Source organism: Flavobacterium sp. NLM (assembly GCF_002210235.1).
GTDB lineage: Bacteria > Bacteroidota > Bacteroidia > Flavobacteriales > Flavobacteriaceae > Flavobacterium > Flavobacterium panici.
Genome location: NZ_LIAC01000004.1, coordinates 57,672 through 115,342 on the forward strand (window position 1 = coordinate 57,672; position 57,671 = coordinate 115,342).

A 57,671-nucleotide genomic window follows, 5' to 3' on the forward strand; every position below is an offset into this window, starting at 1 on the left:
GAAACAGAATTCATTTCGATATCGCCAGCCAATTCGCCCGGATCAATACTCTGATCCATAGATTCTGCTTCTTCTTCTAAAATTGGTTTTACCCTTTCATAAAGCGGAATAACATTTAAAGAGGTTATAAAAGCCATACTTAACCTTAAACTATCGCCCAAAAATTTATTAAAAGCGGTAATAAATGCCATAAAGGAACCTACAGAGATCATGTTTGCTCCCGGAACAGCAGGATTAAGGACGCTGTAATAGATAAAAGAGAAAAAGAAAATACTGGTAAACAGGGGATAGGAGCTATTGAAGATTTCGACAAAATTTTGATAACTACCTGAACTAAATCCTAATTGTTTTAGTTTTGAAAATTTCTCTGCCCATAATGTAAAAACTCTTCGTTCTCCGCCTGTTATTCTTATTTTGCTTATACCGGATAAAAATTCAAAAAGAAAGCCCTGAATTTCTCCCTGATATTTAGAAACTTCTCGGTCGTATTTTAATTTTAAACAACCCATAGTTATCATAAAAACAACAGCGATTACAGCTAATGCAACGCCAATCCAGGCCAAACTAGAGTCGTAATAAAAAAGAAGTATCAGATTTACAAAAGAGAAGGCTCCACTTAATACAGCCGTCATTAAGGTGCTTGAAAGTATTTGTCGTATCGAATTGATACTTAAAACCCTATTGGTAAGATCTCCTGCGGTATATTTTTTATAAAAAGTTACCGGAAGTCTCAATATATAATCCATTACACCTGCCTGCAGGTTAATACTGGATTTTGATTCTACTCGCATTTGCAATACGCCTTGTGCAAGCTGAAGTCCTGCTGTTACCAAAGCGATTATGATCATTATACTAAATATTTCTAAATGTATAGATCTGTCTGCGGTAGGAATAACATCATCAAAAATAACTCCTGACAAAATAGGGACTAATAGTCCAATTAAGCTTCCTGCTAATGAAGCCAGAATTAATAGTTTGGCATCTTTTTTAACGCCATTCATGGCAAAATTTAATACTTTTTTCATGGAATCCATCTTGACATCGAATCCAGAAAAAAACATATAACCAATTGGTTCTAAAGACGCTGCTATTTCGTGGTTCACAATTGACTCAGAACCGTCGGATAAATTTTTTATTAAATAAGAACTGGATGTTTTTTGTATAAGTGCAACGGGTTCGTTTTTTTGTTTGGTAAAGGCAAGTAAATGTCCGTTTTCTTCTTTCCACCAGGCATCTCTTAAAATAATTTTGCGGACTCTTATTTTAGAACTTTTTGCTATCGCATACAGCAGGTTTTTTGCGCTGGTTTCGTTTGCATCAATATGTTTGGGTTCTTCAAATTTAAATTGGCTGTGATCTGCAATAACCTGACAGGTTGAATAAAGTACACTTTGCTTATTTAATTTTGAAGCTGTTACATGCGGTACACTTTTTTTACTGCCTGTTACAATAGATTTTATTTTTTCGAGTGTGTTTTTTAACTCATCTTCTTCGCTGACTAGTTTAGCTTTAAAATGTTCATTTTCAAAAACACTATTATTTTCTATTGTTTTGCCAAGCTGGGTATAAAAATAAGATTGTATTTTTTCTAAAGAAATCAAAAGATTAACTTCTTCCTCAATAACTTCTCTGGTGCTTAATATTTTAATTTCTGTTTGATCGGATAAGGATTTTATCCATAATTTATTTGATACCGGAATTGGAAAATTAGAGGCATCATCAAAATTAACAATGATATCAGATGAAAAAACAGAAAGACTTCCGCCGTTTAAACTTACCCAGTTTATGCCGTGCGAAGGATATGCAACGGTATTTTCTTTTAAATTTATGGTATTAAAATCATCAAGTGCGATATAAACTCTTGGTGCGTTTTGAAAATTTAATTCAGAAGATGTTTTGGATATCCATTTATTGATCAGATTTTTCAAAAAGAAAGGGTCAATATTCAAAAGGTCACTTTTTTGAATTGCCAGTAATTTAGCTTCATTCGAATAAACGATTAATCTAATTTTTTGAGTGCAATGCTGAGGTAATAAACTAAATAGTAATTCGCCTTGTTTTGCAGAATACAAAAACTTTAAGGGACATAAATATGCTCCGTCTTCATCAATTTTAGTATGAAACACATTTACTTCTCCCGAAATAACCATCCAGAAACTATCTGTACTGTTTAGAATCAATGGATTTTCAACGCCTATATGTATTTTCTCTTTTACTGACATGGTATTAAATTTATTTTGATTCGATCAAATGTGCATAAACCCCATTTTGTTTTAGCAATTCCTGATGAGAACCACGTTCTACTATTTTTCCCAGTTCCATTACTATTATTTCGTCGCAATCAATAATAGTGCTTAACCTGTGCGCTACAATCAGGCAGGTACAGCCCCTTTTCTTGATATTATCCATTACCGTTTTTTCAGTAGTTGGATCAAGGGCACTGGTCGCTTCATCCATAACTAAAATAGTCGGGTTACCAGATAAGGCTCTTGCAATTTCAATACGCTGGCGCTGTCCGCCGCTAAAATTGGTTCCGCCTTCCATTACATGACTATCATAACCGTCGCTTCTGGCCGAAATAACATCGTGAATCGCCGCATCTCTTGCAGAATTTATAATGTGTTTTTCTGAAATCATAGAATCCCAAAAAGAGATATTTTCTTTAATTGTTCCATTAAATACAATAACATCCTGATCTACTACGGCTAATGAACTTGTAATGATATTTCTTGCAATGGTTTCTCTGTTTTTTCCATCTAATAAAACTTCACCCTTCCACGGATCATAAAGTCCCGAAGCAATTTTGGCTACTGTTGATTTTCCACTTCCTGAACCTCCTACTAAGGCAACTCTGCTTCCGGGTTTTAATTTTAAATTGAAATTTTCTATTAATGCCGGCATTGTAGTGTTATAACCAAATGTGACATCTTTCATTTCAAAATACCCAATGAGTTTGTTTTTAGGGACTTCGTTATGATCTGGCTGTGAGTTTTGGCTGGATTCTTTTTCTCTAAACTGATTGTCAATTTCATAATTCAATACATCATCAATTCGACTCATATCACTTTCTGTTTCGTGCAGCGTGTTACCTACAGTTACCAATTGATTAACGGGTGTAATAAAATTGTTCATCAAATAAGTAAAGGCTACTAATGCTCCCAGTGTCATTTCGCCGTCCATAATTCGTAAAGCCCCAATTCCCAGAATTAAGAAATTTGTTAATGAGGTGATTAAATTTGGAAGAACATTTAATCGAATAGTTAACCAGCCCAGTTCTTGCTGTGCATTCATCACTTTGGCCAAATATCCTATCCAGTTGGTAAAAAAATCATTTTCTCTTCCGGATGCTTTTAAGGTTTCAATCATGCTGATTCCGGAAGTAGTTGTACCTAGCAATTTTCCGGTTTCATTACTCAATCTGCGGCTTCCGTCTTTTCTGGCCGTAGCGACACATTTTAAGATGATGATATTTAATGCCGCCATAAAAATCCCGATTAAGGTCAGCGTAACATCATAAGAAAACATCAGGATTGCATAAAAAATAACCACTATAACATTTAAGGCTGCGTTGGCTAAATCGCCGCTTAATAATTTGGCAACTTTATCGTTTAAGGAAACCCTGTTACCAACTTCTCCGCTATAACGCTGTGTGAAAAAAGCAATTGGTAAATGAAAAACGTGCCATAAAAATTTACTGGAAGTAACTAAGGCTAACTTTGTTTCGAGCTTGAGTAAAAAGTATTGCTGAAGATATACTAATACTGAATTAATAATTAAGATTCCGCCCATTATCAACAATAAAGGCATTACAAAACCAGAAAAATTGTTGACTAAATATTTATCTATAAAAACGGTAAGAAACGAAGGAATTATTAAACCCGGAATTACTAAAAATAAACTGGCAATAATGATATAAGTAATGCTTAACCTGGAACTGGCTACTCTTGAAAGCAAAGATCCTATAAGTCCTTTTTTCTCATTTCCTTTTTCAAAACTTTCGTTAGTATCAAAAGTGAGTACAACTCCGGTATAAGCATCATCAAATTCCTGATGGCTTACAGAATATCTTCCTTGTGCGGGATCGCTCAAGTATACCTTTTTTTTGGTAAAACCTTCGAGCACTAAGAAATGATTAAAATTCCAAAAAATAATGGCAGGCGTTTTAATCTGCATTAGCTTTTCAATAGATTTGGCATATCCTTTTGCATCTAATCCAAACTCTTTAGCGGCCTTTATGATATTAGTTGCTTTAAGCCCATCTCTGGAAACACCGCAAGCTATTCTTAATTTTTCTAAAGGAACGAATTTACCAAAATGACCTAAAATAATACTTAAAGCTGCCGCGCCACATTCAACGCTTTCCATCTGTAATACAGTTGGAACCTTAACTGGCCGGGCTTGTTTTTCTATAACAAAATTTGCAATATCTCCCATTTGTATTTATTAATATAAATCAAAAAATTTCTTGAATGCGGGAACTACTATCGTCACAGGAGGTTCTTGTTTTATGGTTACTTTTCCCATGCATGAAGTACCTTCTTTTATAAAAATCTCCGGTCCTTTTGCCGATGTCCATTTAAAGCCGCTGTATGATTTTGGATCTTTTTCAAAATCAACATGAACTTCAAATAATGGACCTTGTGCCAAAAGTCCTTTTGCCAGCTGATCGTTTTTAACAGAAGTCAGCATACCTTGCTGCGTTACAGGAAAATCAGAAACATAAGTTACTTTTCCTTTTATAAATCCATATTCCTGCGGCTGAACGGTTGATGGAACTACTAAAGCTTCCATGCCTTTTCGTATTTTTTTTCCATCTTGTGACGGAATATATAGAATGCCTTTTAGTTCGCTTAATTTGGTTTCGTCAAGGTTTTTGAGTTTGAATAATGGCGTTCCAGAGGCAACAACAATTCCTGCATCTGTTAAAACTTCAACCACTTCACCGTCATAAGGGCTTTTTATATTTTTTTGCTGATCATATCTTTCGGTCAGGAAATGTAAGTTTCTTTCCGCTTCTGCAATTCTTTGGTTTTGCAATGTTACTTTTTGCTGCATATCAAAACCTAAATTATGCTGCTGGTTTAAGGTTTCTACTTTTTGACCTTTTAGTCGTTCAATCGTATTTTTTGAAGCTTCTATTTGCTGTTTGGTATTGGCTACTTCAGATTTTGTTATTAAACCTTTGCTTATTAAACTAGTTTCAGATTCTAATTGATTGTTTAAAAACGCCAGTTTCTTTTTTTCAGATTCAATTTCTCCCTGAATACTTACCCGCGTCTGCTTAATCATTTCACCCTGTAATTGTGTTCCCTGATTTCCGTAAGAGGCTAATTTTCCCATTTCAAACTTTCGGTCAGAGACTACTGCTTTTGCATCTTCTATTTGCTGAAGCAGTTCCGGCTGTTTTATCGTGGCAATAATGTCTCCTTTTTTAACATTGTCACCAATTGCTACTTTTAGCTCTACTAACTGTCCTTGTGAAGTAGCTACTACTTCATGAACATCGCCTCCTTGTACCACACCAACTACATCTAATTTTGTTTTTACGGTACCTGCAAAAGACCATAAAACTGCCGTAAATAATATTACCGCAACTGTAGTTAAAGCTATCCAGGCTTTTGGCCCTGTAACTTTAATTAATTGATCTAACTTTTCTGGTGTAGAAAGCTTTTCTAACGCTGATTTTCTGAAAAAACTTGCTGACATAGTTTCTAAATTTTTATTAATTTTCTGTAGTTGGAACAGTATAAAATACATTTTGAGCAACTTTAAAACTGGATTTTTCTTTAGATAAAAGTGTTCCTGTTTCGTGTCTGAGGCTTACAATTGCATTTGAAAACTGCTGTTCTGCATTTAGATATTCTAATTCTGAATAGGTGAATCTTTCCTGAAACAACATTAAATTCAAAAGTGTGGTTAAACCCATTTGAAATTTTATTTTTTCGTTGTCAAAAGCTTCTTTGTGAAATCCCATAGATTCTTTTGCTTTTTCAAGAATCAGGACACTATTGTTTAGGTTGTTAAGCGCCATATTTACGTTTAAGTCAACGTTTCGATTGGTATTATCGCTTATTACGGCCTGATCTTTTACGGCAATTTTATTAATCGCATAATTTCCTTTTGCCAGGTTATTATTTAATGCAAATGAAAAAGTCAGTTTTGCGCCCACACCAACATCTTGTCCCTGATTGTTTACAAACGAAGAAAATGTTTTGTCGACTCCATTTCCTACACTTGTACTGCCATAATAGGCAAAACCGGTTAAATCGAGCTGAGGTTTTAAATTGTTTTCGGCTAGTTGGTATTGAAGTTCTACGGCTTCGGTAACTTTTTGTATGGCTTTTAAATCTCCTCGATTGTCTTTGGCACTTTTAATAAGCGCACTTTTATTGATATTTTGTTTGTAACCGCTTTCTGCAACTGCAGGAAAATCATTTACCGGATCGCCCAGTTCCTGACTTTCTTCATCAGATAAACCTATTGCTCTTCCTAAATTTAATCTTGCATTGTATAAATTTTGCTGCGCTACAAAAGTCAATCTTTCCTGATTTGTTAAATCGGCATTTACCTGAGCCATATCGCTCTCCGGTTTTTTGTCGGCTTTTATTAATTCTCTGGTCATTTCCAGAACGTTTCTTACTCTGCTTTCGTTTTGTATATAAACATCGAGGCTTTTAAATGCGGTATAATAATTCCAATAAGCAATGCCAATTTGCAGGATTTCGTATGAATTTGTAAACTCAGAATCGAATTTGTTTTTATCAATATAAAGACTTGCAACCTGCTCTCCGGTTGTTGCTACTTTTTTTCCTCTTCCTCTTAAAAGAGGCTGGGTTAAAGAGAAATTAAGTACTCCCGTATGAGTTCCATAAAATGCCCCTACAAACTCATTGAAGGTATTAAGCGGAAAATTACTGTCGTTATAGAGATATCTTAAACTTACTTCGGCAATTTGAGATGTTCTAAATCTTTTTTGCAGTCCGGCAGAAAAATCTACCGAATTAGATTTCAGTGATCTCTCGATATATTGATTTCTTGGATCAGCATCGTAGAGATTCAGTCTGCTGTTTTTGTATGAAAGTCCTGAATTCAAATTAAAATCAAATGTGCTCCATTGTACCTGAAGTTCTCCTTCGGCATTTTCTATTGCATAAAAAGTCCTTTTAATATTTGGGCTTTTGTCAAATGCTATGGTTGAAATTTGAATTAAATCACATTTAATTTTAGATTGACTTTGTAAATTAGTAACAGCAACAATCCATATTGCAAAAAAGGAATAGTATAATCTCATTTAAATTCTGGTCTTAAAATTTATATTTTATTATGCCTCCGAAAATCGATGCAAGATCTGCCCAAAACGTGAGCCTGCCTGTGCAACACCATCTAAAATTCTTGTATCAATTAAATCTTCTTCTTCCGCAGTTCCATAACCTAATTGATCTGTTGTTTTTCTTAATCTGTTAGACAGGAATAAGGCTAAACCATAATAGAAATTAGCTTTGAAATCAGGGTTTGTTGTAAGTCGCAGTTCGATCACCTCACGGGATATTTTATAAACTACAGATGTTTTTCTGGCGATTACAGAAACGGATGGCGGTCTTGTTTCTAAAAAAGACATTTCGCCAACAACTTCTCCAGATCCTAATGTTGCAATGTCTTGCTTGTCGCCATTCTCTGCACATACAGATAATTGACCTGATAACACGATGTATAGACTATCGATAAAATTCCCTTTTTGGATAAGTTTTTCGCCGTTTCCTAATTCTATTTTTTGCCCATTGTTAATGAACCATTCTACATCTCTGTTATTAAACTGACCTAAGAAAAAAAGTGCTCTTTTCATAATTTTATTTTTTTTAAGGTTATACTAATTTATTTGTAATTCGTTTGTTGATTAAGACAAAGAATCTGTGATTTCTGACACCTGAAAATTCTATTTAATATATATTCCCTAAAGAATCATATAAACCTTCATAGTCAGTAGTAGTACTAGTCCGGTTAGAAGTTCCGCCGCTTAATTTGTCTAGTTTTTTTTCATCTAATTCCTGATCCTTTTGCTGCATCTTTATAGGAATATTGATGTACAGATATTCAGGATCTGACTGATCTGTCACTTTGATCTTTTTACCGATTGGTAATTTTCTACCAAAAAACTTTTCTAATGTTTCTTCGGGGTTTGTAATTAATGATTTTTTAAAATCATCGTTTACCCAGGCTTCTGTAATTATCCTAAAAAAAACATCCTGACCCTTTTTTTGTTCTTCTGTTAAAATCATTTTATTTAGTCTTAAATTTATATTTTGTTTGGAGTTTATGATGCTGATAAATAATGTTTTACCGTAAAGAATTTATGAGTTCTTTAGGTGAAATGTCATATTGGTACGAAAACAACTTTGAGAAATAATGTACATCGTTGTACCCAACAGAATAGGCGATTTGTGAAATTGAGTTTTGTATATAATTATCGATCATATATTTAGCTCTATGAAGTTTCAATATTCGGATGTACTTATTGGGTGTGAGGTAAACTAAATTTGCAATTTTTCTATGCAGTTGTCTTTCGCTTACTGCCATTTTATAGGACAGTTCATAAAGGTTCATATCATTTTGACTGATAGAATTGTAAATTTCTTTTTCTAAATTCAGTAACCAGTCTTGATCCAGTTTTGTCACTTTTTGTGGATTAATTTTGTTTATACACAATTCCTGAACATTTTTATTGGATTCATAAATGTCAAAAATTTCCGGACGTCCCTGAACTGTCAGGCTTACAGATTTAGATTTGATGCCGTCTAAAATTTCTTCAATCAGGTCATTAATTTGTTTGCTGCTCGAAAAAATAATTTCACTTTGTGTTTTATTATTTGTTATACTGGGCTTGCTGGCCTCAATAATGTTTTCTAAAGGGTTTTTAATATTCTGAACTATCTGGTTCAAAATATCTGGGGAAGACCAATCTATTGTGGTATTTTTTATCATTTCATTCATGATTGTAATAGAATTAACGGTTAATCAATAATCTGAAAAATCTTAATTGGGTCTTGTAATGGGAGTATTTTGGGGTATAGGGTTTTGGCTTATATCTTAATTTATTTTGAAGGAAGAATTAACATGCTTGGGAGTGATACTTTTTCTTTTTAATGGTTTTATGGGATATTTTATCGATAGAGAAGGAGGTTACAAAATTTTTATTGTTATTATAAAATTCCCTTAAGCCTTCATAATTCAATGCTATTGGTATAGTTTCAGAACCCAGATAGTGTACAGAGTCCCCTATAACCTGGGCTTTTATTCCCAGCAGCTTCATAATTCTTAATAGTTTGCTGTCGCACTCTGCAAAGGCAACACCATTTTTTTGTTCACAAATAGGAGAAATGGCACAAACCATTAATCTTTTGAAAAGAGTTTTGTCCTCGATATTTTTTTTAGTTGCAAATCGGCCAATATGCCAAACAGATGAAAACTTATCAGAATAACCGAAGACACTTAATGGATCGATATTAAAAATTTTCTGAAGCGGAAGTTTCGTTTTATAATCCCATTTAATTACTCTAATAGATCCCTGAATATTTCCTGAAAAATCTTTTGCAACGAAAATTTCAGAATCTTTAAAATAATTTAATTCTTCATCATACACTTCCTGAGTGTCAGTTACAAGTTCATTACTATTTACATCTTCACAATGATGACTGAAGTTCTCTTCGACTACAAACTTGGCTAATTCACTCAGCTGGTCCAGTTCTAGTCTTTCTAGGTAATTTTGAGTTATAATCATGAGTTCTTTGGTTCGTTGGTTTGTAACAAAGCTAATTTTCATATAGCGTTCTTCTGCTACACTAAATGGTAGTATTTATCTGTAAATCAATAAACTACTCTAAAGTGTAGCCTCTTCTTTTAAATTAAAATTGTTAAAATTGAAAGAAGTTCGCTGATAATAGAAAACCCGGTTTTTTGTAAGGCGTGTATTTACGGGGCTTTAAGTAAAATCTGACAAGGGTTTTAACATAAATACCGTGTCTAACAATTTGAGAATCAATAAGTATTATTATTCTTATTTTTACAAGAACAATGTAATTCTTTTCATACATTACAAAAAAGGATTACATTTGATTAAAATTATGAATGATGATAGACCAGGATCCGAATTCGTTTTTTGATTCCAGAAACACAATTTACGGCTTGACAGATGAAGAAAGGGCTCAAAAATTTGATTATTTAGAACCTATTAAGGCATTTGCAAGAGCAACATATACGAGTATCTATGTTATAGATTATTTGGAACAAGGTTTTGAGTTTGTTTCGGATAATCCATTGTTTCTGTGCGGCAATACGGCAGAGCAGGTTTTGGAAATGGGATATGCTTTTTATTTTAAACATGTTCCTCCTGCAGACTTAGATTTGCTATTGAAAATTAATTCTGTTGGATTTGATTTTTATGAAAAAATACCACACGATGAGAGGATTCTCTATACGATTTCTTATGATTTTCATTTAAAAAACCAGGAAGGGAAATTAATCTTAATCAATCAGAAACTTACTCCGGTTTTTTTAACCAATACCGGAAAAATATGGAAAGCGATTTGTATTATTTCCTTATCATCTGAACGTAAGGCAGGAAACATCAAAATATATAAAAACGGCGAAAATAAAGTTCATAACTATAATTTGGATAAAGACCATTGGGAAGAATCTAAAAAAGTTGCTTTATCTAAAAGAGAAAAAGAAATTTTGCAGCTTTCTACCAGAGGTTTTACGATAAACGAAATTGCCGATGAAATATTTGTTTCTCCGGATACTGTAAAATTTCACCGCAGAAAATTGTTTGAAAGGCTAGAGGTAACCAGCATTACCGAAGCGATTGCGTATGCTACAAATAATAAGCTGATTTAGTAACGTTTTACGGCTATGTTGTTTTCTTAATTTCTGATATTAATCCAGCGATTAATAAATTCCAATTGTTCTTTTTTATGTTCAGGAGAAATGGCATCAATTCTTCTGTTTATATTTTCGATACAATTGAATTCGAATATTTTTGATGATGCATTACAATCAAGTACATTATCCAGACTATTTAGGCTAAATATTGGAATATCTCCGTTAAGCATTTGCTGTAATTCAAAATCAAATATAAACTTATACGTTTCCATATTTTGTCCCAGGTAAGCTTTAGACAATAACTCTGCTAATTTTGCATTATAAACTTCAAAACTAGACATAAGAGCCGAGGTACGCATAAATTTTAATATCTTGAAATATATAAAAGTAGGCCGCCAAACATATCTGACTTCTTGATTTTTGAAAACCTCAATAGGAGAGTTAAGAGATTTTAATTCTTCTTTATTATTGGAAAACAAATCATATACTATAGAAAATCCTTCCAGAAAACTGTTGCTGTAATTGGTTGGAAATATATAATGGTCCTTAAATTTCGGAATATTATTTTCTGCAATCTGTGTGAATAAAAAGCGTGTTACCCTTTTACAATTTATGGTATTTGGGTTTACAATTCTTTTTTCTAACTCTGTTACTTGTAAGTTATTGCGAACGCCATAACCTGCAAAATGTATTGGAACCCCAGTATCGTCATTAACAATTAAAGCGTTTTCCAGAACCGATAAATTGGGTATTTTACATTCGTTATCCCAAGAATTATTAATTAGACCATTTGATAAAAAAGGCTGAATAATGGTTTCATGATCTATAATAACGGGATTTTTTCCGGAGGCAATAACATTTTCGCGATGACAGTCTTTGCTTCCTAAAAGATAGGCAGTTGCAAGTAAAGCTCCTGCTTTATGATAATATTCTTCTAAATCATTTTCAGAAGTTATTTCTTCGTTATTTACAAATTCCAGCCATCCGTATTCCCCGCAATCTAGAGCCTGAAATGTTTTTAAATCTAAGTTCAATTTTTGATTGATCCAATCAATCAGTGCATTATAAGAATTGGTTAAATTGACATTTCTGGGTTTATAGATCAGTTTGGTTTCATTTGATAAATGAATTAAAGCAGTTCCTTCGCCGTTATGACCATCACCAAGACTTGCATCAATATCTGTTATTTTTACCTCATCTAGTTTAAATACGGCTTTTATCTTTTCATAATCATTATGAAAACGATCTGTGATTTTGGAAATATGACGAGAAAAATTGGCTGCTTTTTGTTTCATCATATGATCTAAAACCGGAAAATCTACAGCTAACGACTGATTCATTTTTGCTGTAAAAATTTCTATCTCCGTATTGCCTTCAAGAACGAAAGAGTCTAATGACTGTTGTAAAATAATTTCAGAGAAAGCGCTCAGCTGTTTTAACAGTTCCAAATGCAGTTTTTCTTTAGCATTATCCGGTAATTCTAATTTTAAGCTCTCCAGAAAAGATTCTGTGTATGGAAGAATGATTCCGACAAAAGGAATTGTTTCAAAACTTTTGCTAATAAAAAGGGTAGATTGATTATTCATTTCTAAGACTTTAATGTAAAAAGAATGCTGAGTGATAAAAAAAGTAATGCAGCTTCTTATTTGCTAAAAAAGCTGGAGGAATGTTTAAAAATTAAAAACACCCTTCGCTTGCACACAGGGTGTATTCTATATTGATCGAATAGTTTACGATTTCTTATTCTTATTTAGCTGAATTACGCTGTAAAACAGTACTATTATGGCTAAAATAAAACTGGCTGTTCCCAGAAAATTATATTTAAAGCTTACTAATACTGATCCGGAAATTACTAAAAAGATCCCTGCGAATAATGATATCTGTCCTTGCTTTTCCATCTTTTTTAAATTTTAGAGAAAACCCCTGAACCTTATTTCAAAATTTTAATAAACTTCGAATTGTTCAAGGGTTTTTATTTTACTATTTTATTTTTCATTTCTTAGTGAAGATAGTCCCATAAAGCTGCAGCTCCAAAGCCACCGGCTACAGTACCAACCACAACAACTAAAGTTAAAGGAGTAAGACCACCGGCAACGATTTCTAATTGCTCAGAAGATAATTCTAACTCGTCTAATTTTGGTTCAGCCGGAATATTGAAGTAAATGATAGAATCACTGCTTTGATCTTCAACTACAACTCTTTTGTTGCTTGATGATTTTTTACCAGTAACCGCTTCAATAGCTGCTTGAGGGTTAGTTAATAATTGATTTTTAAAGTCAGGGCTTTGCCATGCTTTTTCGACTAGAGTTTTTAATAATTCTTGTCCTTGTATTTGAGCGTCTTGTGAAATTTTCATGTCTGTAAGATTTAAAATTATTGATTATAAAGTTGTACTCCTGCTGCAAATGCTGCAACACCTAATGCATAAAGTCCTATGACAACTGCTGGTGTAAGTCCGCCTGCAACTAATTCTAACTGCTCTTCAGTTAATTCTAAACCGTCCAGGTTTGGTTCTGCAGGAATATTAAAATAAATTACAGATTCGTTGGTTTGATCTTCAACTACAATGGTTTGATTTTCTGGCAATACAAAGCTTTTGTTAGTAAACTCCTGAATTGTTGCTAGAGGATTTTTGACTAATTGATCTTTAAAAGCAGCACTTTCCCATGCTTTTTCTACAAGACCTTTCATTAATTCTGCTCCTTTTTCCTGATGTTCTTTAGTATATTTCATCTTTATATTTTTTATATTGTTAATAGAATAGTGGGTTGATTAGATTGTTTCGATTGGAATAGTTGGAAAAGTTGGTGAAGGAAACCAAGGTGGTATTATTCCAATTGGAGGCCATATAGCAATACCACCAGCAACAGATTCTAACTGTTCTTCGCTTAATTGTGCATCTGCTGATTGTTTTACCGCAGCCGGAATGTTGATGTAAATAACAGAATCATCTGTTTGATCTCTCACCACAATTGTTTTACCAGCAGGTAAATCCAATTTTTTTCCTGCAAATTTTTCAATTGCAGCAACAGGATTAGCAATTAATTCTTTTTTAAAATCAGCATTTTCCCATGCTTTTTGTACCAGCTCTGCATAAAGCTTTTGTTCTTGTGTAAATTCCATGATATAATATTTTAGATTGGTTAATTTATTTAGAAAAGAATAATGTCTTTTGGGAATGTTGGAGTTGGGTGCCATATTCCGCCTGGAAAATCAGGTGGGAAACATCCTCCTTCAATAACACCGCCGGCAGCAGCTTCTAGTTGATCATCAGTTAATTCTGTATCTGCATATTTTGTCGAAACAGGAATGTTGATATAAATTGTAGATTCGCTGGTTTGGTCTTTTACTACTAAAGTTTTACCTGCAGGCAGATTCAATTTTTTACCAGTAAATTTTTCGATTGCAGCTACCGGGTTTGATACTAATTCATTTTTAAATGCAGCATCTTCCCATGCTTTTTGCACAATATCTGCGTAAATCTTTTGTTCTTGAGTTAATTCCATGATACTTAAGTTTATATAGGTTAGTGTTTTGTTAGCTTAACAACCATTTAGCAAGTGGAATACCGATATATTCTATTGCTAGTTCAGCAGGAGTTGTATAACCTCCGGCAACAATTTCTAATTCTTTTTCACTTAATTCTACATCATCTAAATTTGCTTTAGCAGGCAGATTAATGTAAATTGTAGAATCATCAGTCTGATCTCTTACTACTAATGTTTTTCCTTCTGGTAAAGTCATTTTTTTACCAATTACTTTTTCAATTGCAGCTAATGGGTTTGCTACTAATTCTTTTTTAAATTCTGCATCTTCCCATGCTCTTTGTACGATCTGTGCGTACAATTTTTGTTCTTGTGTAAATTCCATGATAATAAATTTTTAAAGTTGATTAATAGTAATCGTTGATTTAAAGTATGTAAGAGGGCTGGTTTAGAAATTAAACAGGGTTACTATTTAATTTGCCCTTTTATTTTAAACTATGATGTAATCTTTTAAGGCAGGAAATAAATTATTGACTAAATCAATCCAGACTGTTTGTCCGCCTCCGGCAATAATCTCTAACTGTTCTTCTGTTAGTTCAATATCTTCTATGTTGGGTTCACTTGGAATATTCATGTAAACTTTAGACTTATCTGTTTGATCGTTTACTACAAGTGTTTTTCCTTCGGGTAATACAATTTTAGCTCCGGTTAGATTTTCGATAGCTTTTATAGGATCTGTAATTAAGCTTTTTCTAAAATTAGAATCTTCCCAGGCTTTAGAAATTACCAATCGTAAAACCTCTTCTTCTTTTTTCTGTTCCATGATTTATTTCCTTTTGTATAATGTAAAATTAGTCCTTCAAAATATTATAAAAATGCCAAAAAAACTGACAAAACATTATTTATATATAACTGTGATCTAATACTATAGGAGTATTTACCAGTGAAATAGCGCTTTTCTCGACAAAATACATTTTGATCTCTCCTTTTCCTTTTGCATAAATTTTACCGCGGTATTCAAACACAAAAGATTCTTCGTCCTTGATTAAATTATACAAGGATTCGCTTATGTTTACTTTTTCTACCATTCCGTTGCTTTCAATTCGGCTTGCTGTATTTACTGTGTCGCCCCAAACATCGTATTGAAACTTTTTTACTCCCACGATTCCCGCTACAATAGGTCCGGCGTGAATACCTAGGCGCATCTCAAAAGCCGGAACATTGGCAGCTATATTGATTGTTTTTCTCTGAATCATAAATTCCTGCATTTCTAATGCGGCAGAAACAATGTTTTTTAATGAATTTTTATCTGGATTAGGAATACCGCCGGCAGCCATGTAAGAATCGCCAATGGTTTTAATTTTTTCGATGTTATATTTATCAGATATAAAGTCAAATGCCTTGAAGCAGACATTTATTTCTTCAACAAGATTTTGCGGCGTCATTGTTTCTGCAGTCTGTGTAAAAGATTTAAAATCAGTAAATAGAATAGAAACCAGATTAAAATCACGGGCATTTACAAAGCCTTTTTCTTTTAGTTCTTCGGCTATTTCTTCTGGCAGAATGTTGAGCAGTAATTTTTCTGAACGGTCTTTTTCTATCGTTAATGCTTTTCTGGATCTTCTAACATAATTTAATCTGTTCCATAAAGCGATCGTAATCAATATGATAAAACCAAGAGAGATTATGATTAAGTTTCGTTGTTTTTCTTTCTTCTGAACTTCTTCTTTATGTTTAAGATCAATTTTATGCACTTTTGTAACATAGGCAATACTGTCTATAAGCATTGCTTTTTGAAACTCCATATTCAAGATCTTATTTGAGGTTTCTTCAGATTGTAAACTGTCTTTATAATCATTTGATTTTTCGTAGTAATTAAGTGCCAGATTATTGTTGCCTATTGCTTTATAAGTTTCGTAAAGACATTTGCAGGCATCTTTTTTAACAGATAATGCTCCCAGGCTTTCTGCAATATCGAGCCCTGTTTTGCATTTTTTGAGTGCTTTATCACTCTTACCAAGTTTATTTAATATGTTGCCAATAGCTACTTGTGTAATGCTTATATATTGTAAACTGTTTATTTTTTGAGAAGAGGCTAAACATAGATTATAATACGACAGGGATTTGGGAAGATCACCTTGAGTATGAAAGAGTTCTCCCAAATTATAAAGTACTTCTATTGTTTTTTGTTTGTCGTCTATTTTATTAGCAATAGCCAAAGCCTGATTGAAAAAATCATTAGCTTTTGCATATTCTTTTTGCATCATATAAATTTTACCTGCTCCATTTAGGTTGTGAGAAATTCCTATGGAATCTTTTAATTCTCTGTAAATAGCATTGGCTTTTTGAGAATAAATCATCGCATTAGAGTAATCTCTAATATCAACATATATTCCTCCTATATTTTGTGTGGCGGCGGCAATGACTTTTTTGTCGCCTATTTTTTTCTGAATTTTAATTACCTGACTGTAAAAATCCAATGCCTTTGGATAATTCCCTAAGTAATAATAAACAGCACCCATATTATTTAATGCTGCGGCAACTCCTTTATGAAAATTGGCTTTTTCATAAGTTTTCTTGCATTTTGTGAAGTAAGAAAGGGCTTTTAAATAATCTCCCTGATAATAGTAGTTTGTTGCTATTTTATTGTAGCTGTCTCCAATACCTTTTTGATTGTTTGATTTTTGATAGATCTTCAAACTTTGTTCAAACAAAGCCATTGCTTCTAAAAATTTCCCGGCATTTTGGTGTTTTTCTCCAACGTTTAATAAACTATCAGCCGTTTGTTTATTTTCAGGAATATGTTTTGCGACAGGTTTAGATAACACTTTTGTTTGTGCATCTAAACCTGTTCCGTTTACCAGAAATAAAAAAAACAATAAATATGTAAACAAGATTTTCACAATAATAGTTTTAAATTAAAAAACGCATATGTTCATAATGAGCACACACGTTTTTATTCCACGTTAATTATCCTGCGGTATTTGTTTTAACCCAAAATACCTGGGGTATAATTACTTGCACTCACAATAATAGGCGGCGTATGATCTGTCTCAGCTCCACCTGAAATTATATCCAGTTGGTCTTCATTCAATTCCATATCCTCAAAGTCCGGTTCGGCAGGAATATTGATAAAAATTGTTGAAGAATTGGACTGATCTACAAAGGCTATCGTTTTACCTTCTGGTAAATGGATTGGATGTCCTAAGAAATTTTCTATTGTCTCAACAGGACCCTTTATTAAATTGTCCTTAAACACCGGATCGCTCCATGCTTTTTTTACAATAGATTCTAAAACCTTTTGTTCGTTAGTTAATTCCATTTTTTTGTGATTTATAATTAGACCTAATTGTTCTGCTATTGTAAAATTATTTGCATTAGGTGATATAGAATTGCCAAATAGACTGACAAAAAGGTTGCATTTTTAACCTTGTTTTTTACAATAGTTATTTAAAAAGTGGAAAGAAATCAAAATTTGAACCCAAAATCCCAATAAAAAAGCTGCTTCAAAATAATTATTTGAAGCAGCTTTTAAGAAAAATCTTTTATAGGAGAGAAAATAAACTATAAAAATAGATTTGTAAGTTTTCTATTTGATAGTGGTCAAATAAAACTCCGGAAATGTTTTTACCGGTTTATTAGTAACAATATCAAATGCAATATTGGTACAAATTCCGGCAACTAGCGAGGATGCAATGGAGAGTTGGGGAGGCGAAAGATTTTTACCTTCATTTTTATATTGCTCCAGGATTTCTTCAAGCCATCGCTGAGGCTTTTCCCAAAATCGCATGTAATCTAAAACATAATCGACTACATTAATTTCGGTAAATTTTTCATTTGGTTTTCTTAAGGATTCCAGTCCTTCATCATCAGAAATAACTAATACCAATGCGCCCCATCCCAAATTATACGGATGTATAACGGGTATTTTTTTCTTCTGACAGATGGAATCAAACATAAGAGGAACATCTGAAGTAAAATCCAAAGCGTTAATCGCAATTTTATAATCTGTTATGTATTCTTCAACATTTTCAGGCGTTAAAAAACAATTATGAATCGTAATTTTTGCGCTGCTGTTAATAGAAAGTAATCTTTCCTTAAGGGCTTTTACTTTTGGTTCTGAGATATTTTTTTCAGTATAATTTTGTCTGTTTAAATTTGATAATTCGACAATATCGCCATCGATTATTGTGAGGGTTTCGAAACCTAATCTTAGTAAGCATTCTGCAATAACACTTCCAATACCTGCACCGCCAAGTAATATGGGTGTATTTTTTATGCTTTCCTGCTCTTCAGGAGTAATGTAAAGTCTATTTCTTATATGCCGTTGATCCATGTTTGTTTTTTTACAATAATTAAAACTTATCTTTTTTGAGTAGAAATAGGGAAGAACAAAAATACCTGAATTTTATAAGATCTGTTATTTTTTGTAGTTATTTACCAACAAAAAAAATTAAACGTTTTATAAATATTGAAAAGTGATTTAGATAAAAAAAACCTGCAAATCTTGAATTTGCAGGTTTCTCCTTTTTTATTTATTCCGGCTAAAATGTTTTAAACCGTATAAGTATTATAGAGCATCCCAAGATGCACTTGGATAATAAATAGAACTTGTTACCGGAGCTTTCCAATATTCCTGACTACCACCACGGAAAGTGTGTAAACTTACTGCATTAACATTTCGTTTTGCATCGTTAGTCACCCAGCGAATGGTTTGATTCAATATCTCTGTACCATTTACATAATATTTTACGTATCCGTTTGTACTTGATCCAGTATTTAACTTAACAGATATTTGACAGTTGTATGTAACGTTTTCTTGAATGTAATATTTTTTACCAAAATCATTACCAAATTGTCCCGGCTGATCTTTGTAATAAACGTAAGGCTGCAAATAAGCTCCGCTTCCTTTAGCAGAATTTGATCCATTTGGGCAATACCACATAAATCTGGCACTTCCGCCATTACCATCCCATCCCGGATCTCCACCTGTATTTTGATCACCAATTAGGATACCATATCCGCATTTTCCGCCTCGGCTCCAATAAAATCCGGAATTAAATCTCATCTGGAACCAAACGGTATAAACACCCGTTGACCAAACACCATATGATGTACATAAACCACCCGGACACGATAGTGTATTGGTTTGTAATGTAATTGTTCTGGCTCCGGCGCTGCCTGCTAATGCTTCAGCAAGAGGATCTGCCGCTGCAGTGCTTGAAGAAACTTCTTTGTTATTGGTTTGTTGTACGTCTTTGTTCACGCTTTGCGGTTCATTTAAATCTTGCTCCTTGTCGCAGGAATTAAATACTAATACTGTAATAAATAGGAAACTTGTTAATTTTAGGAATTTTTTCATTTTTAAATAATTAAAGGTTAGTAATAATTAATTTAATGGTTAGTAAAAATTGATATTTAAATAGCACATTGGCTGCTGAAACAAAAACTTTTACAGTTCGTGAAATCGGCATCAATGTATACGTAAGTAAAAATGTTTTTATTTGCGTATGGGTCATGCAATTTGTCTAGACATTGCCTTACATTCAAATCACATTTGTGGTGGTTACACAATTAGTAATTTGATAATGTAAAGTTGATTAAAAACAATTCGAAAGGGGAGTAATAAAGTACGTAATTGGGTACAAAAAAATCTTATGTATGTATTTTGTGTATTTTTTTCAGGTTAAAAAAACAATATCAATAAAAAAAGTATGAGAAAAATTGACAAAGTTTAAATAATTAAGGATTTAGTATTTTTTGTCTTTTGAAAAATATTCATCTAATTGATTTGTAGAAGTTTAATCTTAATTCAGGGAATGTTTTTAGGTTTATAATTATTTCAAAATAAAAACATTCATTTTTAACCAAAGAATTACAGTGAACTTAATTATTAAATTCTACTTGGGAAAATAGAGAAACAATATCTCTGCTGAAATAAAAAAAGCGAGTTAAATATATTAACTCGCTTTACTTTAGCTTTCTTTTGAATAAAGCTATTTATAATCTATTCTTTTCTAAATCATTAATTTAAGATAAATAAAAGAGGTTTAAATTTTGCTTTCGTCTTCAACAGCATCCTGCCATTTATCCCAGACTTTAACTCCTGCATTGTAACCATCATAACCAAAGTTCTGACTTAACTGACCTTTGATATTAGGCTCTATAGCAAGTCTAAATGGAATTGGCCAGTAATTATTACGTTTGTCCATAGTATAAAACTTAACACCTGGTTTAAGAGAAATACCAGCCGGATATTTGTTGTAAAGGGTATAATGCACAATACGCTGATACCAATAACTTCCTCCGGCTGCATCTGTTCCAGATTGTTTATCCCAATTTGTTAAACTGTAAGTATGGCCCCATTCATCTGGTTTACCGCTCATTGCTAAACAGTGCGAAATACGTTTTAATTCAACATTTCTCCATTCTTCCATATAAAGTTCTCTTCCTCTTTCTGCACAAATATCACCAATAGTTACTGTTGAATACATTTGCGAAGCTTTTGCTCTTGCTCTTACAACATTTACATCCTGAGCAGCTCCGGAAACATTTCCTTGATAAAAACGGGCTTCTGCACGTAATAAATAAGTTTCTGCTAAACGGTATATGTACATATGCGCGCTTGATCCGGCCGTAGCTCCCTGAAAATCATTTGCTGCAGGGTTAGCTTCAGCTACAACATCATGATAGTAGATTTTATAATGAGGGAAATCAAACCAGTCACGAATAGAATCTTGTGCTAACAATTTGCCAGCTTCTCTCATTCTAAAATTTTGCCCGGCCCATGTTGCACTTCCACCAGCTCCGGGAGCATATTTAAGGTCTTCCATATTTACCCAGTTTCCTACGGTGCTGTTATGTCTAAGATCCTGCTTGTCTTCAACATTGTTTACAACCCACATAGGATGTTGTGAATAATAAGAACCACTAATAGTACCAATACCACGTCCTATTGCTCTTTGATAATCATATTTTGCATTATAATTAGTTTTATCAGTCAATGGAAAACGCGGTGCTGCGGTTTTACCATCAGGAGTAATTAAATTGGCATCATTCCAGTTAGGTCCAAAAATTCTCATCGAAGCGAATGCTAAAAATGATTGTGCTCCTCCATTTGGTGCAACCAAAATAGCTTCGGTATTTGCAGAAATTACCTTGTTCTCCGGTCTATGTAAATCCCAGATTACATTTCTGGTAATAGGCCAAGCCGTAGGATTTCCTCCCGGATCAAAAATTCCTAAATTATTTTGTACTAAAGAGTAACCTGATTGACCAATTAAAATATTAGCTTGTGCTTCGGCATCAGCAAATCTTCCAGATGCTAAATAACATTTAATTAGTAACTGACGGCATGCACCTTTGCTAACCATACCTACATATCCTATTTTTGACTGCTCTGGAACATATTGTACAGCTTTCTCCATATCTGCTGTAATCATTTCAATGATGGCTTCCTTTTTAGTAGAATAGTAACTTTGCTTTGGAACAGATAAAATTTTAGTAATCAATGGTATGTCTCCAAATTGATAAACCAGATTAAGATAGCGGTATGCTCTGTGAAAATAAGCCTGCCCAATATATTTATTTTTAACCTCTTCGGATAAACTTGTCACATTTCCAATATACGTTAATACAGTATTGGCATTTTTAATACCAGTATAAGCTTCAGTCCACATAAACCCAAGATAAATAGATTCTCCACTTGGATCTCTTCTAAAATCTCCGGTAGGAACAATAGTATTGGCATAATCAGCAATATTACTTCCTGTGTCTGTTTTTCCATATTGTGCCATGTCTGAGAAAAGATACTCAGTACCAATAGGCACACTCACACCAGAAAAACCATAGTGAATATAATTATTACGCAGCTGTTTATCGCACAGTGCTAAAGTTGCCTGTAACCCGGCTTCTGTAGAAAACGTATTTTCAGGTTCGTAAAACGAAAGCGGATCTGAGTCGAGAAAATCCTTTGAACAAGAACTTGACAGTGCAGCCAATAGAATAAAGGGCACTAGTCTTGTAACTTTATTTTTTATATATTTTTTCATTGTTGAATAATTATTAAAGTTGGAAATTAAAACCTAAATTAAACTGTCGAGTAGCTAATCCTCCTGTTTCCGGATCTCCAAAATATTTCCATTCTTTAGAAGCAGACCATGTTGCTACGTTTTGAACTGAAGCATAAATTTTTATATTTTTAATATGCGCACGATCTAAAAGATCTCTAGGAAGTGTATAGGCTAACGAAATGTTGTCTAAACGAATAAAACTACGATCATACAATCTTCCTGGTGCAACCGGAGTTCCTGCAGGCCCTTTAGCATCAAGACGTGCCCAGTCATTGGTTGGGTTATCAAGTGTCCAATACGGATTTACATATGGATTGAAGTTGAATTTATACAAACTGGCATCATTGAAAGTGTTCATATAAATTGAACTAAGTGATTTACCTCCCACATTTGAATACATACTGATAGCCAAATCCCAGTTTTTGTAAATCTTAAAATCATTGCGCATCGACCATTGTACAGGAGAGTTTGAATTCCCTAAAAACTGTTTGTCTTTTTCATTATAAACTGCTTTTTTATAAGGAACACCATCTGGATCTACCGCATCTACATCATCTGCTGTATAGCTGTTTGCAACTTTTGGGTCTCCTGGACGCTGTCCATATCTTCGAGCTTCTTTCCACTCCTCTTTTTGCCAGATTCCAGTTACTCTATAATCCCAAATTTGAGTGATTGGTCTGCCTATAAACCATCCATTAGCAGAATCATTTCCTTCTTGCGTTCCAATAACATTACCATTTTCATCTTTAATATCTACCATATTGCCATATAATGACACAATTTTATTTTCATTATAAGAGATTCCAAATGAAGTGCGCCATTCAAAGTTTGTGTTTTTCATATTAAGACTGTTGATACTCAATTCCAAACCTTGATTCTGAACCTCTCCAAGATTGGTTGCGATTGATGAAAAACCAGTAAAACCAGGAAGGGACTGACTCATAATCATATCATGAGTAGATGCTCTGTAAAGGTCTAAAGTCGCAGTAATACGATCATTTAAGAAACCTAAGTCAAGACCAATATTTGTTGAAGTTGTTTTTTCCCATTCCAAATTTGGATTTGCCAAACGGTCAAGTGCTAAATATTTAATCTCAAGTGCTTTTCCTGAAGGATCTAAATATCCCATTGTTCCGGTATTTACTAAGTTTGCTAAAGAAACGTATGGATCAGCAAGCGACCTGTTTCCGTTTTTACCCCAAGACAAACGCAATTTACCGGTACTCATAGCATCTAATGGAAACCAGTTTTCATTTTTAAAGTTCCAAGCAACCCCAAAAGAAGGGAAAACTGCGTAAGGATTTGAAGCTCCAAATGCTGAATATCCATCACGACGAATTGTCGCTGTAAGCATATAACGATTATCAAACGAATAGAAAAGCCTTGCCATCAATCCATCTGCTGTTTCATGCGTATCGTTTGATCTGATTGCACTATTTGCCATTGTTGCCGTATTTACAAGGTGAAACCCTAAAGCATCTGAAGGCTGAATATTATAGGCATCCATTCCATCTGACCAATAACGACGTTCTTCGGCTTCCTGAACAAAAGTTGCAACGATGTGATGTTTTTCAGCAAATGTATAATCCCACGTTATGGTATTGTTCAGGTTGTAATCAAATCTTATAGCGCTGTTTCTATTTGCTCCTGTGGTAGCTGCAGGCCAGTTTGGATTTTGTGTTGACCTGAAATAACGATCATGGAAAAATTGATAACGAGGAGCGATATTAAATGAATATGTAATACCTAAAGGTAAAGTTACCTTTGTATTGAAAATAGAATTCAATGTTGTATAACCTGTTTCCTTATCAATAAATTGGCGCTCGTAGTAATAGTTATAATTCTGTCCTGAAACATTTTTCCCCATTGGCTGTCTCTCATAGTTGCCATTTGCATCTCTAAAAGTTCCAAATGGGCTGGTTCTCATCATATTATTATCCCCGGCATTTGTACCTAATGAAGGTGTAATATCTCCATCTGATCGATCCTGAAAATTAATGTTTGCTCCAAAGTCAAGCCAATCTGTAATTTTAGCATCAACTTTCATATTAGAACGGGCTGATTTATAGTCATTGCCCACAATAGCTCCTTCCGAAGTTAAATAACCAAAAGACATATAATAATTAACCCTTTCACCTGCACCGGAAATACTCAAATTATTATCACGATTAATCCCTGTTCTAAAAGAACTGTCGCTCCAATCGTGTGTTTTGTCGTCCAGGAAATTAGCCATTAGCGAAGGATCAAAATTCAATCCCAAGCGTGCTCCCCATACTTCTTTCGAACTTTTTCCATTTGTTTGTGCAGCCGGTTGATACGCTAACCATTGCGCTTCTGTAATTCCCCACTTACTTAAATCATTAGGATTTGAAAAATATCCGGGTTTACCATTAGCAACTGTTCCTGCTATCCATGCTTCATATTGTCCGGTTGCTGTATTAATACCATAAGTTTGGGCAGTTTCCCAATCTTCACGATATTTTAAATATCCCTCTGGAGAATATACACCACGATAAGCGCTCTTACTGCTAATTGTCGTGTTTGTAGTAAAACTAATCATTGGTTTACCCGATTTCCCTTTTTTAGTTGAAATAAGAATAACCCCTGCAGCCGCTCTTGATCCATATACAGATGCCGCCGATGCATCTTTTAAAATATCAAGCTGGGCAATATCATCAGGATTGATTTCTGAAAGTTCACCATAAAACTGCATTCCGTCTAAAATAATAAGCGGTGAATTATGAGGTCCTCCTGTTTTTTGATCATTACCTGTATACACAGAAGTCTGCCCACGAATTTGGATATTTCCGCCTCCTTTTGCAGATGGGTCATAACCTACTCTTAAACCCGGAGTACCTCTTAATATATCCTGAACAGTCTGCGGATTTTGGTTTGCTAGTTTATCAGGTGTTATCTGAACAATTGCTCCCGTTAAATCTTTTTTCTTCATTTTACCGTATCCTACAACCACAACTTCATCTAGTGATGTTGTCGCTTTTTGAAGTTTTACAGTAATGGAAGTTTCTCCTTTTAAAGCAATCTCTTTGGTTGTATAACCTAAATAAGATATTACTAATACAGCATTATCATTATCTGTTTTTAAAGTAAATTTTCCATCAAAATCTGTCAAAGTAGAATTTTTACTTCCCTTTTCTAAAATAGTAACTCCCGGCAGCGGCATACCATTTTCATCATTAACTTGGCCTTTGATGTTTTTTTGTTCCAGTACATTTTTTAGGTGTGTTGTACTTTTTGAACTAATTGCGTAGCTATGAACCTGGGATAAAGAAAATAACACACAGAGCATCATCATTTTCTTCTTCAAATTAAACACAGATTCGCAATCAGGACTTTTTTTGATCCTAATAAAATTTGTCATTTTTGGTTTTCATTTTTGGTTAATAATTAGTTAGTATGAAAATCACTATGGTTTGGGTTAAGTGGATAAGTGATTAACTGTGCAAAAATGAATAATAATGGGTTTTGTAAGGAGTAATAAAATACGAATTAGGGTATTCAAAAGTGTTGTGAAATCATTTTTGATATTTTTTTAAGCTTAAAAATTTATTATTGTAAGAAAAAGTATTAAAAAAATATTGAATGCATAAAAATATGTGGTTTTGATCCAACTTGTAAAGGCTATCAAGCTTTTTATAAACTATTAAATGTATTTATCGCTTTAAAATTGCCATCCTGCAAAAGAGGCACATTTATTATACGGCTAATAAATAAATATTTATGCAAAAGCCATTCCTTGAGACTTTTAAGCTGTTTTCATATCATTATTTTTTCTGAGTTTAAAAAAAAATCATTTTGAAATAGGGGTAAAGTGTTATTAGGTTGTATTACTGCTGTAGCAAGAGTACAATTATTAACTTTTAATCTCCAATTGCCTTATGATACTTTTAATTATCACTATCGCATTATTATTTTGGTTATTTAAAAAATGCGTTTCCCTGCATGAGATTTTCAGTTTTCAAGCCATAAATTTTCAGGTAAAATCTGTCATGTTCTTTTTTCTTTCTATAGCTATCTCTCACGCGCAGGAAAAAACGGTAAACTATAATGTACTTCGAAATGGTGCCGTCATTGGGCAAATGCAGTTTTATCAAAACAATAATAATGGTGAAGTCTTTTTGAAAATTTCTTCGGAAGTAAAAACCCGATTAATTTTTTGTATCAATGTAAAAACAGAAGAAGGTTCACATTTTAAAAACGGAAAATTAATTTCCTCCTACGTAAAGCGTCATGTTAACGGAAAAGAAAAAGCCAACAAAACGACGCAGTTCACAGATTCAAATTACAAAACTTCTGACGAGAATAAAAAAGGAGAAATCAAACAACAATATATCAATTACAACCTTATGCTGCTTTACAGTAAAGAACCTGTAAGCGAAGACAAGGTTTATTCTGATAGTTTTCAGCAATTTTTAACGATCAAAAAAACAGACAATCACTCGTACCGTATTGAATTACCCGACGGAAATTATAATGATTATCATTTCCAGAATGGTATATGCCAAAAAGTCGAATTGCATCATTCATTATTTACAATCAACATTCAAAAAGCATAAATCAATCAAAAAAATCATCATGATCAAAATCATCAATTACCTGTTTATTAAGCTGACCATTTTTGGTGCAAAGCCCATCGCAATGGATAGAATTTATGAAGTAGAAAAAAGTGCTCCCAATTTAATTGTATATGCATTGCCCGTTGTATTGTTTTTTACGGTACTGGAATTTGTTGTTTTTTATTTTTTAGAAAGAAAAGAATACGATAAAAAAGAAACGCTGGGATCTGTACTAATAGGTTTTGGAAACTTAACGGTTAATTTAATAATGAAAACAGGATTACTTTATGCCGTAGTCGAAATTTACAATATTCTCCCTTATCGAATGGAATTTAACTGGTGGAGTTTAATTCCGTGTTTTATATTGTATGATTTTAGTTCGTACTGGACACACCGAATTTCTCATTACTGCCGATTTTTCTGGGCGACTCATGTTGTGCATCATTCTGCAGAACAATATAATCTTACCGTAAGTTTTAGGCAGAGCTGGTTTCAGTATATAAAAATTGTTTTTTTTATTCCGCTAATTTTTGCCGGATTTCATCCAGCCGTATTTTTTATTGCCAATCAACTGAGCGTTTTATATCAATTTTGGGTACATACAGAAGCCATTGGAAAACTGCACCCTTTTATTGAAAAATATTTCGGAACTCCTTCTAATCATCGCGTACATCACGGAAGTCAGGAAAAATATCTGGATAAAAACTTTGGTGCAACATTCATGATTTGGGATCACTTATTTGGTTCTTTTCAATATGAAGAAGAAAAACCGCGCTATGGTATTACCAGTTTACTTAAAAGCAAACTTAATCCTTTATATCTCAACATACATGAATTTCAGGATATTATCAGTGATGTGAAAAAAGCAAAAGGTTTCAAGAAAAAGATGTATTACATTTTTGCAAGTCCTGATATTATTGCCAAAAACAAATTAAAAAAGGAAACAACTCAACCTCTTAAACTGCCTATACCATGCCAACAAGTCAAGAAAAACAACAAACATTTCAGCAGCAGCTATTCGAATACTTTAGCCGAAAAGATAATTGTGTAAAAACCATTGGTAACGAAATTGTAATTACCAAAGGAACAGATAAAGGATTATCGTTTACATATCTCTCAGATCACAGCTGTATTGTTCACTGTTATGAATTTAGCCTGAATACGGATCTCGATCCCGATACCACGATTGATGCTTTTATTCAGCTATTGGCCAATCATAATATCATATACGATCAGCCTAGTCCTTCTTACAATTAATCAAAAAAATAATATTAAATATAAAAAGTATATATCTTTGATTGAATGTCAAAACGTATTAGTGGAGTATAGTAATATAGATCCTATTAGTTCTATAAAGAACGGAAACGAAGCAGCTTTTGAAAAGGTTTTTAAAACGTATTTTAGAAACCTTCATGCTTTTGCTTACACTTTTATGAAAGATGATATCATTGCCGAAGAGATTGTACAAAATGTATTTTTTAGGATTTGGGAAAAAAAAGAACAGCTGCAAATTGACGATTCATTAAAAGCATATCTCTACAGATCAGTTCATAATGAAAGCCTCAATCACCTCAAACACCTCAAAATAAAAAACTCATTTCAACTGCAGTATTCAGGTAATATGGAATCCTCAAATCAAGATGCATCAAATCAAATGGTTGCCGCTGAACTCGAAAACGACATTCAAAAAGCAATCAGCGAATTGCCGCCGCAATGCCGTACCATTTTTCAAATGAGTCGTTTTGAACAGCTCAAATATCAGCAAATAGCCGATCAATTGAATATCTCGATAAAAACAGTCGAAAACCAAATGGGTAAAGCCCTTAAAGTATTACGATCAAAACTGGTTGAATATCTTCCGTTTCTATTATCCTTATTACATTTAATCCGAAGATCATGAGCCAAAACAATATGAATATGAACGATGATTTACTAGTGAAATATCTAGTTGGCGAAACTGATGCAGACGAAAACGCAGCAGTAGAATTTTGGCTTAAAGCCGATGAAAAAAACCTGAACTACTACAACGGTTTTAAGAAAATATGGGAAGACAGCCTTTTAATTGCTGCCGAAAATAAAAACATAGATGAAAATGCGGCCTGGAAACGGCTGCAAAATCGAATTCATGATAAAGAGGTGAGGGTAGTAACGCCTAAAAAATCTTCCGTCTCTTGGCTGCGTATTGCGGCTTCTATTCTCTTAATTAGTACTTTAGGATGGCTTGGTTATTCTTATTTCGAAAATAAATCAAACACATTAATTCAGATATATGCTTCAAACTCTACTTTAAACGATACATTGCCAGATGGTACAACGGTTACTTTAAATAAAAATTCGTCTTTGTCTTATGCGAGCAAGTTTAAAGGCAAAACCCGTCCGGTTACTTTAAAAGGTGAAGCTTTTTTTAATGTTTCTCCAGACAAAACAAAACCGTTTATCATTACAATTAATGATGTTACAGTACAAGTTGTGGGAACATCTTTTAATGTGAAAAACAAAAACGGAAAAACAACCGTAGATGTTGAAACCGGAATTGTAAAAGTGAGCAAAAATAAAGATCAGGTAGAATTAAGACATGGAGAAAAAGTTGTCATTGCTGATAAGAACTCGGAATTATTAAAAAGTACCAGTAAAGGCAGATTATATAATTATTATCGCAACAAAGAATTAGTTTGTGATGAAACGCCATTGAAGGATTTAGTTGAGGCACTTAACGAAATATACGATGCTAATATCATAATTAAAAATCCTTCTTTAAAAGAAAAACCTTTAACAACTGTATTTAAAGATCAATCCTTAGATCAGGTTTTAGAAGTAATTCAAGAAACCTTCCGGATCGAAATTGAACGTAAAAACAATCAAATTATATTAGAGTAATTCCTTTTTTATATGCCCATCAATTCAAAATTTACTTTTGTACAAGTTTTATTCTTACTTATTTCAAGTGCTTTTTTTGGCGCTCATGCCCAATCTATCTTAGATACCGAAATGTCTATCGATGCAGATAAAAAACCATTAGGCCATATTCTGGATGTAATGGAACAAAAAGGAAATTTCAGGTTTGCTTATTACAGTAAACTAGTTGTAAAAGATAGTGCCGTTACCATTCATTCGAAGGAATCTACCATAAAAGATGTTTTAGACCAGTTACTAGGCAATAAGTACGAATATAAAGAATCGAAAGGATTTATTATTCTGCGTTACGCGCCTTTAGAACTCGCACTTGTTTTAGAAAAAAACAATGTTGTGAATGATTATCAGGTTGTAAGCGGTTACATTATGGATGTAAAAACCAACAAGCGTATTGAAAACGCGAGTGTCTACGAAAAAAATGCCTTGCAATCTACTTTAACAGATAAGGAAGGTTTTTTTGAATTGAAGCTTAAAAATGTACTTGAAACTATTGAATTAACTGTTGTAAAAGAAAACTACAAAACGATTACGACAATTTTTCTATCTGAAGTAAAAATCCAAATAGGTTCCAGAAAATCGAACTCAGATTATGTCGATGGCGATTTCTCTGCCGTTGAACGAACAGGAATTGGACGTTTCTTTATTTCTTCCAAACAAAAAATACAATCACTAAATTTAGGAGGGTTTATTTCTGAAGTTCCGGTACAAGCTTCCATAATTCCGAGTTTGAGTACACGCGGTATGATGAATTCACAATTAAACAGCAGTTTCTCTTTAAACTTATTAGGAGGATATACGGGCGGAGTTCGCGGTTTAGAAATGGCTGGTCTTTACAATATTACGCGTATGAATGTCAATGCTCTACAAATGGCTGGGATATTCAATACCGTTGGAGGCTCTGTAAATGGAGTTCAATTAGCCGGAATTTATAACAATGTGTTTGGTGATCTAAACGGACTGCAAATGAGCGGCATTCATAACAGCATAAAAGGCTCGCAAAATGGTTTGCAGCTTACTGGTATTTATAACAGTGTACAAAAAGATTCTAAAGGAATGCAAATGTCGGCTATTTATAATACCGTAAAAGGCACTCAAAACGGATTGCAGATTTCGGGTATTTATAATTCAGGAAGCGGAATTGTTCGCGGTGCCCAAATAGCAGGAGTCTTAAATTATGCCAAAGAATTAGATGGATTCCAGTTTGGATTAATCAATATTACCGATTCTCCATCAGGTTATAGTATGGGATTATTGAATTTTAAAAAGAATGGTTACAAAAAAGTAAGTATTACCAGTAATGAAATTTCCGATATAAATGTTGCAGTAAAAACGGGAGATAATAAACTCTATACTATTTTGATGGCAGGAAGAAGCGAACGTAGCGATGAAGAAAAACTAACGTCTTTTGGAATAGGTTTTGGAGCAAATGTCCTTTTAGGAAAACGCTTTACTTATAATCCTGAAATTAGTTCGCAATATCTTTATTTAGGAAATTGGGACCGTTATAATTCTTTATCTAAATTCGATTCTCCTTTCACCTTTCGAATATTCAAAGGTTTAGCCATATCTGCCGGACCATCTTTCAATATTTATACTTCTGAAAAAAGAGATAAAAATGCTCCGGATAACAATACTTCAACTTTTGTCCAGGATCGAACCAAACGCTATAATGTTATAAAAGATAATGGCAAAGGAATATACGGTTGGGTTGGCTGGAGTTTTGGTGTTACGCTGTTTTAATTATATTAAAAGTGTATCATAAATATTTTTTTTCTGCGTTAAATCAATTTAGAGAGTGAATCTTTTACAATGGGTAGCCAATTTCCCAAATATGTCCAAAAGGATCTTTTAGCTTTCCGATTCTCCAGTCTTCTTCTGTTATTATGGGACAAATTTCTGCAGCGCCGTATTTTAATGCATTTTCAAATATTTGATCTGCATTTTCAGTCTCTAAAATTATTCTTATCGGCGTATTAAATGAGTGAGCAATTTGATTGCCATCACAAGGTTCTTCGTCGCTTAGATAAAATTCAGCACCTTCAATTGTTATAACTGATGATATTTTATTGTTTTCAAGCGAATATCTTTTTGATTCAACTGCCCCAAAAGCATTGATGTAAAAATCAACTGCTTTTATTGCATTGTTTACTGTAAGAAAAGGTTTGATTGTGGTTTTAATTCTTATCATCTTAATGAAATTAAATGAGTAAATATTATCTATATAAAAATAAAAAATTAAACTGATTTTATAGTTTTAAAACCGTTATATCCCAATCAAAAGCAATTTAAAACAAAAAACCTGCAAATCAATGATTCGCAGGTTTACCACATTTTATTTGAAGAGCAGAATTCTAATCTATACTATTAGATTGGTCTTTTGTAAACCGTTACATCATCTACCCACATCATTGCAGTTGAAAATAAGTTAATTTTATTAGGGTCAATAAAATTAGAATCTTTTGATCCAACATTCAGATTAAATATAATAGAGTGTGGTCCAAAATTATTTAAGTTAAGGTTGCCTGCACTACTGTTTGTATAAGTTGAAACCGTAACGTTATCAACTTTTATAGTCACCGTTACAACATTGTTTTGCATTTTCCAAAATGATTCATACAAATGCCATCCGCCATTTCCGTTAATATTGAAATTACCTGGATAGTTTCTTTCTGCAGCGTTTCCTAATAAATTTGCTCCGGAAGAAGTTCCATAAAAAAGATTTGAAGTAAAACGACTTGCATTAGGAGCAAAAGAATAACCTTCCATAATATCTATTTCTCCTTTGGTTGGCCAGGCATTTTGCTGCACAGACCAAAAGGCAGGCCATGCACCGTAAGTTTCTGTAAAAGACTTGTAAGTTCCGCCATCCATTGCTATTAATTTAATATTGGCAGAAAGCATATACTCTGTATTGTTTTCAGGCTTATATTGATAATTAGAAGAAATGAACCCCGATTGATATTTGTATGTGCTCAATTTTGTAGTCTTGATTTCCAAACATTGTTTTCCATCTCTCCATTGTGTTGTGGGTACTGAACTATAATAGTCACAATACCAGGAGTTATAATCTGCACGCTGCTCTTTTGTCCATTGTGACAAGTTTGAACCTACATCAAATGTATCTTCAAATTGTTTAACCCAAGGTGCGCCGGCTACTTTGCTTGTACTGTTTTTTGTACTTGCACTTGCTGATTGGTCTTTTGCAGCTGGACTTGCATCATCTGCGCAGGACGTAAAACCTAAACTTAATACACATGTCACTGTTAACGCTAACAAATTTAATTTTTTCATAATTTAATTTTTTGGTTTATTAATAGTTGAAGTAAAGTATTATAGTTTTAAAAATTTAATCTAAACCTTCAAGGAATCCGGTGTGTGAACTTTTGATTGCAAAATTCGAATCGTATAATAAAGGCCAGTCATTTCCTGGGTGATTCAGTTCAGCGTTAAACGGAATCCAAGATTCATTATCCTTCATTCCCCAAATAGTTAAGGCGTATTTATTTGCTGCCGGAAGCGCATTATAAATCTTCACCATTTCTTTGTATTTCTCTTTTTGAGCTAATCTTCTTTCGTTTGTAAAACTAGAGATATCATTAGATTGGTTTACTTGAATATCTAATTCAGAAACATGGATTTTTAATCCTTTTGCAACAGCTTTGTTAAGATCAGTTTCTATTTGAGCTTTTGTTGGACTTAAATACGTGTTGTGCATTTGGAAACCGACACCATCAATCACATTAGCTGTTTTTAAATCATCTAGAATGCTGAAAACTTTATTTTGTTTTGGAGTATTGGCTGAGGTTGCATAATCATTGTAAAATAGCAATAAAGATGTATCACCAGCGGCAGTTGCAGCAGCTCTTGCCCATTGAAAACAGTCTTTTACATAATTTGGCCCCATTCTTTGTAGAAAAATAGTATTTCTCATAACACCGCCATTATCATCTACAGCTTCGTTAACAACATCCCACGATTTTACTTTTCCTGCATAATGTGTAACAACATCCGTGATGTATTTTTTTACTTCTGCAGCAAATTCGGCATCCGTACCTGAGAAATCTTTTAACCATTGCGGTACAGAATTATGCCAAACTAAAGCATGTCCGTGAACATTGATATTATTAGCATTTCCGTACGCTACAATTTTATCGGCTACCGTCCAGTTATACACACCGCTTGCAGTCGAAATTTGATCCATTTTCATTTCGTATTCGGCAGAAATACTGCTGAATTCATTTCTTAAAATAATATCATACGGACTTCCGTTCGTTAATTGTGAAGCTTTTATCGCCATACCCACAAAAAACGGATTAGCTAATTTATTTGCTTTTACTTTTAAAAAAGTTGGATCTTCAGGAATACCGCTGGAACCTGTTGTTACAACACTAATCACATTTGAGTAGCCTGAAATTTCTGTTTCATTTTTAGCTCTTACTCGGTAATAATATTGAGTTCCTCCGGTTAAACCTACTACAACTTCGTTTAAATCAGTAACTTCTTTTGCATTGTAATTTGGGACAAAACTGGCAAAATTTTCGGTGGTTGAAACGTCTAAAAGATAGCTTTTTGAATAGGAAACATAATTCCATTTTGCTTTAAAACCATTATCATTTACATCTTTTGGAGCGTTTGCAACTGGCGTTTCTAAAGTTTCAGCAACTTCATTGTCGTCTTTTGAGCAGGCATTTAAAAAGAAGACGACGCTGGTCAGCATTAGTAAAAATTTAATTTTCATACTGTTTTTTATTATAGAATATTCTTTGTTGAGATGAATACTCTGATTTATATTTTCTGTTTTTTATTATATAACACGTTGGGATCATTAAAAAACTTAAACACATAGAAACATAGATTCCGAAGCCTTAAAAAAGGCGTTTCACTTATTTTAAAAAAAATATAGAGTGCTATGTGTTAGAAACATGTTTCTTTTTATACTCTTTTTTAAGAAGTAAAATCTATGTTTCTATGTGTTAAAATAATTATACCCAACGAGGTTATATAGTTTACTTTTAAAAGAGGCTGTTTCAAATACAGCCTCTTTTTTAGTTAAAGACCAATCAATTATTGGTAACGAATTTTAATATTATCAAATTTAATAGCACTTGGATTCGGCGAATCTCCCTGAGCAACTCCAACTTTAATTTCATTAATTTTAGAAGGATTTAAATTGGCAGCTGTATTAGAACCAAAACCGTAATTATCTTTAAAATCAGCTATTGATATGGTTTTTGTTGTCCAGTTTACATCGGTTACTTTAAAATTATAACCATAATTTACACCGTCGATTGTATTTAACTGAATGGCAAAATTTGCCCCAACCACATTGGCACTTACATCAATATCAATAAAAGTTTTTGTAGCATCTGTATTAGAAGTACTTAAGAAACTAGCTCCGCCGCCGGCGCTGCTTCCGTTATAACCATTTGCATTTGAACCACCCCAAACTAATGTGGTGTAATTTCCTGTTGGTCCGCCCGGAGTACTCGCATTAAAACTCTCGATATCACCATAAGAAGTCCATTCGGTTCTTACGCCATTTCCGTCAAAATCAGACACCAAAACAATCGTAGCAAAATTGATTATTTGTTTGGCTGCACCTCCCGGTGTAGTAATTACTAATTCTGATCCTGAAACTGCATTAACAGGTAAACCAATAATAACAGAAGTAGACGATTTTACTGTATAGCTCAACGCTTTTCCACCTAAGGTTATTGATGAAATATTATAAAACCAGGTACCTTCAATTTCTAATGGAAATCCCGGAGTTGCTACCGCCGGAATTGTTTTTGTAATGGTTGGAACTGGCTGTAAAATTTCAATCTCTTTAGTTAAAGACCCCGTTCCGGTTATAAATGTAATGGGCTGTTTTCCAAATCGGCTTCCTAGTTTTTCATCAAAAGGAATAGTGAAAATAAACGATTTATCTGAATTGTAATTTGGATTGAAACTGATGTCAATTTTATTATCCAGCGTTATTTTTTTTAATCCTTCTAAACCTTTGCCTTCAACTCTCACTTTGTTTAATGGAAAAGCCTGATTAAGTAAATCTCCCGGTTCTGCAACCATAGCATCTACATTTGCAGTAACCGCATCGTCGTTATCGCAAGCTGTAAAAGCAGTCAATGCGAGAAGAATTAGAATTGTATATTTTATTTTATTGATCATAATAAGTTAGTTAAAGTTAAAAGGAACTGGAGGCTCTAATAATGATGGGTTAGTATCAATAGCAGACTGCGGTAATGGCAGTTCAAAATAGTTGCTTCCCGGAGTTATCTTTCTCGAAATCAACTCTGTTCTCGCATCATCAGAATAAAAACCAACTTCTTGCTGTGAAATGATTGCTGTAGCTTCAGAAAGTCCGCGGCGTTTTAAATCGAAGAAATACTGTCCTTCAAGCGCAAATTCAATTCTTCTTTCATTAAAAAGTTCATCTCTTGTTAATACCGTTTTAGCTGGTAATCCGGCTCTCGCTCTTACTTCGTTAAAAGAACTTAAAGCAGAGGCAGAAGTAGTAGAAGGCGCTCCGGCCAAAATAGCTTCAGAATTCATCAATAAAATATCAGAATATCTTAAAATGATAGTGTTTTGAGAAGTTCTCATAAAAAACACATCGTTTCTTTCGGCAGCAGAACCTACAATGTATTTTCTGAAATTAGCCGCTGTAGAAGAGTATATTTTTTTATAGGTGAAACCGCCTTGATTTTTTAATAATTCAGGGTAAAAGTCACCATCCGTCATGATTGTACTTTTCTTTCTGGTATCTTTTGGTTCAAATCCATTTTGTAAAGAGATAGAAGGAAGATAAACTCCCCATCCGTCACCGCCGCCTGTAATTCCGGTACCTCCCGGAACGATATAAGCCTGATTAGTGTTTTGCGTTCCCCATTCTGTAGCAATCGCTTTCCATTGTAAAGCGAACATACTTTCGGCACTATTATTATTCTCCGGACTGCTGAACAAGTTTCCGTACTCCTGAATTAAAATATATTGGTTTCCGATAATTTTTTGGGTTAAAGCAGCACATTCTCCATATTCATTTAAAGTCAAATGCACTTTTGCCAAAATACCCATAGCGGCATATTTAGTAACGTATCCTTTCTTTGCACCTCTTTCAGGTAAATTTGCAACAGCATATTCTAAATCCTGTTTGATGAATTTATAAACGTCAGCAACAAGATTTCTTTTTGGCTGCGCTGCAGAACCTGCTTTATTGATAATTGGCACAGCTCCAAAAGTTCTTACCAAATAGAAATAAGCATTTGCTCTCATGAATCGAGATATTGCAATTGCATTTTTATAAGATGCTTCCGGCAATTCGCTTTTTCTGTCTTCGACTAAACTCATTAAATTATTCGATTGATCGATAACCGAAAACAACGAAACATATCCTTCTGTCAAAATTGGGTTTTGTGACGTTACCTGAGCATCTTTAAACTGTGCATAAGCACCGTCAAATGTAAAAGCGTTTCCGGCGTACATATCTCCAACGGCAATGAGGAATTTATCATTAAAAGTAAACCATGGTTTAAAATATAAACTCTCTGCGATTCCATCAAAAGCAGTAACTCCTTCGGGTAAATCGGCTGGTGTTAATTGATTTTCAGATGGTGCATCCAAAAAGTCATCTGAACAAGAAAATAAAGACAGCAATGGTATCAGCATTCCCATCATAAAAAGTTTAAAAAGTTTTTTCATAACTATATTTTTATGTTAATGAGTATGAATCATTAAGTTAAATGTGTTTTTTTATCAATCTTAGAATTCTAAATTCACTCCAACAGAAGTCGTTCTTGGTACAGGATAACGTCCTAAATCAATTCCGCTTAAGGTTATATTCTGATCTAAATTTCCAAGAGCTGGGTCAAAGCCGGTATATTTTGTAAACGTGTATAAATTTTGAACGTTTACATACAATCTTACTTTAGAAATAAAAGAGTTGTCGAATATTTTGTTTGGTAAATCGTAGCTCAACGAAACATTCTGAATTCTTAAATAAGAACCATCTTCAACAAATCGGTTTGAAATTCTTCCGTTACCATTTGGATCGTTAAGTGTAATTCTCGGCACATCTGTATTTTCGTTTACACCCGGTTCAAAAGCGCGCATGGCCTGAGTGCTTACGTTTCCGAATCTATCACCAAATCCCGGATAAATTCCATCGGTATAATGACGTGTAAAGTTGTAAATCTGGTTGCCCTGACTTCCGGTTAAAACAACAGATAAACTCAGGTTTTTGTATTTAAAATTATTGGTAAATGCATAAGTAAAATCAGGAATTGCACTTCCTATAGCAGTTTGATCTTTACTGTCAATTTTTCCATCGCCGTTAAGATCTTTAAAACGAATATCTCCAATTCCGGTTCCTGTTTCCTGAACTGGCCCTGCAGCTAATTCTGCAGCATTTTTAAACAAACCATCTGTTACATATCCGTAAAATTGTCCAACTGGTTCACCTTCTGTAGTTCTGGTAACGGTATATAAATCAAATTGTACTTTTCCTAATAATGATTTTCCTTCGCCTTGGAAGCTTGTTAATTCGTTATTGTATTTTGAAAAGATAATCGTACTGTCCCAATTGAAGTTTTCTGTTGAAATATTTCTTGTATTCAGCGTAAGCTCAATTCCTTTTGTTACAATTTCACCTGTATTCAGGTAATAATTAAGAGCACTTTGATTCGATTCATCATTGATTTGTTTAGTTAAGAAATCTGATGAATTTTTAATGTAATAATCAAAATCTAATTTTACTCTGTTGTTCAGCATTGCCAATTCAAAACCAGCATTGAAAGATTTAAGAGATTCCCATTTAATATCAGGATTTCCTAAATTGTCAATTGTTGGCGAAACGCCTCCAAAAGGAGAAGAAAGCAATGTTAGAATAGTCTGGTATCTGTTTGCCGGAATATTTTGATTTCCTACTAAACCGTAACCTGCTCTAAACTTTAAGTAATTAATACTGTTTGATAAAGGCTCAAAGAACTTTTCGTTACTAACGGTCCATCCTCCCGAAAATGATGGGAAATAACCCCATTTATTATTTGGGCCAAAGTTTGACGAAGCATCGGCTCTTAAAGAAGCAGAGAAAGAATATCTATCAGAAAAACTGTAGTTTAATCTCGAAATATAAGATGACATAGACCATCTTCCAGAACCGTTTCCGTTCAGTGCCGTATCAATATCACCAATGTTTAAGTTGGTAAAATCTTTATTTAAAAACTCTCCGGTTCTGTAACCGCTGATGTATTCATATCGACTTTCCTGCGCTTCCTGACCTAATAAGAAAGTAAAATTATGTTTGTCGTTTATGGTTTTATTATAGGTTAAATAATTTTTGATGTTCCAGTAATAACTTTGATCCTGTTGTTTGAAAGATTTGTTTAAAAGTTCAGACACATTTCCTAAAGTATACTTTGGGGCAAAAGTGGCACTTTTTGAAAAGTTTAAATCGTATCCTAACTCTGTTCTAAAAACCAAACCTTTAATCAGCGTAAAATCTGCAAATAAATTTCCGTTGATTTTAAATCTTTCTGTAGTTGAATTATTGTATTCAGACAAAGCGATTGGGTTAGTTGCCTCATTAGCAGAAGATCCTAAACCTGTTGTTGGTCCAGCATAAGATCCATCTGCAGCTCTAACCGGTAATTCTGGAGATTGTCTTAAAGCGTTCATAACTAAACCGCCTCGGTCATCGTTTCGAACTACTTGCTGAGACGATTTACTTACCGATAAGCTGTTACCGATTTTCAACCATGATTTTACATTTGAATCAACATTTAAACGCATCGATAATCTGTTGAAATCTGAATTTAAAACAATTCCTTCCTGATCAAAATAGTTTAAAGAAGTATAAAAACGTGTTCCTTCTTTTTCTCCCGAAAATGACAACTGATGATTGTACATGGTAGCCGTTCTAAAAAGTTCGTCCTGCCAGTTTGTTCCGTTTCCTAATAAATCTGGTTTTTGATATTGAAAGGGAACAGGCTCACCGTTTAATTTGTAAATTTTCGCCTGATATTTAGCATACTGAGGTAAGTTTAAAACATCAACCGTATTGGTTATTTCCTGAGTTCCTAAATAGGTTTCGTAGGCAAATTTTGATTTCCCTTTTTTTCCTTTTTTGGTTGTAATCAAAACCACACCGTTTGCTCCGTTTGCACCATAAATTGCCGTTGCCGATGCATCTTTTAAGATGTCAATAGTTTCAATATCAGAAATATTCAAACCAGACAAAGCCGAGTTTTTAGTTTGTCCGTTTCCTCCGCCTAAAGCGCTGAAAGAAAAGGTTTCGTTGTTTTTATCTGCAAAAACCGGAGTTCCGTCAATAACATACAAAGGTTCATTTCCGTTAATAGAAGTAATCCCTCTAATTTGTACCGAAATTCCTCCTCCAGGCGTTCCTGAATTTTGAGTAACATTTACACCCGCAGCTTTACCCACAAGCGCCTGATCGATAGAGACAAAAGGCTTGTCCTGAATTTCCGAAGCTTTGATAGAAGAAACGGCTCCATTAATATCTTTTCGTTTTGAAGTTCCGTATCCAATTACGACTACTTCATTTAATTTCTCCAGATCGTTTACCATCGTGATCTGCATAATTGCTTTTGTATCTGCCGGAATTGACAAATTTTTATATCCTACATAACTAAAAAGCAGCAACGCTTTTGGTTCTACATTGTTTAAAACGAAGCTTCCGTCAAAATCGGTAACGGTTCCGTTTTTTGTTCCTTGTACTATTACACTAACACCCGGAAGGTTGGCTCCGCCAGATGTTACTTTACCTTTAACAGTTTGTGCGTAGAAAAAATTTCCCCACATACATACTATTAAACACAATAGTTTTTTTAATGTTCTTTTCTGCATAAAATTTGGTTGTTAGTTTAATTGAAATAATTAGTTAATCGTTAAGTTTTAGAAAAACATTTAAAATTTTGATCTTCTGCCGGTTGATTGTTTTGAGTTTTGGCAGGAAGATTTTTTTTCTTAAATATTTCTTAACGAAAGTAAATTGTAGAGGTGTTGTATTGTAGAACAGATGTTGCATATTGTGCAACAAATGATGCAAAAAAAGTATCTGAACCCTTATTATAAGCGAAATGAGCACATTCAGCAGAAAAACCAGCGCTGAGGTATTGCTAAAATTTTCACTTAAAAAATAGTGTTTGTTTAAAAAAGGACAGGAATATTTTTGATATGTTGATTTTTATTGGAAGTCAAAAGCTGTGATTTTTGAAAAAATTGACTGACAAAAAAAGAGCTTCAGTTTTAAACCGAAGCTCTTTAGTAATTAGTTTTTGTATAGTTTATTCTTTTGTCTTTTTTTCCTGAGTCGGTAAATGACCGTATTTAACTTTATAACATTTGGCAAAATAGGAAGGAGAAGTGAACCCAACTTTATAGCTTATTTCATTAATATTATTGTTTCCTTGTTCAATAAGCTGTTTTGCTTTTTCCAATCGTACATTTCGAATAAATTCGTTTACAGAAACACCAGTTAATGTTTTTATTTTTCGGTACAGCTGACTTCTGCTTAAGTAAATTTTTGAAGATAAAAGTTCTACCGTCAATTCTGGTTCGCTGATATTTTCGTTAATAAAATGCAGGATTTTTTGAATGAAATCATTATCCAGCGATGTTGTTTTATCTTTTCCTTGTTTGGTGATTCCGCTGTAAAATTTCTTAAACATAATTTGTCTGCTTGTAATAAGCTGCGCCAGACTTGATTTTAAAATATCCAGTTCAAATGGTTTGCTCAAATACATATCTGCACCAGAATCAATTCCTTCTAATCGATCTTTTACCATTGCTTTTGCCGACAGCATTAACAACGGAATGTGACTTGTTTTTAAATCTCCTTTGATGTTTTTACACAATTGCAGCCCATCCATAACCGGCATAATAACATCTGTAATAATTAAATCCGGTAATTTCTGTACCGCTAATTCGTAGCCTTTTTTACCATTTTCGGCAGTAATTACTTTGTATGATTTGCTTAATTCTTCTTTTAGATAATTTCTTAATTCAGGATTATCCTCCACAATTAAAACGGTGTATGATTTTGTTGTTTCTTCTGCAGCATTATCAATGATTTCGGTTGTAAAATCATCTTCGTCTGTTTGATTCTTAACAGGCTCAAATAAAAACTGGTTTTTGTTTTTTTCTATTTTGAAAACCTCATTAACGATTTCATTTTTCTTATAAAGAGAATTGCCTAAAGGAAATGTTACTTTAAATTTTGTGCCTTTGCCAACTTCACTTTCCACTTCAATTTTTCCTTTATGAAGTTCAATAAATTGTTTTACGACTTCTAAACCAATTCCGGTGCTGCCGTAATAATCTTTATTGACATTATTAACCTGATAAAAACGGTCAAAAATTCTGTTTAAATCTTTTTTACGAATTCCAGAGCCAGTGTCTGTAATAGTTATGGAAAATGAAGGCACTTTTTCTCCATAAATGATCAAAGCATTTTCTGTTTCAGATGTATCTATAGCAATAGTTATTGAACCATTATCAGGTGTAAATTTGAATGCGTTTGAAATAATATTAAAGAGTATTTTTTCCAGCATTTTAGGATCGAGCCAGTCTTCGAGTTCATCTTGTGATGATTCAAAATTTACTTTAATGTTTCGGGCAGCGGCTTCTTCATTAAAATAGCCAATAATTCCTTCTGTAAAAGCAACAACTTCAATTTTCTTTGCCTGAAGCGAAATTTTATTGAACTCTAATTTATTAAAATCCATAAGCTCATTAATCAGTCTGGAAAGTCTGTCTGAGCTTTTGTGTACGATTTTTAATTTGTTATGTATTTCAGGAGATATTTTTTTACTCTTTAAAATATCTTCCAGCGGATTAATAATCAGCGTTAAAGGTGTTCTGAACTCATGCGAGATATTCGTGAAAAACTGTAATTTTTTATTGTTTAATTTCTCTAACTGAATGGTTTTTTCCTTTTCTAAAATAATAGCCTGCTTCGCTTTAAAACGATTTTGATAAATTTTATTGATATATTGAATCAGGAAAATTAAAATAGCGGCATATATCAAATAAGCCCAAATGGTTTTCCACCACGGAGGAAGGATTTTTATTTTTAATTCTAATTGATTATTGCTCCAGGAACCATCTGCATTTGCCGATTTTACTTTAAAAGTATAATTGCCCGGCGCAAGGTTTGTATAGGTTGCCGTTCTGTTATTTCCGGCATAATTCCAGTCTTTTTCAAAACCTTCCAGATAATAAGCGTATTGATTTTTTTTAGAATAATTGTAGTTAATTCCCACATATTCAATCGTAAAAACCGATTGTGTGTAGTTGAGTGTAATTTCTTTAGTCTGCGAAATTACTTTGGTCAACGGCGAAGCTTCTTCATTTGGTTTTACAGATCGGTTGAATAATTTAAAATCACTGAAATACAATCTTGGGGCTTTTTCGGCTTTTTTAATTTCGTTGGGATTGAAATAATTTACGCCTTCATAACCTCCAAAATACAACTCTCCATTTCCATCTTTAAAAACGGCATTATTATTAAAATCGTTATCAATAAGACCATCATCTTTATTGAAATTGGTGCTTTTTTTATTTTTAAAATCGAGTTTTGTTAAACCAGATCCGCCGCTTACCCATAAAGAACCGTTATTGTCTGAAATTATCGCACGAACTGATTTCTCCTTAAAACCCGGAAAATCATCATAATTAGAAAATGTCTTATTCTTTTTATTGTAACTAAACAATCCCTGACCGTCAGTTCCTAACCAAATTGTTTTATCGTTAGATTCATAAATAGATAAAATACTTTGAATACTGTTGTGTTTATTAATGCCACTAAACATGGCATCGCGCATTTTGGTGACTTTAAAATTCGATTCGTCTTTTAAATTTACCTGATACAATCCTAAAATTGTTCCAACCCAAAGCACATTATCGGAGTCTACAAAAACTTTACGAATAAAAGCGTTATCCAAAGCATTTTCGGCAAACGGTTTAGAGTCGCAATGCACAAATGTGTTGGTTTTATTGTCAAAATAATGAAGTCCTTTGATGAAAGTTCCAATCCAGATTCGGCCTTTTGAATCTTCTGAAAAGCTGAAAATTCGATTGGATGTTAATCCTGTATTTGAAGTATTATAATTTACGAATCGGGTAGTGCCATTTTTTAAAAAGTAAATGCCGCGATCCCAGCTTCCTATCCAGGTATTTTGTTTGCTGTCGATAAATATCGTTTGAATGTCAATAGCATCTAAACCAGAGTAATAACTTTGATTGTTTTGATTAACGTGAATGTAGCTTTTATCGGTAAGATTATAAATATCAAGTCCTCCGCCTTCATTACTGATTAATAAATTTCCTTTTTTATCTTTTATAACCGAAGTTACAAAGCTGGTTTGTAAAGAATTATCATTATTAACAAGTGATTCAAGCGAATTGAATTTGTTATTAGGTTTATCAAAAACACCAAGTCCTTTATTGAAATAGCCTAACCAAAGTCGTTTTTCTTTGTCTTCGTATAACGACCAGACAGAATTAGATTGTAAACTGAAACTATTGTATTTGCTATGCAGGTATTTTTTAAGTACTTGCCCTTTATAATTTACAACTAGTAATCCGTCATTTTCGGTACCGCAAACAATGTAATCCAGACTGCTTTTTACAATCGATAAGATTTTGTTTTTGGTAATCGCGTATTTTTCAAATTGGTAATTATCGGTTTCCGGTTTAATTTTTATCAGTCCGTTTTCGGTTGTTCCCAGCCAGATATATCCAAATTGATCTACAACAAGACTTTCTATATCGTCGAGCAAAGGTTCTCTTTTAAATTTATCTTTATAAACCTGTTTTACTTTTCCGTTTAAATCAATTTCTAAAAGGCCGTAACTGGTTCCTAAATAAATAATACCCTGCTTATTTTTTACCGAAGATTTTATTAGAAAATTAGGTTTTTCCAAAACTTTTGACTGAACTAAAGTTACTTTTAAAGTCTTAGTATCCAATTTGAATAATCCGAAACCGTACGCGCCTAAGAATAAATTACCGTTATTATCTTCGATAATTGTTTTTACGGTAATAGGTTCGCTGTATCCTTTTCGTATTACATCTTCAATATTGATTTTGGTAAAATTATCTAAATCCCTGTTGTACAAACATAAACCTTCATCTGTACCGACCCAAAGGTTATTTTTAGAATCTATAAAAGTGGTGTAAATAAAGTTACTGTTTACAGAGCCGGGTTTTTTATCATATTTATATCCAAAATAATTTACGCCGTCATATCGGTATAAACCAGCGCCGTTTGTGCCTATCCAGATAAAACCGTTGTTATCCTGAATGATAGAAGAAACAGCTCTTTTTGAAGTAGTTTCCTGTATGCTTCTAAATTGATAGCTGTCAAATTTGCCTTGTGAAAACAGGCAGTTTGTAAGCAAAAAGAAGCATACAAGAATATATTGGATATTTTTCATTTGCATTTTTAATGTGGTTATTGGTCAATTTTAATTGAAAATAAAATTTGCAATTGATTTTATTTTAAGCATATACGAAACAATATTAATAAAACTAAATTGAACCTTTACTTTTTTATAGAAATTTAGCCTGTCACCAAAAAAACCTGAGCCGATTAATAACCTTAAAAAGGTATTATCGTACTCAGGTTATTAGGTTGTTTGCTTAAGAATAAATCCAGATGCTTCGGACAATGGCATTGGCTTAAGCTTTTAAAAAATAAAATTATTGTTAATTAAATCCGTTTTTATCTGCGTCTTTACGAAGTAAATCTGTTTTATCCGCGTCAAAATTAGACGCTGATTTTACTGATTCGCTAAAGCGAAAACGCTGATAAAAACAGATTTTTCTAATTATTTTAGTTCAAATTTAGTCGTAAGTCCTTCATTTGAATTCCAGCCCACCATAACATTAAACAAGCCCGGTTCAACTAAAAATTTTCCATTGTTGTCATAAAAACCTAATTCCTTATCGGTTAAAGTAAAATGAATTGTTTTAGTTTCTCCCTTTTTTAATTCGATAAGTTCAAAACCTTTTAATTCTTTTACAGGTCTAACAATACTTGCTACAGGATCGTTTATATACAATTGAACAACTTCTTTTCCGTCAAAATTTCCGGTATTAGTAACTTCAACAGAAACCTCGATTTTTTCTCCTTTTTGGAAAGAAGCTTTTGCAATTTTTAGATTTTTATAAGCGAAAGAAGTATAGCTTAATCCATAACCAAAAGGATATAAAGGTGTTTTCTCCACATCTGAATAATGCGACCAAAAAACATTTTGATCTTTATCTGTAGGTCTTCCGGTATTGTATAAATTGTAATAAATAGGGCATTGGCCTACATTTCTAGGAAATGACATTGGCAGTTTTCCACTTGGATTATAATCTCCGTATAAAACCTGTGCAACTGCATTTCCGGTTTGAGTTCCTAAATGCCACGCTTCAACAATAGCAGGAATATGTTCTGCTGCCCACGGAATACTCAACGGACGTCCGTTATTTAAAACCAAAACGATATTAGGATTCACTTTATAAACTTCTTCTAACAATTGCTGCTGATTTCCAGGTAAGCTTAATTCAGTTCTGCTTCGTCCTTCACCGCTTTGAAAACCAATTTCACCCAAAACCATTACGACAACATCGGCATTTTTTGCAGCTGTTTTTGCAGCTTCAAATCCAGAAAAATCAGTGGTGTTAAGTTGTACTTCGTTTAAAAATGATTGTTTATTTACAGCGACATCAGTTCCTTTTTCATAAATTAATGAGTTGTCTTTATATTGCTGCATTCCTTCTAAAACAGATACTGCGGTATTATCATCAGCAGCAATTCTCCAGCTTCCCAGCGGACTGTTTTTATCATTTGCCAAAGCTCCAATTAAAGCGATTTTAGCGCCTGATTTTTTCAGAGGCAAAATGTTTTTATCATTCTTCAATAAAACAATTGATTTTTTTGCCATGTCCAAAACGCCGTCATTATTAGATTTGCTGCCAATGTTTGCTTTTTCACGGTCTTCATCACAATATTTATACGGATTGTCAAACAAACCTAATTCAAATTTTACACGAAGAATTCTGCGTACGGCATCGTCAATTACACTTTCTTTAACCAATCCGTTTTTTACTAGTTTAGCCAATTCCGTCACATAAACATTAGATTCCATATCCATATCAGAACCTGCAATGGCTGCTTTTTTAGCAGCATCGGCGGCATTAGCAGCGTAACCGTGTGTAATCATTTCGCCTATAGAAGCCCAGTCAGAAACAACAAAACCTTTAAATCCCCAGGCACCTTTTAAAATATCTCTTTGTAAAAAAACATTTCCCGTTGCAGGAACTCCATTTAGCGTATTAAAGGAATTCATAAAAGTGCGGATTCCCGCATCAACAGTTGCCTTAAAAGGCGGTAACACCGTATTATAAAGCTTTGAATTACTCATATCAACGCTGTTGTATTCTCGTCCGGCTTCTACAAAACCATACGCGGCAAAATGCTTGGCGCAAGCTATAATGGAGTTATTATCGAATTTTTCGCCCTGAAAACCTTTTACTCTTGCCGTTGCAATTTTACTTCCTAAATATGGATCTTCGCCAGCGCCTTCCATAACGCGTCCCCAGCGTGCATCATTGGCAACATCTACATTTGGCGCAAAAGTCCAGTTTAATCCAGATGCCGAAGCTTCAAGCGCAGCCACACGAGCCGAATTTTTAATGGCTTCTAAATCCCAGCTTGCAGATTCTGCGAGCGGAATAGGGCTTAGGGTTTTATAACCATGAATTACATCAAAACCAAATAGTAACGGAATCCCAAGACGGGTTTCTTCAACGGCAATTTTTTGTACGGCTCGAACTTCCTTAACGCCTCGAACGGTTAACATAGAACCAACCCATCCTTTTTTTATATTGTTGTATTTTTCTTCATTAGATCCAGATTCCGGTTTTGGTCCGGTAACATCCCATGAACCGTTGTATTGGTTCATTTGTCCAACTTTTTCTTCTAATGTCATTTCTTTCATCAAAAGTGTAATGCGGTCTTCAATAGGTTTATTAGCATCCATATGTTTTTTGGTTTGAGCATAACTGTTTCCATAAACGATCAGCACTAAAAATGCATATCTTTTAATTTGTTTTTTCATCATTGTGTTTTTGGTTTTATACTAGATAGTTTGAATACAAGGTTGTAAATGTAGTTTTTGCAGTATTAATTAGAATAATAGATTTGAAGCATTATATGATAGAAATGATGTATTTGTATTCTTTTCTGATCAAATAAGCAGTAAAGAGAGCTGTATCAATAACAGATTCTAAAAGTATCACGAGCCATTCTTCGATTAAAATATCGGTGTCCCATATTGTCAAGACATTAGGCTATATATCCATTTTTTCAGATTTTTTATTTCTTGAAATTTGCCAGCGTTACCACCAATACATTATACGATACTGTTATGAAGACCAGATCGAGAAGAATATTTATAAAACAAACAGGGCTTGCGCTGGGTGCAGTAATGCTGCCTTTGAGTTTGGTTTCGTTTAAAAAACAATATACTATGAAGGATGTTTCTTTTTTTGATGTTATTATTATCGGGGGAAGTTATGCCGGACTATCTGCAGGGATGGCTTTAGGCAGGGCGCTCAAAAAGGTTTTAATTATTGACAGCGGTTATCCCTGTAATATACAGACGCCGCATTCACATAATTTCCTGACTCAGGATGGTAAAGCGCCAAAAGAGATTGCAACTCTTGGTAAAGATGAAGTCTTAAAATACGAAACTGTGCAGTTTCATGAGGGAGAGGCTGTGATGGCCAGCAAGGTGAGCGGCGGATTTGAAGTCTGTATGCTCTCAGGAATTATATTTAAAGCCAAGAAGCTTATTTTTGCCAGCGGGATTAGGGATATTCAGCCTCAATTGAATGGTTTTTCAGCCTGTTGGGGTAAATCTATAATTCATTGCCCTTTCTGTCATGGATACGAGGTTAAAAACAGACCCACAGGAATTCTTGGAAATGGGGATGCGGGATTTGAATTCGCCAAAATGATTTCGAACTGGACACAGGATCTGATTTTGTTTACCAATGGTCCTTCTACGCTTACACCAATTCAGATGCAAAAATTACAATCATATAATATTAGCATTATTGAAAAGCCAATTGCTTATTTTGAACATAAAGAAGGCTATCTGGAACATATTGTGTTTTCGGATTTAACAGACTATCCTTTGAAAGTTTTATATGCCAAGCTGCCTTTTGTACAGAAAAGTGTACTGCCTTTAGCTCTTGGCTGTGATTTCACGGCTCAGGGACTTATAAAAGTTAATGAATTTCAGAAAACGTCTGTATATGGTATATCTGCATGCGGTGACAGTGCAAATCCGCTTCGATCTGTTTCCAATGCTGTTGCGTCTGGCACGGTAGCAGGAGCTATGATCAATAAAGAACTTACAGATGATACTTTTTAATTAATATCGACTACGATTATGCCAAGTAAAGGTCAGAAACTTGAGAATCCTCACACGGGTGATACTTACGAATTTTTAGAAACGGCTGCCGATACCAATGGGAATTATATCAAGGTGATGGTTACTTTGAAATCAAAGGGAGTCAGGATGCCAGATCATATCCATACCGTGCAGGATGAGTTTTTTGAGGTACTGTCCGGTAAATTGACAGTTATAGACAGGAGAGAGAAAATAATTATTTATCCGGGTGGAGAACGTTTTTTTCCAAAAGACCGTCCGCACAATCATTATAACAATCATCTGGGCAAAGTGATTTTTATCCAGACTGTTTCTCCGGCGCTGGACTTTGATTATTTGCTGGAAACCCTGCACGGGCTCAGCTGTGATGGTAAAATTAGAAAAGGAAAAATTGGTTTTTTGCAGCAGATGGTACTGCTGAAGTACATAGAAAGTAAAAGGGTGCTGGCCGATGTTCCCCTGGGACTTCAGAACGCTCTGGTGAATGCGCTTGCACCCCTTGGGCGTATTTTAGGGTATAGAGCGGTCTATAAAAAGTATTCCGGAATAGAGAAATAAAACCGGCGCCTTTACTTATTGCTGCTTCCTGAAATCAGAAGGTTTCAGGTTAGTGGCATTTTTAAAAAATCGGCTGAAATGCCCTGCATCGCGAAAACCCAGTTCATAAGCTATTTCTTTAATAGAAAGCGTTGTATAGGTAAAAAGCCGTTTGGCTTCCATTATGATTCGGTCCTGAATAATGACTGACGGGGAGCTGTAATTAAATCCATTAAAAATTCGGGTAAGCGTTTTGGGTGTTTTGTGAAGCTGACCTGCATAATAACGTACCTGATGCTGGTTTTTAAATTCCTTATCGACCAGAATATTAAACTGTCTTATAAGATCAAATTTTTCTTCCTCATAAATTTTCCCTGCCAGATACTGTTCTTTGGCCAGCCGTGTAGTTAAAATGATAAGTCTTTTGAGGAGCATCTGCAGCATATCGGTCTGAATGGTGTCGATGGTTTGAAATTCTTCAATAAAGAGCTGCTTTAATACATTGAATTTTTCCCGGCAGTCTTCTTTTAGACTTAAGAACTGATTTCCTCTAAAACCAAAAAACAGCACACCAAAACAGCTGATTTCAAAATTGCTGTCCACATTGCAGTAAAAATCTCTTGAATACTGCCAGGCTGTGATCTGCTCCGGTTTTTCAAAACTGTAATCCTGAGCAGAAACCAACGGTATAATACTATAAGGAGGAAACTGATGAAGTTCCCCATTAATTACAATCTGCTGGGACTGTTCCCCATTAAGGGCAATGGTGAGCAATAAGTCTTCATTGAGTCCATTTTTATTGAAATAAGATGGCGTGGATTCCTGATGTGTAAAAATCAGTTTGGCTTTGGTTTTTGGACAATGGTGTATAAGCTGCATATATCAATGGATTATTGGTGCTGCGGCTGCAAAACTATTGATAATCTGTTCAAAAAAATGAAATTGGGAAAATTCGTCAAGTCTTTGAGAAATATGTCCCACTCTTTTTGCAGAATCCCTATTTAGATTTGCATGCATTAAAAGTTAAAACCTAAATTATTACTAATGAAAACACTGCCATTTTCCTTTATCAGGACTTCTTTTTTTGTCCGGCCTGTGATGATAAAAATTCCATTGGGACCACCGCCGCTTGATGATCTGCTGCCGAAGTTTTTTGTAAAACCCGAAAGGCCCTTAAAATTACAATGAAAAATTCAGAATTTATCTTTAAAAAATCTAAAAAAATACCTGTATGAAAACAACCTTTAAAATCTCTTTATTTTCTTTTCGTTTTTTAGCTGCAGCTTTTGTCAGTGTTTTATTTGCTGTGGCCTGCAGCAGTGAACCTTCTGATGCCGAAACGGATCCAAAGGAAGAAGTTACGACCCCAGCCGAGCCGATAAACAATCCCGCTGCTGATCCGCTGGCGTGCAAAAAGAAGCCAAGCCAGATTATCTACGGTCTTCATAAAATCGATGTGAAGTACAATGATAAGGATCAGGTGGTTGAATTTACAACCAATATGGTCAATGACAGAAAACTTTCCGATCCGCCGATTAAGACAGTTTATACGGTTAGCTATAATGCACAGGGCAAACCCGAGAAGGTAAACAAGTCAACTGCAGACAAGGCTGATGGCCATTATGTCTTGGAATATAATACTAAGGATCAGTTAAGCAAACAATCAGAGTATGATGCAGAGGGTAAACTGGTGTATTACACCAATGCGGAGTATGACGCAGCTGGACAATTGAGCAAGATTACCACTTTTAAAGAAGGCAATGATAATGGTATGGATCTGAGTAATACCTATGAATTCACTAACGGTAATCTGAGTAAAAAGACAACCAAAAATTTGTTTGACAATGATTCCAAGGAATACTACAACGCAGATTATAAATATACGTATGAGGATAAAGAAATGAAAGTAAAGCCAATTTTTGACGGCCCTTTAGGACTGCGTATTTTGGCCAATATTGCGCAGAGCCCTACGCTGCAGTACCAGTCTGTAGATTACATTGCGCAGTATTTTCAGGTGCATGAAGCTAGTGCCAGCAAAAATATGCTTAAAAATATTGAAATTATTGCCCACCGCTACGGAACACGTGATACAACGAACATTGATTATTCTTACGAGTATGACGCCGATGGGTTTCCTACGTTTGAAAAAGCAGTATTAAAAAACATTACAAGACGGAAGTCCAATGGTTTGTTTGGTGCTGAGATCATTACCACGACACCTCATAACCAGACTGTGAAATTAAGTATTGAATATAAGTGTAAGTAAATAAACCATCTTCCAAGTAAAAGCTCCTGCTGTGTCAGGAGCTTTTTTTTGTCTTGTTTTTATGGATTTGGAAAGTTATTTTATGCTTTAAGGACTTTTCAAAGATTATTGTAAAATAGATAATTTACCTCTATCTTATATTTTAAATGTGTTTTACTTCGTTTTTCAAGAAAGTAATATTTTTTTAATGTTTTATTCTTTTCTTAAAATTTATAGCAAATCATTTTACATTTAATAATCATCTTACTTCTTACAAATACTTTTTTTAAATAAAACTTAGTATTGTGGCTATAAAATTTAATTAATATTTTTTTTACAGCTATTTTTTTTGATATTATCAATATAAATATTACACAACCGATTGTGTTGTATTTGTTTTTTGTTATATTTGTTTCAAATACACTTATTGAATAAGTTGATATTTGACTTCATTTAAATCAATTTTAGGATTAACATTTTTATCATAAATCGTTGAAGAGCGGTTATTAAAATTCAGGCATTATTTAAACTTATATAACAAATTTAATTATAGTAATGAGTGTTAATCTTACAGTTACCTTATACTGGTTTTGAGTTTGTTAGTTGAAGCCGGGAGGCATTCTCCCGGCTTTTAATATTTTCTAATAAATAAAGAGTATACAAAATGATTAAAAGGAATATCTTTTTTTTGACAGCAGTACTATTTTTATGTTTTTTTGAAGGAACAGCTCAAAGCACGAATCTGAAAAAAACACAGTCTAAAAAAACCGCTGTTTTTTCTAATGTTAGTTATGTTGGTGACGATCAGGTTTATAATGAGAATCCATTACAACCGGATGAATTTTATACGCCAATTTTACAAGGCTGTTATCCTGATCCTGCCATTACAAAAAAAGGCGATGATTATTACATGGTCTGTTCTTCATTTGCCATGTTTCCCGGTGTACCTATTTTTCACTCTAAAGATTTAGTAAACTGGACAGATTTGGGCGGAGTTTTAAATAATGTTTCAGAGTTTAATCCGCATGATACCGGAATCAGCGAAGGCGTTTATGCTCCCGGAATTACTTATAATCCGCATAATGATACCTTCTATATGATTGTGACCGCATTTTCCGGCGGACTGGGAAATATTATTGTGAAGACAAAAGATCCTATGAAAGGCTGGGGAAGTCCTATAAAATTAGGCTTTGGCGGAATTGATCCTTCCATTTTTTTTGATGATAACGGCAAAGGTTATATTGTTCATAATGATGCTCCGGATAAAGGAAAAGAATTGTATGAAGGACATCGTGTTATAAAAGTTTGGGAATATGATCTCAATACAGATAAAGTAATCCCCGGAACGGATAAAATTATTGTAGACGGAGGAGTAGATCTTTCTAAAAAACCAATCTGGATTGAAGCACCGCATTTATATAAAAAAAACGGAAAATATTATTTAATGTGTGCCGAAGGAGGAACAGGAGACAACCACAGCGAAGTTATTTTTATAAGTGATACTCCGAAAGGGCCTTTCAAACCGTCATCAAATAATCCGATACTTACGCAGCGTTATTTTCCAAATGACAGAACTAATAAAGTAGACTGGACGGGTCATGCTGATTTAATTCAAGGTCCGAATAATAAATATTATGGCGTTTTTTTAGGCATTCGCCCAAATAATCAAAACAGGGTAAATACAGGGAGAGAAACTTTTATACTGCCTGTAAACTGGTCGGGCGATTTTCCTGTTTTTGAAAACGGATTAATTCCAATGCAGCCAAAATTAAAAATGCCGACAGGAGTTACAAATAAAACAGGAAAAGATGGTTTTTTTCCGAACGGAAATTTCACGTTTACCGAAAATTTCACCTCTAAAAAATTAGATTACAGATGGATTGGATTAAGGGGTCCGCGCGAAAACTTTATTTCTCAGAGTAAAAAAGGCTTAGAAATAACTCCATTTGAAGTAAACATTAAAGAGGTTAAACCCACTTCTACACTTTTTTACAGACAGCAGCACAACACATTTTCATTTACTGCCGCGGTTGATTACAAACCAGAGTCAGAAAAGGATTTAGCCGGTATTGTCTGCCTTCAGAGTGAACGTTCTAATTATGTATTTGGAATCACAAAAAAAGGAAATGATACTTTTATTTTATTAGAAAGAACAGAAAAAGGGCAGTCAAAAATTATAGCAAGTTCTAAAATCAAAATAACAAATTCATTACGCCTTCAGGTTAAAGCAAAAGGAGACAGCTATGAATTTAGTTATGCTGTCAACGGCGTTAATTTTGAAAACTTAGGCGGAGCAGTTTCCGGAGATATTCTTTCAACCAATGTCGCCGGAGGTTTTACCGGAGCATTGATCGGTTTATATGCTACGGTTGTCAATGATGCGCATCCGGAATAGTTGTTCATTTTTAAATCTTCAAACCAAAAACAAATTTGTAAATAATGAAATCAATAAGCAGGTTTTTAAAATTCGTAATTCTTTTTTTAATAGTCCAAAAAGGATATTCTCAAGATTCAGATTTTCATATTTATTTGAGTTTAGGACAATCCAATATGGAAGGTTACGCTAAAATTGAACCGCAGGATAAAGTTAATGTTAATCCGCGTTTTCAGGTTTTAGCTGCAGTCGACTGTCCTGAAATGGGACGTGAAATGGGAAAATGGTATACAGCAGTTCCGCCTTTGTGCAGATGTACAACCGGACTTACTCCAATAGACTATTTTGGAAGAACGATGATATCTAATCTTCCTGAGAAAATAAAAGTTGGCGTTATAAATGTTGCTGTTGGAGGCTGTAAAATAGAACTTTTTGATAAAGATAATTTTGAAACGTATGTTGTAGGTTCTCCGGATTGGCTAAAAAACATTGTAAAAGAATACGACGGAAATCCATATGCAAGATTAGTAGCAATGGCAAAAATTGCGCAGAAAACTGGTGTTATAAAAGGTATTTTACTGCATCAGGGAGAGTCGAATACAGGTGATACGCTTTGGCCTCAAAAAGTAAAAATTGTATACGATAATTTAATAAAAGACTTAAATCTCGATCCTAAAAAAGTGCCGTTACTTTCTGGAGAAACCGTAAATGAAGACCAGAACGGTAAATGCGGCAGTATGAATGCAATAATTGCAAAACTGCCTCAGGTTATACCAAATTCCTATGTTATTTCTTCAAAAGGATGTAAGGCTGAACCTGATTTTCTACATTTTAATGCGGATGGTTACAGAGAATTGGGCAGACGTTACGCTGAAAAAATGTTATCATTATCCGGTTATGCATTATCTAATGGAAAAGAGTCTTTTATAGTTCAGGCTCCACTTGGATTTGATGTGGTTAACCCAAATGCAGAAGAAGGAAAAATCGAGACAGTAACTTACGAATCTAAAACGGTAGGTTCGATTAGAAAAGCTACGGTTTATACACCGCCGGGTTTTAACAAAAAGAAAAAATATCCTGTTTTATATCTTTTACACGGAATAGGAGGCGATGAAAAAGAATGGCTGAACGGAGGAAATCCGCAGGTTATATTAGATAATCTTTACGCTGAAGAAAAAATTGAACCCATGATTGTGGTGATGCCAAACGGCAGAGCAATGAAAGATGACAGCGCTACAGGAAATATAATGGACCCGGAAAAGGTAAAAGCTTTCAGTGTTTTTGAAAAGGATCTTTTAAATGATTTAATTCCATTTATTGAAAAAAAATATCCTGTTTTAAAAGACAGGGAACACCGTGCCATTGCCGGTTTATCGATGGGAGGTGGACAATCTTTGAATTTCGGATTAGGAAATTTAGATAAGTTTGCCTGGGTAGGAGCATTTTCGGCAGCGCCAAATACGAAGCTGCCGCAAGAATTACTGCCGAATCCCGAAGAAGCAAAAAAGAAACTCAAACTGCTTTGGATTTCATGCGGCGATAAGGACTGGCTTATAGAAAACAGCTCACGTACACACGATTACTTATTTAAAAATAATGTGCCTCATATTTACTATATCGAACCGGGTGTGCATGATTTTAAAGTATGGAAAAATGGCTTATACATGTTTTCACAGTTTTTATTTAAACCAGTCGATCAGTCAAAATTTGCAGCATATACCATTTTAGGCAATCCTGCCCAGACTAATATCCGTAAAGCTGAATATCCTCAAATATTACCGGATAACAGGGTTATTTTTAAAATCAAAGCCCCGGAAGCCTCAAGATTACAAATTGATTTAGGCAAAAAATACGATATGGTAAGGGATTCAGAAGGATTTTGGACTGTAACAACTAATGTCATAAATCCGGGATTTAATTACTATTCGTTACTTATTGATGGTGTCGCTGTGGCTGATCCGGCAAGTCAATCATTTTATGGTATGGGACGTATGGCAAGCGGTATTGAAATTCCCAATAAAGAAGGGGATTTTTATGCCTTAAAAAATGTTCTGCATGGAGAGGTAAGAATCAAACAGTACTTTTCAAAAGTAACTAATTCGTGGCGTGAGATGTATGTTTACACACCGCCCGGTTATGAAAATGCCAGCGAAAAATATCCGGTTTTATATTTATTGCACGGAGGAGGTGAAGATCAGACAGGATGGGCTTCTCAAGGTAAAGCGAATTTAATTTTAGACAATTTAATAGCCGAAAATAAAGCAAAACCAATGCTGATTGTAATGCTTGACGGAAATGTAGCAGGAAGTGCAGGCTTCAATGAAAATGCACTTAAAGCTTTTGAAAATGAATTAAAAACAGAGGCAATACCTTTTGTAGAAAGTAATTTTAAAGCAGCAAAAGATCCTAAAAACAGAGCGCTGGCCGGTTTATCGATGGGAGGATTGCAGACACTTTATGCAGGGATTAAAAATTCAGATATGTTTTCCAGTATTGGTGTGTTTAGTTCAGGATGGTGGGCCAATAATACAGCTTTATCAGAACCTCAATATGAATTTATGAAAAACAATGCAGCAACAATTAATTCAAATATTAGAGAATTATGGATTTCAATGGGCGGTAAAGAAGATATCGCTTATGAAAATTGTAAAATAATGATGAAGAAATTCGACGAGATGGGAGTTAAATATAAATACAGTGAATATCCGGGCGGGCATACCTGGCCGGTATGGAGACACGATTTATTTCAGTTTGCCCCATTGTTATTCAATTGAAATCTTTTTTTTAAGATAACCAGCGTCCGAAAGTAATAGGAAAGTGTAAAGGTTTTTAATTCAGTTAGAAAGAAGATGAAAAAATATTTAAGTGTCATATTACTGTTTTTTGGAATTTCATTAGCTGCACAAAAAGCACAGAACCCTGTAATTTTTGCAGATGTTCCTGATTTGTCCATCATTAGAATTGGCAGTGATTATTTTATGAGCAGTACGACGATGCACATGAGCCCGGGCGTTCCAATTATGAAATCAAAAGATTTAATTAACTGGAAAATAATAAATTATGCTTCTAATACTTTAGGAAATACAGACGAACTAAATCTGGATAATGACAAAAACAACTATGGTCGAGG

General features: G+C 33.9%; 44 protein-coding genes (2 of these 44 cut by a window edge). 13 read left to right on the forward strand and 31 right to left on the reverse strand.

Annotated elements, in window-relative coordinates; all coding sequences use genetic code 11:
* The 8 genes from APR43_RS05670 to APR43_RS05705 form a co-directional block, all read right to left on the reverse strand.
* Positions 1 to 2,222, reverse strand: the 5' portion of a protein-coding gene (locus APR43_RS05670; protein WP_053470691.1) for an NHLP bacteriocin export ABC transporter permease/ATPase subunit. It extends 691 nt beyond the left edge of the window; only the first 2,222 of its 2,913 coding nucleotides appear in the window; the start codon lies at positions 2,220 to 2,222; its stop codon lies off the left edge, out of view.
* A 10-nt stretch (positions 2,223 to 2,232) separates the two neighbouring features.
* On the reverse strand, positions 2,233 to 4,434 hold the full coding sequence (locus APR43_RS05675) for an NHLP family bacteriocin export ABC transporter peptidase/permease/ATPase subunit (RefSeq protein WP_053470692.1): 2,202 nt from the start codon (positions 4,432 to 4,434) through the stop codon (positions 2,233 to 2,235).
* 9 nt (positions 4,435 to 4,443) lie between these two features.
* Positions 4,444 to 5,706, reverse strand: a complete 1,263-nt coding sequence (locus APR43_RS05680) for an NHLP bacteriocin system secretion protein (RefSeq protein ID WP_053470932.1) — start codon at positions 5,704 to 5,706, stop codon at positions 4,444 to 4,446.
* A 16-nt stretch (positions 5,707 to 5,722) separates the two neighbouring features.
* Positions 5,723 to 7,291 (reverse strand): TolC family protein, encoded by a 1,569-nt coding sequence (locus APR43_RS05685; protein WP_053470693.1) that lies wholly within the window; start codon positions 7,289 to 7,291, stop codon positions 5,723 to 5,725.
* A gap of 30 nt (positions 7,292 to 7,321) precedes the next feature.
* Entirely contained in the window at positions 7,322 to 7,843 is a 522-nt protein-coding gene (locus APR43_RS05690; RefSeq protein WP_053470694.1) for a cyclic nucleotide-binding domain-containing protein, read from the reverse strand.
* A gap of 94 nt (positions 7,844 to 7,937) precedes the next feature.
* Entirely contained in the window at positions 7,938 to 8,276 is a 339-nt protein-coding gene (locus tag APR43_RS05695; protein WP_053470695.1) for an NHLP leader peptide family RiPP precursor, read from the reverse strand.
* Positions 8,277 to 8,334: 58 nt separating this feature from the next.
* Positions 8,335 to 8,979 (reverse strand): helix-turn-helix transcriptional regulator, encoded by a 645-nt coding sequence (locus tag APR43_RS05700; protein ID WP_165590673.1) that lies wholly within the window; start codon positions 8,977 to 8,979, stop codon positions 8,335 to 8,337.
* A gap of 127 nt (positions 8,980 to 9,106) precedes the next feature.
* Entirely contained in the window at positions 9,107 to 9,817 is a 711-nt protein-coding gene (locus tag APR43_RS05705; RefSeq protein WP_108422165.1) for a hypothetical protein, read from the reverse strand.
* A gap of 305 nt (positions 9,818 to 10,122) precedes the next feature.
* Here APR43_RS05705 and APR43_RS05710 point away from each other — a divergent pair, with 305 nt between their 5' ends.
* A complete protein-coding gene (locus APR43_RS05710; protein WP_240514932.1) occupies positions 10,123 to 10,890 on the forward strand; it encodes a response regulator transcription factor in 768 nt (255 codons plus the stop codon).
* A gap of 26 nt (positions 10,891 to 10,916) precedes the next feature.
* Here APR43_RS05710 and APR43_RS05715 read toward each other — a convergent pair whose 3' ends face one another.
* The 14 genes from APR43_RS05715 to APR43_RS05775 all read right to left on the reverse strand — a co-directional run bounded on the left by APR43_RS05715 (position 10,917) and on the right by APR43_RS05775 (position 25,811).
* Positions 10,917 to 12,461 (reverse strand): type 2 lanthipeptide synthetase LanM, encoded by a 1,545-nt coding sequence (locus APR43_RS05715; RefSeq protein WP_053470699.1) that lies wholly within the window; start codon positions 12,459 to 12,461, stop codon positions 10,917 to 10,919.
* Positions 12,462 to 12,605: 144 nt separating this feature from the next.
* On the reverse strand, positions 12,606 to 12,773 hold the full coding sequence (locus APR43_RS24420) for a hypothetical protein (RefSeq protein ID WP_165590674.1): 168 nt from the start codon (positions 12,771 to 12,773) through the stop codon (positions 12,606 to 12,608).
* Positions 12,774 to 12,874: 101 nt separating this feature from the next.
* The gene (locus APR43_RS05720; protein WP_053470700.1) at positions 12,875 to 13,231 is read right to left on the reverse strand and encodes an NHLP leader peptide family RiPP precursor; all 357 of its coding nucleotides are present in this window, start codon (positions 13,229 to 13,231) and stop codon (positions 12,875 to 12,877) included.
* 17 nt (positions 13,232 to 13,248) lie between these two features.
* Positions 13,249 to 13,608: a class IIb bacteriocin, lactobin A/cerein 7B family gene (locus tag APR43_RS05725; RefSeq protein ID WP_053470701.1), complete on the reverse strand. Its 360-nt coding sequence runs from the start codon at positions 13,606 to 13,608 to the stop codon at positions 13,249 to 13,251.
* Positions 13,609 to 13,647: 39 nt separating this feature from the next.
* The gene (locus APR43_RS05730; RefSeq protein WP_053470702.1) at positions 13,648 to 13,998 is read right to left on the reverse strand and encodes an NHLP leader peptide family RiPP precursor; all 351 of its coding nucleotides are present in this window, start codon (positions 13,996 to 13,998) and stop codon (positions 13,648 to 13,650) included.
* A gap of 29 nt (positions 13,999 to 14,027) precedes the next feature.
* Positions 14,028 to 14,381: an NHLP leader peptide family RiPP precursor gene (locus APR43_RS05735; protein WP_053470703.1), complete on the reverse strand. Its 354-nt coding sequence runs from the start codon at positions 14,379 to 14,381 to the stop codon at positions 14,028 to 14,030.
* Positions 14,382 to 14,412: 31 nt separating this feature from the next.
* The gene (locus APR43_RS05740) at positions 14,413 to 14,745 is read right to left on the reverse strand and encodes an NHLP leader peptide family RiPP precursor (RefSeq protein ID WP_082356376.1); all 333 of its coding nucleotides are present in this window, start codon (positions 14,743 to 14,745) and stop codon (positions 14,413 to 14,415) included.
* A gap of 105 nt (positions 14,746 to 14,850) precedes the next feature.
* The gene (locus APR43_RS05745) at positions 14,851 to 15,183 is read right to left on the reverse strand and encodes an NHLP leader peptide family RiPP precursor (RefSeq protein WP_053470704.1); all 333 of its coding nucleotides are present in this window, start codon (positions 15,181 to 15,183) and stop codon (positions 14,851 to 14,853) included.
* Between the two features lie 79 nt (positions 15,184 to 15,262).
* On the reverse strand, positions 15,263 to 17,263 hold the full coding sequence (locus APR43_RS05750; RefSeq protein WP_082356377.1) for an adenylate/guanylate cyclase domain-containing protein: 2,001 nt from the start codon (positions 17,261 to 17,263) through the stop codon (positions 15,263 to 15,265).
* Between the two features lie 86 nt (positions 17,264 to 17,349).
* The gene (locus APR43_RS05755; protein WP_053470706.1) at positions 17,350 to 17,682 is read right to left on the reverse strand and encodes a hypothetical protein; all 333 of its coding nucleotides are present in this window, start codon (positions 17,680 to 17,682) and stop codon (positions 17,350 to 17,352) included.
* Positions 17,683 to 17,949: 267 nt separating this feature from the next.
* A complete protein-coding gene (locus APR43_RS05760) occupies positions 17,950 to 18,696 on the reverse strand; it encodes a HesA/MoeB/ThiF family protein (protein WP_053470707.1) in 747 nt (248 codons plus the stop codon).
* 234 nt (positions 18,697 to 18,930) lie between these two features.
* Positions 18,931 to 19,722: a polysaccharide lyase gene (locus APR43_RS05765; protein WP_053470708.1), complete on the reverse strand. Its 792-nt coding sequence runs from the start codon at positions 19,720 to 19,722 to the stop codon at positions 18,931 to 18,933.
* 688 nt (positions 19,723 to 20,410) lie between these two features.
* On the reverse strand, positions 20,411 to 22,411 hold the full coding sequence (locus APR43_RS05770) for a RagB/SusD family nutrient uptake outer membrane protein (protein WP_053470709.1): 2,001 nt from the start codon (positions 22,409 to 22,411) through the stop codon (positions 20,411 to 20,413).
* Positions 22,412 to 22,424: 13 nt separating this feature from the next.
* Positions 22,425 to 25,811: a SusC/RagA family TonB-linked outer membrane protein gene (locus APR43_RS05775; protein WP_053470710.1), complete on the reverse strand. Its 3,387-nt coding sequence runs from the start codon at positions 25,809 to 25,811 to the stop codon at positions 22,425 to 22,427.
* Positions 25,812 to 26,328: 517 nt separating this feature from the next.
* Between APR43_RS05775 and APR43_RS05780 the strand changes: the two genes are divergently transcribed.
* Genes APR43_RS05780 through APR43_RS05800 form a run of 6 tightly spaced genes read left to right on the forward strand, consistent with a single transcriptional unit; the run spans position 26,329 to position 31,659 of the window.
* Positions 26,329 to 27,006 (forward strand): DUF6134 family protein, encoded by a 678-nt coding sequence (locus tag APR43_RS05780; RefSeq protein ID WP_123959121.1) that lies wholly within the window; start codon positions 26,329 to 26,331, stop codon positions 27,004 to 27,006.
* Between the two features lie 19 nt (positions 27,007 to 27,025).
* Complete coding sequence (locus APR43_RS05785; RefSeq protein ID WP_082356378.1) at positions 27,026 to 28,057, forward strand: sterol desaturase family protein; 1,032 nt, start codon at positions 27,026 to 27,028, stop codon at positions 28,055 to 28,057.
* Positions 27,979 to 28,263: a hypothetical protein gene (locus tag APR43_RS24285; RefSeq protein WP_123924580.1), complete on the forward strand. Its 285-nt coding sequence runs from the start codon at positions 27,979 to 27,981 to the stop codon at positions 28,261 to 28,263. Before APR43_RS05785 ends, APR43_RS24285 begins: the two co-directional genes overlap by 79 nt.
* Positions 28,264 to 28,300: 37 nt before the next feature.
* Positions 28,301 to 28,906 carry an RNA polymerase sigma-70 factor gene (locus APR43_RS05790; protein WP_240514933.1) on the forward strand — a complete coding sequence of 202 codons (606 nt, stop codon included), beginning with the start codon at positions 28,301 to 28,303 and terminating at the stop codon, positions 28,904 to 28,906.
* Entirely contained in the window at positions 28,903 to 29,883 is a 981-nt protein-coding gene (locus APR43_RS05795; protein ID WP_053470713.1) for a FecR family protein, read from the forward strand. Before APR43_RS05790 ends, APR43_RS05795 begins: the two co-directional genes overlap by 4 nt.
* A 12-nt stretch (positions 29,884 to 29,895) precedes the next feature.
* Positions 29,896 to 31,659, forward strand: a complete 1,764-nt coding sequence (locus tag APR43_RS05800) for an STN and carboxypeptidase regulatory-like domain-containing protein (protein WP_053470714.1) — start codon at positions 29,896 to 29,898, stop codon at positions 31,657 to 31,659.
* A gap of 64 nt (positions 31,660 to 31,723) precedes the next feature.
* On the opposite strand, the gene APR43_RS05805 is transcribed toward APR43_RS05800, so the two are convergent.
* The 8 genes from APR43_RS05805 to bglX form a co-directional block, all read right to left on the reverse strand.
* Entirely contained in the window at positions 31,724 to 32,107 is a 384-nt protein-coding gene (locus tag APR43_RS05805) for a VOC family protein (protein ID WP_053470715.1), read from the reverse strand.
* Between the two features lie 176 nt (positions 32,108 to 32,283).
* Positions 32,284 to 33,210, reverse strand: coding sequence for a family 16 glycosylhydrolase (locus APR43_RS05810; protein WP_053470716.1), 927 nt, complete (start codon positions 33,208 to 33,210; stop codon positions 32,284 to 32,286).
* A gap of 55 nt (positions 33,211 to 33,265) precedes the next feature.
* A complete protein-coding gene (locus APR43_RS05815; protein ID WP_053470717.1) occupies positions 33,266 to 34,657 on the reverse strand; it encodes an endo-1,4-beta-xylanase in 1,392 nt (463 codons plus the stop codon).
* A 326-nt stretch (positions 34,658 to 34,983) separates the two neighbouring features.
* Positions 34,984 to 36,087 (reverse strand): hypothetical protein, encoded by a 1,104-nt coding sequence (locus tag APR43_RS05820; protein WP_053470718.1) that lies wholly within the window; start codon positions 36,085 to 36,087, stop codon positions 34,984 to 34,986.
* 6 nt (positions 36,088 to 36,093) lie between these two features.
* Complete coding sequence (locus APR43_RS05825) at positions 36,094 to 37,617, reverse strand: RagB/SusD family nutrient uptake outer membrane protein (protein WP_053470719.1); 1,524 nt, start codon at positions 37,615 to 37,617, stop codon at positions 36,094 to 36,096.
* Positions 37,618 to 37,677: 60 nt separating this feature from the next.
* A complete protein-coding gene (locus APR43_RS05830; RefSeq protein WP_053470720.1) occupies positions 37,678 to 40,782 on the reverse strand; it encodes a SusC/RagA family TonB-linked outer membrane protein in 3,105 nt (1,034 codons plus the stop codon).
* Positions 40,783 to 41,222: 440 nt separating this feature from the next.
* The gene (locus APR43_RS05835) at positions 41,223 to 45,374 is read right to left on the reverse strand and encodes a hybrid sensor histidine kinase/response regulator transcription factor (protein ID WP_053470933.1); all 4,152 of its coding nucleotides are present in this window, start codon (positions 45,372 to 45,374) and stop codon (positions 41,223 to 41,225) included.
* Positions 45,375 to 45,767: 393 nt separating this feature from the next.
* On the reverse strand, positions 45,768 to 48,047 hold the full coding sequence (gene bglX, locus APR43_RS05840) for a beta-glucosidase BglX (protein ID WP_053470934.1): 2,280 nt from the start codon (positions 48,045 to 48,047) through the stop codon (positions 45,768 to 45,770).
* 309 nt (positions 48,048 to 48,356) lie between these two features.
* Between bglX and APR43_RS05845 the strand changes: the two genes are divergently transcribed.
* Both APR43_RS05845 and APR43_RS05850 read left to right on the forward strand, forming a co-directional pair.
* Positions 48,357 to 49,367, forward strand: a complete 1,011-nt coding sequence (locus APR43_RS05845) for an NAD(P)/FAD-dependent oxidoreductase (RefSeq protein WP_088636395.1) — start codon at positions 48,357 to 48,359, stop codon at positions 49,365 to 49,367.
* Positions 49,368 to 49,385: 18 nt separating this feature from the next.
* Positions 49,386 to 49,943, forward strand: coding sequence for a cupin domain-containing protein (locus APR43_RS05850; RefSeq protein ID WP_053470721.1), 558 nt, complete (start codon positions 49,386 to 49,388; stop codon positions 49,941 to 49,943).
* Between the two features lie 15 nt (positions 49,944 to 49,958).
* Here APR43_RS05850 and APR43_RS05855 read toward each other — a convergent pair whose 3' ends face one another.
* Positions 49,959 to 50,801, reverse strand: coding sequence for a helix-turn-helix domain-containing protein (locus APR43_RS05855; RefSeq protein ID WP_053470722.1), 843 nt, complete (start codon positions 50,799 to 50,801; stop codon positions 49,959 to 49,961).
* Between the two features lie 352 nt (positions 50,802 to 51,153).
* Between APR43_RS05855 and APR43_RS05860 the strand changes: the two genes are divergently transcribed.
* The 4 genes from APR43_RS05860 to APR43_RS05875 form a co-directional block, all read left to right on the forward strand.
* Positions 51,154 to 52,188: a hypothetical protein gene (locus APR43_RS05860; RefSeq protein WP_053470723.1), complete on the forward strand. Its 1,035-nt coding sequence runs from the start codon at positions 51,154 to 51,156 to the stop codon at positions 52,186 to 52,188.
* 643 nt (positions 52,189 to 52,831) lie between these two features.
* Positions 52,832 to 54,562 (forward strand): glycoside hydrolase family 43 protein, encoded by a 1,731-nt coding sequence (locus APR43_RS05865; RefSeq protein ID WP_053470724.1) that lies wholly within the window; start codon positions 52,832 to 52,834, stop codon positions 54,560 to 54,562.
* A 44-nt stretch (positions 54,563 to 54,606) separates the two neighbouring features.
* Positions 54,607 to 57,315 (forward strand): alpha/beta hydrolase-fold protein, encoded by a 2,709-nt coding sequence (locus tag APR43_RS05870; RefSeq protein ID WP_082356380.1) that lies wholly within the window; start codon positions 54,607 to 54,609, stop codon positions 57,313 to 57,315.
* 75 nt (positions 57,316 to 57,390) lie between these two features.
* Positions 57,391 to 57,671: the 5' portion of a glycoside hydrolase 43 family protein gene (locus tag APR43_RS05875; protein ID WP_053470725.1), read on the forward strand. Its footprint extends 1,267 nt past the window's final position; the window shows 281 of its 1,548 coding nt (coding positions 1–281); the start codon lies at positions 57,391 to 57,393; its stop codon lies off the right edge, out of view.

What these genes read in the sequence shown, in the direction of transcription:
- bglX (WP_053470934.1), bottom strand. Translation starts at nt 48,047, where the DNA reads ATGAAAAAACAAATTAAAAGATATGCATTTTTAGTGCTGATCGTTTAT.
- APR43_RS05765 (WP_053470708.1), bottom strand. Translation starts at nt 19,722, where the DNA reads ATGAAAAAATTCCTAAAATTAACAAGTTTCCTATTTATTACAGTATTA.
- APR43_RS05715 (WP_053470699.1), bottom strand. Translation starts at nt 12,461, where the DNA reads ATGAATAATCAATCTACCCTTTTTATTAGCAAAAGTTTTGAAACAATT.
- APR43_RS05710 (WP_240514932.1), top strand. Translation starts at nt 10,123, where the DNA reads ATGATGATAGACCAGGATCCGAATTCGTTTTTTGATTCCAGAAACACA.
- APR43_RS05785 (WP_082356378.1), top strand. Translation starts at nt 27,026, where the DNA reads ATGATCAAAATCATCAATTACCTGTTTATTAAGCTGACCATTTTTGGT.
- APR43_RS05700 (WP_165590673.1), bottom strand. Translation starts at nt 8,979, where the DNA reads ATGATAAAAAATACCACAATAGATTGGTCTTCCCCAGATATTTTGAAC.
- APR43_RS05685 (WP_053470693.1), bottom strand. Translation starts at nt 7,291, where the DNA reads ATGAGATTATACTATTCCTTTTTTGCAATATGGATTGTTGCTGTTACT.
- APR43_RS05825 (WP_053470719.1), bottom strand. Translation starts at nt 37,617, where the DNA reads ATGAAAAAACTTTTTAAACTTTTTATGATGGGAATGCTGATACCATTG.
- APR43_RS05780 (WP_123959121.1), top strand. Translation starts at nt 26,329, where the DNA reads ATGATACTTTTAATTATCACTATCGCATTATTATTTTGGTTATTTAAA.
- APR43_RS05775 (WP_053470710.1), bottom strand. Translation starts at nt 25,811, where the DNA reads ATGACAAATTTTATTAGGATCAAAAAAAGTCCTGATTGCGAATCTGTG.
- APR43_RS05745 (WP_053470704.1), bottom strand. Translation starts at nt 15,183, where the DNA reads ATGGAACAGAAAAAAGAAGAAGAGGTTTTACGATTGGTAATTTCTAAA.
- APR43_RS24420 (WP_165590674.1), bottom strand. Translation starts at nt 12,773, where the DNA reads ATGGAAAAGCAAGGACAGATATCATTATTCGCAGGGATCTTTTTAGTA.
- APR43_RS05815 (WP_053470717.1), bottom strand. Translation starts at nt 34,657, where the DNA reads ATGAAAATTAAATTTTTACTAATGCTGACCAGCGTCGTCTTCTTTTTA.
- APR43_RS05805 (WP_053470715.1), bottom strand. Translation starts at nt 32,107, where the DNA reads ATGATAAGAATTAAAACCACAATCAAACCTTTTCTTACAGTAAACAAT.
- APR43_RS05830 (WP_053470720.1), bottom strand. Translation starts at nt 40,782, where the DNA reads ATGCAGAAAAGAACATTAAAAAAACTATTGTGTTTAATAGTATGTATG.
- APR43_RS05865 (WP_053470724.1), top strand. Translation starts at nt 52,832, where the DNA reads ATGATTAAAAGGAATATCTTTTTTTTGACAGCAGTACTATTTTTATGT.
- APR43_RS05720 (WP_053470700.1), bottom strand. Translation starts at nt 13,231, where the DNA reads ATGAAAATTTCACAAGACGCTCAAATACAAGGACAAGAATTATTAAAA.
- APR43_RS05800 (WP_053470714.1), top strand. Translation starts at nt 29,896, where the DNA reads ATGCCCATCAATTCAAAATTTACTTTTGTACAAGTTTTATTCTTACTT.
- APR43_RS05760 (WP_053470707.1), bottom strand. Translation starts at nt 18,696, where the DNA reads ATGGATCAACGGCATATAAGAAATAGACTTTACATTACTCCTGAAGAG.
- APR43_RS05810 (WP_053470716.1), bottom strand. Translation starts at nt 33,210, where the DNA reads ATGAAAAAATTAAATTTGTTAGCGTTAACAGTGACATGTGTATTAAGT.
- APR43_RS05680 (WP_053470932.1), bottom strand. Translation starts at nt 5,706, where the DNA reads ATGTCAGCAAGTTTTTTCAGAAAATCAGCGTTAGAAAAGCTTTCTACA.
- APR43_RS05820 (WP_053470718.1), bottom strand. Translation starts at nt 36,087, where the DNA reads ATGATCAATAAAATAAAATATACAATTCTAATTCTTCTCGCATTGACT.
- APR43_RS05705 (WP_108422165.1), bottom strand. Translation starts at nt 9,817, where the DNA reads ATGAAAATTAGCTTTGTTACAAACCAACGAACCAAAGAACTCATGATT.
- APR43_RS05735 (WP_053470703.1), bottom strand. Translation starts at nt 14,381, where the DNA reads ATGGAATTAACTCAAGAACAAAAGATTTACGCAGATATTGTGCAAAAA.
- APR43_RS05770 (WP_053470709.1), bottom strand. Translation starts at nt 22,411, where the DNA reads ATGAAAAAATATATAAAAAATAAAGTTACAAGACTAGTGCCCTTTATT.
- APR43_RS05795 (WP_053470713.1), top strand. Translation starts at nt 28,903, where the DNA reads ATGAGCCAAAACAATATGAATATGAACGATGATTTACTAGTGAAATAT.
- APR43_RS05690 (WP_053470694.1), bottom strand. Translation starts at nt 7,843, where the DNA reads ATGAAAAGAGCACTTTTTTTCTTAGGTCAGTTTAATAACAGAGATGTA.
- APR43_RS05855 (WP_053470722.1), bottom strand. Translation starts at nt 50,801, where the DNA reads ATGCAGCTTATACACCATTGTCCAAAAACCAAAGCCAAACTGATTTTT.
- APR43_RS05740 (WP_082356376.1), bottom strand. Translation starts at nt 14,745, where the DNA reads ATGGAATTTACACAAGAACAAAAATTGTACGCACAGATCGTACAAAGA.
- APR43_RS05695 (WP_053470695.1), bottom strand. Translation starts at nt 8,276, where the DNA reads ATGATTTTAACAGAAGAACAAAAAAAGGGTCAGGATGTTTTTTTTAGG.
- APR43_RS05860 (WP_053470723.1), top strand. Translation starts at nt 51,154, where the DNA reads ATGAAAACAACCTTTAAAATCTCTTTATTTTCTTTTCGTTTTTTAGCT.
- APR43_RS05835 (WP_053470933.1), bottom strand. Translation starts at nt 45,374, where the DNA reads ATGAAAAATATCCAATATATTCTTGTATGCTTCTTTTTGCTTACAAAC.
- APR43_RS05845 (WP_088636395.1), top strand. Translation starts at nt 48,357, where the DNA reads ATGAAGACCAGATCGAGAAGAATATTTATAAAACAAACAGGGCTTGCG.
- APR43_RS05730 (WP_053470702.1), bottom strand. Translation starts at nt 13,998, where the DNA reads ATGGAATTTACACAAGAACAAAAGCTTTATGCAGAGCTGGTACAAAAA.
- APR43_RS05870 (WP_082356380.1), top strand. Translation starts at nt 54,607, where the DNA reads ATGAAATCAATAAGCAGGTTTTTAAAATTCGTAATTCTTTTTTTAATA.
- APR43_RS05850 (WP_053470721.1), top strand. Translation starts at nt 49,386, where the DNA reads ATGCCAAGTAAAGGTCAGAAACTTGAGAATCCTCACACGGGTGATACT.
- APR43_RS05675 (WP_053470692.1), bottom strand. Translation starts at nt 4,434, where the DNA reads ATGGGAGATATTGCAAATTTTGTTATAGAAAAACAAGCCCGGCCAGTT.
- APR43_RS05725 (WP_053470701.1), bottom strand. Translation starts at nt 13,608, where the DNA reads ATGAAATATACTAAAGAACATCAGGAAAAAGGAGCAGAATTAATGAAA.
- APR43_RS24285 (WP_123924580.1), top strand. Translation starts at nt 27,979, where the DNA reads ATGCCAACAAGTCAAGAAAAACAACAAACATTTCAGCAGCAGCTATTC.
- APR43_RS05755 (WP_053470706.1), bottom strand. Translation starts at nt 17,682, where the DNA reads ATGGAATTAACTAACGAACAAAAGGTTTTAGAATCTATTGTAAAAAAA.